Below are 54,641 nucleotides of genomic sequence, written 5' to 3' on the forward strand. Positions count from 1 at the left end.
TTGCCGCAGCGCCGGTGCGGGATGCTTCGCCGGGCACAGTATTCGTAGAGCAGGTGCTTGCCGCGCACGCACCACCCGGCCTTGAGCGAGCCCGGGGGGTAGTAGATGCCGGCATGGATGACCTCGCTGTTGCGTGAGCTGGTGCCGGTGCCTATCCCCAGCTCCTTCTCCAGGACGATGGTTTCCAGGCCCCGGGCGGCCAGCGCGCGGGCGATGGCAAGGCCCACCACGCCGGCCCCGATGACGATGCAATCGACTTGTTCCATCAGCGGGCGTCTCGTCTTCTTCCGGAAGCAGACATCGTAATTCACGGCCGTTATGTCGTCCGGATACCTTCTGTTACGATCGCCGTCGTTTCTTCAAGGACGCTCCATTGGCTTTGCTGATCATGAAACCGCGCCTGGCCCGGCTGGCGGCGCTGGCGACCGCGGTGCTGGCGCTTGCCAGCTGCGGCGGCGACGGCGCCGTCGCGCCCGAGACCGCCTGTGCGCGCCAGGTCAACGACACGGAAGACAAGCTGCTGGCCTGCATGACGCTCGACGGCGTCATGGCCCATCTGCGGGAGTTCGCGCGCATCGCAGAGGCGAACGCGGGACACCGCGCCTCGGGATCGCCCGGGTACGATGTCTCGGCGGCCTATGCCGAGCAAGTGCTGCGCGGCGCCGGCTATGCGGTCACGCGCGAGCCCTTCGATTTCGTCCGGTACGAGGACCTCGGCGGGAGTCTGCTGCGCCAGGTGGGGCCGCTACCGGCGATGGATATCGAGCACGGGGTAATGACCTATTCCGGATCGGGCGACGTCTCGGCCGGCGCGCACGCCGTGGGCAGCCGTGGCTGTGCCGCCCGGGACTATGCCGGATTCCCGGCGGGCGGTATCGCCCTGATCGAACGGGGCGATTGCAGCTTCGACCAGAAGATCGGCCTTGCCGTGGCGGCGGGGGCCGCGGGCGTCGTGGTCTACAACAATGCCGAAGGCATGGTCCACGGCGCGTTGGGACAGAGCCTGGGCATCGAGGTCCCGGTGCTTGAGACGACCCAGGCGCTGGGCCGGCAACTGATCGCCACGCCTGGCCTGGTGCTGCGGGTGGCCGCCTCGACCCGGCGCGAGCCCGCGACCACCTTCAACCTGATCGCCGAGGGCCGCGGCGGCGACGAGAACCACGTGGTCATGGTGGGCGCGCACCTGGATTCGGTATCGACAGGCCCGGGCATCAACGACAACGGCAGCGGATCGGCGGCCGTGCTCGAGACCGCGGTACAACTGGCGCGCACGCCGACCCGGTACCGGTTGCGCTTCGCCCTGTGGGGCGCCGAAGAGGACGGCGTGCTGGGTTCGGCCGACTACGTCGGCAAGCTGGCGCCCGAGGCGCTGGCGAAGATCGCCATGTACCTGAATTTCGACATGATCGGATCGCCCAATCCGGGGTATTTCATCTATGACGGCGACAACTCCGATGGCCGCAGCGACGGGCCGGGACCGGCCGGCTCCGAGGTGATCGAGCGGACCTTCGAGCGCTTCTACGCGATGCGGAACACGCCCTTCAAGGGAACGCCGTTCGACGGCCGTTCGGACTACGGCCCGTTCATCGCGCTGGGCATCCCCGCGGGCGGCATTTCCTCGGGCGTGGACGAGATCAAGACCGAGGCGGATGTGGCGCTGTGGGGCGGCACCGCCGGCATCACGTTCGATCCCTGCTACCACGCCGCCTGCGATGACCTGTCGAACCTGGACCCGGCCGCGCTGGCGTTGAACAGCCGGGCGGTGGCGGCGGCGACGCTGCACCATGCCAACGATCTGCAGGGCATCCTGCGGGCCGCGCCGGCGGACGGCGCCCGGCGTTCGACGCGCGCCGCCTACACGCCGCCGGCCGATATGCGGCCGCGGCACCTGCCCGCGCTGCGTTAGCCGCGCGTCAGCCTTCGGACGACGATCGGCCGGCGCCCCATAGAACGGCCACGCCGATCAGCGAGGACAGGATGGAGCCGATGAAGACCGCGACCTTGGCCGCGGCGAAGTCGGCTTCCACCGGGAAGGCCTGCCCGGAAATGAACAGGGACATGGTGAAGCCTATGCCGGCCAGCGCCCCGGCGCCCACCAACTGGCGCCAGGAATAATCGGCGGGCTTGCGCGCGATGCCCAGCCGGACGGCGATGACCGAGGCCGACACCAGCCCCAGCGGCTTGCCGAGGACCAGCCCGGCAATGATGGCCAGCGACAGCTGGCCATGGCTGGACAGCACGTCGGGTGCCAGCGCCACGCCGGCATTGGCCAGGGCGAACAGCGGCAGCACGACATAGCTGGAGCGCGCGCCGGTCGTGCGCAGCAGCCGGTCGGCGGGCGATTCCAGGCGGTCATGGATGGCATCGAACGCGGCCAGCGCGGGCAGCGACGGTCCCTGCCGCAGGACTTCCCCGCTGCGGCGTGCCTCGGCCGTCAGGATGGCATCGGCCTGCGCCACCAGCGTGGGCAGGTTGGGAGGCGGCCGCGTCGGGATGAACATGGCCAGCAGCACCCCGGCCATGGTGGCGTGCAGGCCGCTGGCATGGACGCAGGCCCACAGCAGGATGCCGGTCAGCGCATAGGGCGCGACGCGGTAGATGTGGGCCTTGTTGAGCAGGGCCAGCACGCCCACCAGGGCCGCGGCGGCGGCCAGGTAGCCCAGGTTCAGCGAACCGGAATAGAACAGCGCGACCACGACGATGGAGCCGATGTCGTCGACGATGGCCGCTGCGGTCAGGAACACCCGCAGCGCGGTAGGGACGCGGCTGCCCATCATCGCGATCAGGGCGATGGCGAAGGCCGTGTCGGTGGCCATGGGCACGCCCCAGCCGTGCGACCACGGCCCGGCGGGAACGATCAGGCTGTAGACCAGCGCCGGCACGAGCATGCCGCCCAGGGCCGCCGCCACCGGCAGCGCGGCCGAGCGCAGGTTGGCCAGGTGGCCGACGGTGAACTCGCGCTTGATCTCCAGCCCCACGACCAGGAAGAAGATCGTCAGCAGGCCGTCGTTGATCCAGTGCAGCAGCGACATGCCGAAGCCGGCCTGCCCGAACGAGATCGCCAGGGGAGTTTCCCACAGCGCGGCGAAGGACTCGCCCAGGCCGGAATTCGTCAGCAGGACTGCCAGCGCGGCCGCCAGCAGGAGCAGCACGCCGGCCGAGGGCGCCCAGCCGGCGAAGTCCTGCGCCACGCTGCGCAGGCGATGGCCCGGCGTGCGCAGCATGGCGTCGGTGAACGAGCTTTCGTCCCAGGGGCCGTCGTAGCGGCGGCCGTTGATGAAGAAGGTGGGCGTGACCATGACCCGGCTGGCCCGGGCGCCGGCGACGTCGGCATCGACCCGGGCCCGGGCCGCCTCGTCGTCGGCCGTTTGCCGCGCGCCGGCGGGCGGGATGCCGAGCTGGCCCGCGACCAGGGACAGGTTTTCCTCGGAGAGCGTGCGCGAATGCGTCATCAGCGTGACGTGGGCGTCCCAGAACTGGCGGGCGTCGCGCGCGTGTTCGGCCAGTTCCGCGGCGCGGCGCGCGATGTCGCTGCCCGGCAGCGGATAGTGGCGGAATACGTAGCGCAGCCGGTCGCCCAACTGGTGCCGGATTTCGGCGATGCGTTCGTTGGCGGCCCGGCAGTACGGGCAGGCGTAGCTGCCATATTCGACCAGGGTGATGGCGGCATCGGCAGGGCCGAGGACGTGGTCCCGGCTGTCGTCCACCGGTTGCTCCAGCCTGGCGGTCAAGCTCTCTTCGGACACGTGATTCCTTGGGTGGAGTGGCTCGGCCTGCTCAGTGGGCCTGCGGCGCGGGTTGCCGGGCGCGCCTCTGCTTGAGCCTGCGCGTCTCCCACAGGCCCACGGCCGTCAGGACCGCGGTGGTCAGCCAGCCCATGGCCAGCAACGTCGCGGCATAGCCCACGGGCACCAGCACGAGCAGCGCCACCGCGCCGGCCAGGTGCGACCCCGGGATGGAACCGTAGACGACTTTCTTGTAGATGGCGCTGCCCAGCAGGTAGATGGCCGGACCGGCCACCAGCACGACGACCTGTGCCGTCCCGAGGGCTTCATGCGGATGGGCCATGACGAGATCGTTGCCGACGGCGGTGACGATGATGCCGGCCACGAGGATGGCGTGGATGTAGTGGAAATAGGCGCCGATGCGGCCGGGGTCGTCCGAGCTCGTGATGGCCTCGGTGGCATCCTTGCTGGAGGTGCCGAAATACAGCCACCACATCGCCAGGGTGCCGAGGAAGGTGGCCAGGACGCCGGAGACGACGGCCGCGTTCCAGGCTTCGGTGTCCGCCAGCATGACGCCGGTGGCGAGCAGCGTCTCGCCCAGCGCCACGATCACGAACAACTGGCAGCGTTCGGCCAGGTGGCCGCCCTCGATGGTCCAGTCGCGGGTATGGGAGCGGCCCATGCCCGGCAGGGCGAAGCCGAACATGGGCGAGCCGTATTCGCACAGCACCGCGACCAGCCACAGCAGCGCGCGCAGCTCATGCCCTTCGGCCATCGCCCCGGCGATCCAGAAGACCGCGGCGATGACCAGCCACCCCAGCATGCGCCGGTAGTTGGCGGCCAGCGGATGGCCGGCGGGCAACTGGCAGACGATGAACGCGGTCCGGCCCACCTGCATCGCGGCATAGGACCCGGCGAACAGCAGCGCCCGGTCGCCGAAGGCCTCGGGCAGGCTGGCCGCCATGCACAGCGCCAGCAGCATCGTGGCGAAGAGCAGGCCGCGGATGCGCGGCGTTTCCGGGTCGAACCAGTTCGTCACCCAGCAGGTGTACTGCCAGCCCAGCCACACGGCCAGCCAGAGGATCAGCGACTCGATCACGCCGGTGAGCGTCAGGTGGTGCAGGAGTTGATGGCTGATCTGCGTGACGGCGAAGACGTAGATCAGGTCGAAGAACAATTCTTCGAAGGTGACGCGGGCATGGTGCCCGTCGCGGTGGCGCAGGAGAGGATGGCGATGGGGAGCGGATGACATGGCGGGGCGGGACGGCCGGTGCGGGAGGCCAGCCGGTCGGGGTCGGACACGCGGTTTAAGATAGCCGGAAACGCCCGCGCCGCGCCACGGGACCTGACTTCGCGCCCGAGGATCAGGCGGGGTTGTTGTCTTAGCACAACTTCCGTCGCGGCATGGGGGCCGCTTGCACCGGCCGCGCCAAGGAGCATCGCCCATGAGAATCCCCGTTCCGCTCAACGCCTTGCGAGCCTTCGAGGCCGCGGTCCGCCACCGCTCGATCAAGGAGGCCGCGGCGGAGCTGGGCGTGACGCCGTCGGCCGTCAGCCACCAGCTTCGGGCGCTGGAGGAACTGCTGGGGGTGCAACTGTTGAAGCGGATCGGTGCGCGGCTGGAGCCGACCGAGGCCGGCCGCAGGCTGGGGCCAGGGCTGAGCCAGGGGTTCGATCACATCGCGCAAGCGGTCGCCGCGGTACGCAGCGAGCGGCGGGAAGGACCGTTGCGAGTGGACATGCTGCCCTCGTTCGCCACGCAATGGCTGTCGCCCCGCCTGGCGCGCTATCCCTTCGAGCGCCATGGCTTTTCCTTGCAGATATCGACCACCCAGGAAGGCGTGGACCTTGCCGCCGGGGAGGCCGACGCCGGTATCTGGCTGGGGGCGGGGCAGTGGCCGGGGCTGGTGGCCGAGCGGTTGTTCCAGGCATCGGTGGATTTGTACGCCCGGCCCGGCCATGTCGGGGGAACGCCGCGCGAAAGGCTGCGGGCGCTGCGCGCGTCCAATCTGTTCGTGTCGCGGCATTGCCCTGGCTGGCGGGACTGGATGGACAGCTTGCCGGCCGGCCGCTTCGAACCCGCATGCGTCACGCTGGTGGACTCGGGCGGATTGACCCTGCAGGCGGCGGCCGATGGCGCGGGCGTGGCGATCGCGGTGGCGGAACTGGCCGATGCCGGCGTGCGCGCGGGGCGGCTGGAATCGGTGTTCGGGCACCGCATGCCCGTGGGCATGGGCTTCCATCTGGTCTATCCGCCGGCACTGCGGGAAGACCGCAGATTGGGGAACCTGAGTCGGTGGCTGCACGCCCAGGCGGCGGCCATGCGGGCAGAGCCGTCGGGGGAAGGCGAGACGGACGACAGCCTGGCCTGCGCGGGCGGATGAGTCAGGCGGAATCGGGAGCGCCGTACAGGGCCTCGCCGCGCACCTGGACGCCGTCCTGGAACTGCATGATTTCGCAGGCGCGCGTCCGCCTGCCGCCCTGGAGCGCCACGTAGTGCACCACCAGGACCTGGGCCGTCTCGTCGCAGATGGCGGTCACGAGTTCGAACCTCAACCCGGGGCGGTCGGCCAAGGCCGCTTCCCAGTAGCGGCGCAGCGCGGCCTTGCCTCGCACCCGGCTCGTGCCGGCGTAAGGCAGGGCGAGGGCGCTGGTGAACTCCGCGTCCTCGGCGAAGGTGGCCAGGACGCCATCCACGTCGGCCCGGTTCCAGGCCGAGATCCAGGCGTGCGCGTGGGCTTGCAATTGGCTGCGGGACAAGGTGGTCATGTCTGCTATATCCAGAACAGGATGATGGTGAGCCCGGTCAGGGCGGCCATGGCGCGGTTGATCCGCAGCGCCACGCCGGGGCGGCGCAGCCAGGGTTTGAGCGCGGCGCCGAAGCCGGCCCAGATCGCGATGCAGGGCAGGCCGACCGCGACGAACACGAGGCAGATCACCAGCAGGTGGGACAGGTAGCCGCCGCCCGGCGGCGTGAATGCCGCTATGGCGGTGGCCGCGGCCAGCCAGGCCTTGGGATTGACGAACTGGAAGACCACGGCCTGGAGCAGCGTGATGGGCCGGCTCGCGCGGGCCTCCTCCATTTCGGCGGCGCGCCACAATCTGGCGGCCAGCCACAGCAGGTAAAGGCTGCCTGCTGCCTTCAGCGCCAGCTGCAACCCGGGCTCCATCGCGAACAGCACGCCCAGCCCGGCTGCCACCAGCCACAGTTGCGCGATCATGCCCAGCGGGATACCCAGCATGTGCGGACAGGTGCGGCGAAAGCCGAACAGGAGGCCCGAGGACATCAGCATCACGTTGTTGGGCCCCGGCGTGATGGACATCACGCAGACGTAGCTGACCAGGCCGAGCAAAAGGCTGTTCTCCATCGTGCTTCTTCGTGCCGGGATCGCGGGACGGATCCCCGTTGCGCATTCTGGCCCGCGGTGCCCGGCGCCGGCCAGCGAGATTTTTTCAGGCGGCGTTGAGTTTTGCGGCGCGCCGGGGTTCGCTCTCGCAGGGGCCGCGCGCCGGGCTGGTTTCGCTGGGCGGCGTGGCCCTGGGCTTCGTGTTCTACATGCTGTGCGCGGCACTGGGCATCACCGCCCTGGTCATGGCGGTGCCCTATGCCTACGATACGTTGCGCGCGGGCGGCGCGATCTACCTGCTCTACCTGGCATGGCAGGCGGTCAGGCCGGGCGGGCGTTCGCCGTTCCAGGTGCGCGAGCTGCCACGCGACGGCCCCGGCAAGCTGTTCGCGATGGGTTTCCTGACCAATCTGCTGAACCCGAAGATCGCGGTGATGTATCTGTCGCTGCTGCCACAGTTCATCCGGCCCGAGCAGGGCAGCGTGCTGGCGCAGTCCTTCGCCTTCGGCGCCACGCAGATCGCGATCAGCATCAGCATCAACGCCACGGTGGCCATCATGGCTGGCTCGATCGCCACCTTCCTGGCGCGCCGCCCGCTGTGGCTGGTGGTGCAACGGTGGCTGATGGGCACGGTGCTGGCGGGGCTGGCCGTACGCATGGCCACCGAGGCACGCCGCTAGCGGGCAGCCCCGGCGGAAGGACTACCTGCCCGGAGGCATCGGCGCATCGGCCGGATCCTCGACCAGCGAGTCCGGATCGGCCAGCCAGTCCTCGTCGTCGGCGCGGCGCAACGCATTGCCGTCCAGCAACAGGCCCTTGGTCAGTTCCAGGGCCTGCTTCTCGAACAGCCGGCGATAGACGCCGTCCTCGATGCGGATCAGCGCCTCGTGCGTGCCTTCCTCGACGACGCGGCCCTTGTCCATCACCAGCAGGCGGTCGAGCGCGCGGACGGTGGACAGCCGGTGCGCCACGACCAGCGTGGTGCGGCCTTCCATCAGGCGTTCCATGGCCTGCTGGATCAGCACCTCGCTTTCGCTGTCCAGGCTGGAGGTGGCCTCGTCCAGGATCAGGATGGGCGCATCGGCCAGGAAGGCGCGAGCCAGCGCGACGCGCTGGCGCTCGCCGCCGGACAGCTTGACGCCGCGCTCGCCCACCAGGGTCTCGTAGCCGTGGGGCAGGGCCATGATGAAGTCATGGGCGCTGGCCAGTCGCGCGGCGCGCTCGATTTGAGCGCGCGTGGCGTCAGGCCGGGCATAGGCGATGTTCTCGGCCAGCGAGCGGTGGAACAGGATGGGTTCCTGCTGCACGATGGCGATCTGCTGGCGCAGCGAGGCCTGGCGCACGGCGGAGATATCCTGGCCGTCGATGGTGATGCGGCCGCCGCTGACGTCGTACAGGCGCTGGATCAGCTTGATGAACGTCGTCTTGCCCGAACCGGAGTGGCCGACCAGGCCAACCCGCTGGCCCGGCGCGATCCGTATCGAGAAGTCGCGGTAGAGCGGCGTGTCGTGGGTGCCGTAGCGGAAGTCCACGTGCTCGAAGCGGATCTCTCCGGGGCCGATGGCGATGTCCGGCGCCCCCGGGCGGTCCTCGATGCCCAGCGGCTGGCGTTCCAGCGCGACCAGCTCTTCCATGTCGTTGATGGAGCGTTGGAGGTTGCGGATGTCCATGCCCACGTCGCGCAGGTAGCCTTGCAACATGAAGAAGGTCGTCAGCGCGAAGGTGATGTCGCCCACGCTGGCCTGCCCGCGCGACCACAGCAGCAGCGCCGTGCCCAGGATGGCGGCCTGCATCAGCACGAGCATCGCGCCCTGGACGCCGCCGTTGATCGTGCCGCGCACCCAGGTGCGCCGGGTACGCATGCGCCACTTGCGGATCACCCGCGCCAGGCGGGTTTCCTCGCGGTCCTCGGCGCCGAAGGCCTTGACCACCGCGTTGCAGGTGATGGAGTCGGCCAGCGCGCCGCCCATGCGCGTGTCCCAGGCGTTGGCCAGGCGCGCGGCGGGCGCGACGAAGCCGAGCGACAACATGACCGTCAATGCCACGTACAGCAGCGATCCCAGGCCGATGACCGCGCCCATCAGCGGCCAGGTGGCGCCCAGCAGGACGGTCGCTCCCGCCAGCATGACCAGGGACGGCAGCAGGGCGACCAGCAGCGTGTCGTTCAGGAGGTCGAGCGCCCACATGCCGCGCGTGATCTTGCGCACGGTGGAGCCGGCGAAGCTGTTGGCATGCCAGTCGGTCGAGAAGCGCTGCACGCGATGGAAGGCGTTGCCCGCGATCTTGCTCATCATCTTGAGCGTGAGGAAGGTCAGGCTCAGGAATACCACCTGGCGCAGCAGCGTGGCGCCCACGCCCAGCGCGGCCAGTATCCAGAATGCGGTGATGGCGGCCTGCCAGGCCGCCGTGTCGCTGGCTGCGCCGGAGGCCACGGCATCGACCAGGCGGCCGGCGTACAGCGGCGTCACGACACTGGCCAGCGTGGACAGCAGGACCGCGACGATGATGGTCAGGATGCGCCAGGGCTGTTCGGCCCAGTGGCGAAAAGTGAAGCCAAGGACGTCCTTGTAGGACTGTCCGCGGAAGTCGAGTTTCTTCGATGCCATTTGCGACAGCCCCGGCTCGCGGTGGAGCGGGGTCTCCAAAGTCGGAACAGGAAACGGACGGGCCATCGCGCGCTTGTGGCGTGCGCAGGGCAGGAAACCGTCCGGGAGTGATTGCAGGCAGGAAAACCGCCCGCGGGGGCAACCTAGAGGTGCCGGGGAGCCGGTCCGGAGACGACGATGCGCGTATTGATCATTTTGCGTCTCCTGGATGGGTTGTGAAAGTGATGGCAAAAAGCCGAACATAAAGTCTAGCAGCCCGTGCCCGGGCGGGGCAATGGCGCAGGCGGGCGAATGTGGCCGCCGGCATACACTTGTGCTGCGGCATGGCCTGCCGGAACGAATGACTCCAGTTGCAGAGGTGGACATGAAGATAGCAGTGATGGGAGCCGGCGCGGTCGGCAGCTACTACGGCGCGATACTGGCCCGCGCCGGCCACGACGTGGTGCTGGTGGGCCGCGCCGCGCACGTGGAGGCGGTCCGGCGGCAAGGCCTCTTGCTGGAGACGAAGTCCTTTCAAGGGCACGTGCCGGCGCGGGCCAGCGAAGATCCCGCGGACGTCGCCGGCGCGAAACTCTTGCTGTTCTGCGTGAAGTCCACCGACACCGAGGACGCGGGCCGGCAGGTCGCCCCGCACCTGGATGCCGACGCCGTCGTGCTCAGCCTGCAGAACGGGGTCGACAACGCCGAGCGCCTGCAGGCCCTGCTGCCGCAGCCGGTGGTTCCGGCCGTGGTCTACGTGGCGGTGGAGATGGCGGGCGCGGGGCACGTGCGCCATCACGGGCGCGGCGAGCTCGTGCTGGGGCCGTCGCCCCGCAGCGACGAGGCGGCCGGTGTCCTGAGCGCCGCCGGCATCCCGGCCACGGTGTCAGGCAATGCCATGGGCGAGCTCTGGGCCAAGCTCATCCTGAACTGCGCCTACAACGCCTTGTCGGCCGCGACGCAATTGCCCTATGGCCGGCTGGTGGAGGGCGAAGGGGTGCTGGACGCCATGCGCGACGTGGTGGACGAGTGCCTGGCGGTGGCGGCCGCCGCCGGCGTGGCGGTGCCGGGGGATACCTGGGAGGCGGTGCTGCGCATCAGCCGCACGATGCCTACGCAACTGTCGTCCACCGCGCAGGACCTCGCGCGCGGCAAGCCGAGCGAGATCGATCACCTGAACGGCTACATCGTCCGCAAGGGCGGCCAGCTGCGGGTGCCCACGCCGGCCAACCGCATGCTCCACAGCCTGGTGAAGCTGCTGGAGTCGCGCAGGGGCTGAGATCGGCTCCGGGAACGGAACGTGCTGCCGGGCGGGGCTGCCCATGGACGTTATCCGGAGGTGAACGATGAATGCCGTACCCAAGGAAATGCAGGTGTGCGTGGACGCCTGCCTGCGTTGCTACCAGTCCTGCCTGGGTTCCGCCATGAACCATTGCCTGGAGCGGGGCGGGGCGCACGTCGCGCCGCCCCATTTCCGCCTGATGATGGCGTGCGCCGAGATATGCCGCATCGCCGCTCATTTCATGTTGATCGGCGTTCCGCAGCATCGCCACGTGTGCGCCGACTGCGCCTCGATCTGCCGGCAGTGCGCCGACAGTTGCGACGGCCTGGACGGCATGGACCAGTGCGCGGCCGACTGCCGTAGCTGCGCCGATGCCTGCGAGCGCATGGCGGCCTGAGCCGGCGGCCCCGGGCGCCTTGGCGGGTGCCCGGCGCTTATCCTATGATTCCCCATGCCAGAGCGTGCGGGCCGCCGGACCGCGCCTGGCGCGGGAGCGGGCGTGGTCCAGGACACTCCATCGACGAAGCGCGAGCACGACATCGCCGAAGCCTTCGGCAGGCCGGACAAGGGATGGAGGCGGTCGCTGTATGCGGTGATGTTCGAAACCGGCACGGCCGCCGGCAAGCGATTCGACCAGTTGCTGTTCGTGGCCATCCTGGCCAGCCTGGCCGTGATCATGGCCGACAGCGTGGCCTTCCTGTCGCAGCGCCTGGGCGGGCTGTTCGGCCCCCTCGAATGGGCCTTCACCGTCCTGTTCACGATCGAGTACGTGCTGCGGCTGCTGTGCGTGCGGCGCCCCTTGCGCTATGCGACCAGCTTCTACGGCGTGGTGGACCTGCTGGCCTTCCTGCCCACCTACGCGGCGCTGCTGGCCCCCAACCTGGCTTTCCTGATCGGCATACGCGTGCTGCGCCTATTGCGCATCTTCCGGGTGTTCAAGCTGCGCCTCTTCACCGAGGAGTACCTGATGATGGGCCGGGCGCTGCGCGCCTCGTCCCGCAAGATCATGGTCTTCCTGTCGGTGGTGCTGCTGATCGTGCTGGTCATGGGTACGATCATGTACGTGGTGGAAGGTCCGCGGTACGGCTTCACCAGCATTCCCGTGGGCGTCTACTGGGCGATCTCCACCATCGCCACGGTGGGGTTCGGCGACATCACGCCGCATACGGCGCTGGGGCGGTTCATCGCCTCGGTCATGATGCTGCTGGGCTGGGGCATCCTGGCCGTGCCGACCGGTATCGTGACCATGGAGATGACGCTGGCCGAAAGCGCGCGGCGCCGGGCGGCGGCCCGTACCTGCCAGGCATGCCTGACGCCGGGCCTCGACCATGATGCGAACTATTGCAAGCACTGCGGCGCCGCGCTGGAGCCGGCGGGGCGCGAGCGCTGAGGCTCGGGCACTCCGGCGCTCATTTCGCGTCGGGCGCGATGCCGTAGTAGCCGTAGGTGTCGGTGTAGCGGTTGCGCTCGCGCCGGTTCAGCCACAGGCGCATCAGCCAGCGCTTGCGTTCGTCCTCTTCCCAGTCCAGGAATTCGGTGCGCGAGTGCAGCGTCATGTGATTGTTCAGCCACTGTATGTCGCCGGGCAGGAACTCCATGGACAGGCACAGTTCGGGTGATTCCGCGTAGTGATCGATCAGCTCCAGCAGCTTGCGGTGGCGCTCGGTCAGCGGCGGCGCGCCCTCGTAGCGCTGCGCCGATTCGATGAAGTTGCGCAGGTACATCATGGACAGCTTGCCGTTGGTCCAGCCGCAGATGGACGTGACCCAGTAGGGCTGGCCGGTGACCGCGTTGCGCTCGCCCCGGTGGTCGAACCACAGTGGCTCGTACAGCAGCGGGATCATGTCGGGGTGGTCGCGCAGCAGCGCGTTGTAGATGCTGGTGGAACTGACCACCAGGCTGGCGCCGCCGGCCTTGGCGGTGCGCACGCACATCAGGCCGACGATGTCGGCGCCGTCCACGTGGAACGGGGCCGCGCGGTTGGTGTGGTAGAAGCGCGTGTTGGCATTGGTCTGCGGGTCGGCGCCGGCCGTGGTGTCGCGCACGTGGCCGAACAGCTCGCCGCGCGCGTTCTGCACCACCGCGTCGCCCAGGTATTGTCCCAACCCCCAGTAGGCGATGCTGCGCTCCTCCAGGCTCCAGTCTTCCACCGGCAGGCCGCGCCACATCTCGAAGCCGCGACCGTTCTCCAGTTCCTCGCCCAGCGCCGCCAGCCGGTCCGACAGGCCGGCCAGCGGGAAGTCCGCGCGCGAGATGGATTCCAGCGGCTTGCCCGTGGCCCGGGCGGCGGCGACCGCGCCGCGGATCTCGTCGACCTCGGCCGGCGACAGCGTGTAGATCCAGCTCTTGTCGGCCTCCATCTGGGGGCGGGTCCAGGCGCTGGGGCCGGTATAGGGCTGTTGCAGCATTTCCGTCATGGGTGGCTCCTGTGTGGGGTGGACGGAGGGCTCATCCGGCGATGGAGCCGGCGCGGGCGCGGCCCCTGAGGATGGGCCAGCCTATGGTGGCGAGGACGAAGAGGCCGGTGACCAGCTTGAGGTCGGACGGCATCAGTCCGAAGGACAGCACCAGCGAACTGAGCTGGTAGTACAGCAGCGAGCCGACCACCGGCGCGCACAGCTGGCGCAGCAGCGTGCGGCGGCCGATGATGGCCTCGCCGATGATGAGCGCGGCCAGGCCGTTGATCAGCATGCCGAAGCCCATGTTGACGTCGCCGTAGCCCTGGCTCTGGGCCAGCAGCGCGCCCGCCGCGGCGGTGATGGCGTTGGCCAGCCCCAGGCCGAACACGATGTAGCGCGTGGAGTCGACCGCGAGCGCCGGCGCGAGCTGGCTGTTGGCGCCGACGCCGCGCAGGGCCAGGCCGACGTCGGTGTGCAGGCCCCACCACAGCAGCAGCACCAGCACGACCAGCGCCGCCAGCAGCAGTCCGCCCTGCAGCGCCAGGCTTTGCATGATGGCCGGGTCTATCCAGTCGTACAGGTTCGGCAGCCCGAACAGGGGGGTGTTGGGCTTGCCCATGACACGCAGGTCGACGCTCCACAGCATGGTGATGGTCAGGATGCCGGCCAACAGCGAATGGACGCGGAATTTCAGGTGGATCAGCGCGGTGACGGCGCCGGCCAGGAAGCCCGCGCCGGCCGCCGCCAGGGTGCCGAGGAGCGGGTGCAGTCCCGCCGTGATCAACGCCGCGACCAGGCAGCCGCCCAGCGGAAAGGCGCCCTCGGCGGTCAGGTCGGGCACGTTCAGCAGCCGGAAGGGGATCATCACGCCCATGGCGACGAAGGCATACAGCAATCCCTGGACGGCCGTGATGGGGACGAGGTGATAGAAGGTGTTCAGGACTTCCACGTTCAGCTCCGTAGGGCGGCGGGCATGCGGGAGGACGCGTTCATGCGCTGGCCTGCAGCAGGATCTGGTCGTCGGCCTGGCCGAAACGCTGGACCAGGTCGTTGATGGTCAGGCGCGGCTTCTCGTCGCGGCCGATGTCCAGCTTGATGCGTCCGCACTCCATCATCAGCAGGCGGTCGCCATAGTCCAGCGCATGCGCCATGTTGTGCGTGATCATCAGGGTCGTCAGCCGCTGCTCGGCCACGATGCGGCGGGTCGCCTGCATGACGAGTTGCGCCGTGCGCGGATCGAGCGCGGCGGTGTGCTCGTCCAGCAACAGGATGCGCGGACGGTTCAGCGCCGCCATCAGCAGCGCGAGCACCTGCCGCTGGCCGCCCGAGAGCAGCCCGGCGGGCGCGCCCATGCGGTTTTCCAGGCCCAGGCCGAAGCGCGCGAGTTCGTCGCGGAAATGGGCCCGGTTGCGCGGATTGAGCGCCATGCGCAGTCCGCGCCGGCGGCCGCGCATGGCGGCGAAGGCCAGGTTCTCCTCGATGGACAGCGCGGGCGCCGTGCCGACCATGGGGTCCTGGAATACGCGCGAGACCCATTGCGCGCGCCGATGCACGGGCCAGGACGAGACATCGGTACCGTCGATGACGGTACGGCCGGCGCGCGGCCGCACCGCGCCGGCCAGCACGTTCAGCAAGGTGCTCTTGCCGGCGCCGTTGGTGCCCACCACGACACAGAAGCTGCCGTTCTCCAGGGCCAGGTCCAGTCGGTCGAGCGCGATGCGTTCATCCGGAGTGCCCGGATAGAACACGACGTCGACGGCTGCAAGCTCGATCATGAGGAACTCCGGCGCGTCAGTCGACGACGCAGTTGCAGTTCTTCAGCGACTCCGGTAGCGCGATGCCGAGGTCCTTGAGCCGGCGCCCGCTGATCTTGACCGCATGGTCTTCCACGGCAGGGACCGATACGGGAATGTCCGAAGGCTTCTTGCCGCGCAGGATGTCGGCGGCGATGCGGCCCACGCTGGTTCCCAGGCTGCTGTACTCGACCGTCATCGCGGCCAGGAAATGGTGCTGGGCCACGTTATCGACATTGGGGCTGTAGGTGGGCAGCTTGATGCGGTTGGTGACCGAGGCGATGGCGGCGGCGGCCGGAATCAGCATGCTCGAGGCCGGCACCATCAACGCGTCGGCGCGCCCTTGCAGCGACGAGACGCGGGTAGGTATGTCGTTGGCGTTGTCCACGCCCACCTTCACCAGGGTGAGGTCGTACTTGCCGACGACCTTCTCGAGCGCGTTCAGGAAGCCGAGATCGGCATCGTCGCCGGGGTTGTAGATGAAGCCCAGCCGCTTGACCCCGGGCGTGAGCTGCTTGATGAAACCGACCGACGCCTCCATGTTGGGCAGGTTGGAACCGCCGGTCATCAGCGTGTCGCCCCGGTCCCAGGATGGCACCAGCTTGGCGGCGACGGGGTTGGCGACGGCGCCGAACACGATGGGGAAGCTGCGGCTGGCGAGCACCTGCTTGGCGGTCTGGGTGAGCGGCGTGGTGATGGTCAGCATGAGGTCGGGCTTGCCCGCGGCTTCGCGGTTCAGCAACTGGGGGGCGAGCGAGCGGTCGAAGTTCACGTGGCCTTCGTCGTAGACCACCTTCAGTCCCTGCCTGGCCAGTTCCTTCTTGAAGCTCGACACCAGCGTGTCCAGCGTATGGTCGGGACCGAACTGCGCGATGGCGACCTTGTAGGTCTGCTGGGCGTGGGCGATCGATGCGGCACAGGCCAGCGACACGCAGGCGGCGAGTCGCGCGGCTTGGAGGATCAGGACAGGCTTCATGGCAGCTCCGGGGCAGGACGGGTGGAGGAGGGTGGGCGGGACAGGCCGAAGACGCGGTCCCGGCCGAGCATGGCGCCGGGATCGAAGGCGAGTTTGATGCGGCGCATGGCGTCGAGCTCCGCGGCCGGGTAGAGCGACTGGAAGACCCGGTTCTTTTCGAGCCCGATGCCGTGTTCGGCCGAGATCGAGCCGCCGCAGCGCATCACCTCGTGGTAGACCAGATGCTCGACGTGTTCGGCGGCAGGGCCTTCGCAGCCGACCAGCAGGTGCACGTTGCCGTCGCCCAGGTGGCCGTAGGTCAGGCGCCGCAGGGCGGGATCGATGGCGTCCAGGCCCGCGTAGATGCGCGGCAGGCAGGCCTGGAGCTCGCCGGTCGGAATGCTGACGTCGAAGGACAGGTAGGCGCCGAGGTGGCGTGCCGCTTCGCCGGATGCGTCGCGCATGCGCCAGAGCTCGGCCGCCTCGGACAAGGACTTGGCGACGACGACGTGGGGGGTGCCCAGGCTGTCGGACAAGGCTTCCAGCGCGTCCATGATGCGTGCCTCGTCGCGCGCCGGCTGGCGGTCGTAGCAGGAGAGTTCGAGCAGCACGACATAGCTACAGGCACCGCCGAAGGGATCGCGGCCCACGCCCAGTCCCCGCGCGACGAAGTCCACGAAATCCCGCCACATGACTTCGAACGAGGTCAGCATGGGGCCGAAATCGGCGCGGCAGCCCGCCAGCGCGCGCAATACCTGGTCCAGGTCCTGGAGGCCGAGCGCCACGGTTCCTATGTCCGCAACGGCTCGTCCCCCCGACCATGGCGAAAGATCCGAGCTCCTTCGTGCCCTTCTACCAGCCGCCGCAGGCCGAGCCGGCCCGTTCCGGCAGCGTGTCGGATTTCGTGCTGAACGAGATCGCCCGCCGTATCGTCGATGGGGTCTACAAGCCGGGACAGCGCATCGTCGAGACCGACGTCACCCGGGACCTGGGCGTAAGCCGCAGTTCGGTCAGGGAGGCCTTCCGGCGCCTGGAGACCAATCGCTTCGTGCGCATCGAGCCCAATCGGGGCGCGACGGTGGCCACGCCCGGACGCGAGGACATCGTCGCCCAGTTCCGCATCCGCGAGGTCATCTCCGGCCTGGGCGCGCGTGCCGCGGCCGAGCACGCGGACGAACCGGGCAATCGCGAGATCGTCCTGGCGCTGCTGGACGACATCGAGACCCAGAGGCGCGCCGACGACCCGCGCAACCATCGCGCCGAGAACGGCCGCTTCCATCGGGCCATCAACAACATGTCGGGTATCCCGGACGTGGGCGAACTGCTGGACCAGTACAACTACCCGATCCTGCACACGATCTACTTCAGGGACCTGAGCCGCGAGAACTGGCTGCTGAACCTGTCGGACCACGTCGACATCGCCCGCGCGGTGCTGCACGGCGACCCGGTCGCGGCCGAGCATTTCGCCCGCCAGCACATGCGCCGGATGGTGGACATCGCGATCGAGATCGCGGAGCGGCTGTTGGAAGAAGCGCGCCAGCGCTGAACGGCGGCCTCAGGCGGCGACCGCGGGGGGCTCCAGGTCCGCCAGGAAGTGATCGCGCCACTGCTTGATGCTGTTGTCCTTGAGCAGTTGCATCATGTGTTCGTGGCGCTCGCGCCGCTCCTCCAGCGGCATGTCCAGGGCGCGGTCCAGGGCGCGGGCCATGGCGTCGATATCGTAGGGATTGACGATGATCGCGCCGTCGGCAAGTTCGTCGGCGGCACCCGCGAATTCGGACAGGACCAGCACGCCGGGATCCTCGGGCTCCTGGGCCGCCACGTATTCCTTGGCCACGAGGTTCATGCCGTCGCGCAGCGGCGTGACGAAGCCGACCTGCGAGGCACGGAAGAAGGACAGCAGCGCGGCGCGTTCGTAGGCGCGGTTCATGTAGCGGATGGGCGTCCACGACAGTTCCGTCCAGCGGCCGTTGATGTGGCCGGCCGTGCTTTCGAGCTGCCTGCGGATGTGGCGATAGCCCTCGACGTCCGAGCGCGAGGGCGGCGCGATCTGCAGGAAGCTGACCTGGCCGCGATAGGCGGGCCGGGACTCCAGCAGCCTTTCGAAGGCGTTGAAGCGTTCGACCATGCCCTTGCTATAGTCCAGCCGGTCCACGCTGATGATGAGCTTGCGCTCCTGCAGCCCCTGCTTGAGCGTGGCGACCAGCTTGGAGCGGCTGCGCGCCTTGGATTTGCTCTGGATGTCGTCGGGCAGGATGCCGATGGGATAGTGGCCGACGCGCACCGGTCCTGACGGCGCGCGTAGCGTGTCGCCTTGCATGGGCAGCCCGAGACGCCTGTGTGCGTAATCCAGGAAGGCCTGCGCATCGCCGCGTGTCTGGAAGCCCACCAGGTCGTACTCGCACATGGCCTCGATCAGGTCGCGGTGGGGCGGGACGGTGCGCAGGATGCCCTCGGACGGAAAGGGCGTATGAAGGAAGAAGCCGATACGGTTGCGCATGCCCAGGCGCCGGCATGCGCGGGCGAAGGGTATCAGGTGATAGTCGTGTATCCAGAGCCGGTCGTCCTCGCCGACCAGTTCTCTGAGCATGCCGGCCAGCCGCTCGTTGACGGCCAGGTAGCCCTCGTATTCGCGGGCATCGTAGCGGCTGAGGTCGATGCGGTAATGGAAAGTCGGCCAGAGCGTGCCGTTGGCGAACCCGCGATAGTAGAGGTCGTACTCGCTACGCGACAGGGCGGTGGTCGCGCAGTCGATACGGCCGATGCGATGGAAGGAGACCTCCGCGTCGGCGCTGTCCTCGATCTTGCCGTTCCATCCGAACCAGAGCCCGTCCTGCCGCTTGAGGGCATCGAGCACGCCGACGGCCAGTCCGCCGGCGCTGCTCTTTCCTTCGGCCGCGGACGCTACACGATTGGAAACGATCACGAGTCTGCTCATGTCCTGGTCCTTTATTCGTGGCGCGAAGCATCGTCCGGCCCGCGCGTGGACAGGCCGTCCAGCCAGCGGGCCAGGGAAGGGGGATCGGGCAGCCGCCACGATGCCGACGTGTCGCCATCGCCGATCTTGATCGAGACGCCGCCCAGGCGCGCCACGACGGCGAACGCCGCCTCGTCGGTCAGGTCGTCTCCCGCCATGACGGGCAGCCGGGACGCGAAGGGAGCGACGGCCATGAATCGCTCGACGGCGCTTCCCTTGTCCGCGCCGCGCGGCTTGACCTCGGCGACCATCTTGCCGAACTGCAGCACGTAGTCCGGCGCGAAGGCCGAGGCGGCCTGCGCGACGTCCCGGCGGATCCGGGCTTCCTGGTGCGGCGCATGCCGGTAGTGGACGGCGAACGAAATGCCCTTGTCCTCCATGTGTACGCCCGCCAGCCCGGCGGCGATGTCAAGCAGGCGCGCCTGCAAGCGGGCCGCCCGCTCCCGGTCCACGGGCAGCTCCCATACCTGGCCGTCGGGGCCGCGCCACTGGATGCCGTGCAGGCCTGCGACCGGCAGGCGCAACGGATGCAGCAGGCGGTCGACCACCTCTATCGAGCGGCCCGACACCACGGCCAGCGCGCCGCCGGTGGCCGGCGCCAGGCGCCGCAGCAGGGCCAGGGTGGCGCCGGGAATCCGCGCCGCATCCGGGCTGGGGGCGATGGGGGCCAGCGTGCCGTCCAGGTCGAGGAACAAGGCGCATCGCGCCAGGTCCAGCGGGGGAGGTCTGCCTGCTTCCGATCCGGTCATCGTTCGTTGACGCGTCATCCGCGTATCGTTTTGACAACAGTCACAGATGGAATGGTAGGGAAGGGTGTCGCAGGGAGGGTGTTCATTTTGCGCGTTTTTGTTTCCATTTATCTCCCCGTGCCATGCGGCGCGGGGCCTGGCGGGGGCGGGCGGCGAACGCGCGGTTTTACGGTACGCTATCGGGCAAACGACAAGAGCGGAGCGAGACGAGGACATCATGCAGCTGGTGCATCTCCATGAACCCGTGCGGAAGACGGCTCGTGGCGCCATGCCCGGGAACGCGCGTCCTTCGCGATGGCGGGAGTCATCGGCTGCCTGGGCCACGAGGATTTCGACACCGCCGCGCTGCGGCAGCTCAATGCGGCGATCGCGCTGTGCTGGTGGTCGACCTACAGCCTGCACAAGCACCGCCCGCCGGAGCTGCATGCCACCGGCAGCTTCCAGGCTCCCGACCACACCCGGGACGCGTTCCGGTTCTACCGGCAAGGCGTGTACCGTTACGACCAGACGTTCGAGGCGGCCAGGGAGCGGGTGCTGCACGGCGGCGCGGTGGTCACGCACTGGCACGCGGCCGAGCTGCCGAGCGAGCATCGCGACGGCATCTACACACGCCATGCGCTGCGGGAGCGGGTGTCGCTGGTCACGGCCTGGGAAGAGGACGACCTGATCGCCATCAGTCTCTACCGCCGCGACGAACAGCCCGCGTTCAGCGACGCGGAGCTGGACCTGATATGCGGCCTCGCGCCGCCGCTCATCGCCTGCATAGAAAGCTACCTGCGCAGCCGCCGGGCCGCGGCCCGCCCGCCGGCGTGCCAGCCGGCCCCGCTCGCGGCCCTGCCGCGCCGCGAGCGCGAGGTATGCGAGCGGCTGCTGCGCGGCTGGACGCACGAAGGCATCGGCGCCGATCTGGGCATTTCGGCGGGCACGGTCAAGACCTATCGCGACCGGGCATTCGAGCGGCTGGGCATCCAACATCGCAACGAACTGTTCACGCTCGCGCTGGACGGCCTGGCGCCTCCGTCCCAGGCCTAGGGTTGTCCCGGTCCCCAACGCAGGGGACAGCCGCGTCCGCGTCTTCTCTTTAGGCTTCTTCCTGCCGTTCCTGCGCGAGCGGCCCATGACAGGAAGGAGACCGCTTGAAGACGCCTGCCATCAGGTGCCTGGAGGACATCCGGGCGATCGAGTCGCAGCCCTATGCTGCATTCATGCCGCACCACAGCGTCCACGAGGCGCTGGAACACGCCGCCGCGACGCATGCGCAACGGCGGGCGCTGACCTTCATCGAGTCGGCCGATCCCGCGGTGCCCGCCGGCAGCTGGACCTATGCCGAGCTGCTGGCGAGGGTAAGGCGGGCGGCCCGGGCCTTCCGGCGGCTGGCGGGCGACACCCAGCCGCGCGTGGCGTTCCTGCTGCCGGCCATCCCCGCCGCATACGTGACGCTCTGGGGCGCCGAAGCCGCGGGCATCGCCTGTCCGGTCAACTACCTGCTCGGCGAAGAACACATCGCCGATCTGCTGCAGCATGCCCGGGTGAACGTGCTGGTCGCGCTCGGGCCGCACCCTGAACTGGACATCTGGTCCAAGGTGGCGGGCGTCAGGCGCCGCTGTCCCGGCCTTGCGCACGTCGTGTCCGTGGGCAGGGCGCAAGGCGCGTCCGACCTCGACGAACTGCTGGCCGGCGAAGAGGGAGGCCCGCTGGACGAGAGCTATCGGCGCGGGCCCGACGACATCGCCGCGCTGTTCCATACCGGCGGGACCACCGGGCGGCCCAAGCTCGCGCGCCACACTCACCGCAACCAGCTTCATGCGGCGTGGGGGGCGGCCTGCATGTATGGCGCCAGCGAAGCCGACGTGACGCTGAACGGTTTCCCTCTGTTCCATGTGGCCGGTTCCCTGGTCTACGGGCTCTCGAGCTTGCTGGCGGGCGGCGAGGTGGTCTTGCCCACGCTGCTGGGCATGCGCAACACGGCCTTCGTGCGGCGCTATTGGCAGTTCGTCCAGCGCGAGCGGGCGACGCTGCTGGCCGCCGTGCCCACGGTCATGGCCAGCCTGCTGGACGTACCCATTGGCGAGGCGGACCTGTCGCGCGTGCGCTGCCTGTTGACGGGCGGCTCGCCGCTGCCCACCGAGCTGGCCGATGCCTTCGAGCAGCGCACGGGGGTGGGCGTCCGCAACATCCTGGGCATGACCGAGTGCGCGGGCGTCATCGCCATCGAGCCGGTCGGCATGCCGCGCACCGCCGGAGCCGTGGGGCTGCCGCTGCCCTTCACGGAGGTCGGCATCGATCCCGACGGCGCGTCGCCGGACGGACGCGAAGGCATCCTGCGGGTCAGGGGGCCCAACGTCGGGCCGGGCTACACCGACGCCCGCAACGACGCCGGAGTCTTCGGCGAGGACGGCTGGCTGGTGACCGGCGACGTGGGACACATCGACGAGGCGGGCAGGGTCTTCGTGACCGGCCGGGCCAAGGACCTGATCATCCGCAGCAGCCACAATATCGATCCGGTGGTGATCGAGGATGCGCTGCTCGGGCATCCCGAGGTGCAGATGGCCGCCGCCGTGGGCGCGCCCGACGAATATGCGGGAGAGATACCCGTGGCCTACGTGGCGCTGCGCCAGGGCTCCCGGCTGACCGCCGCCGATCTCGCGGATTTCGTGCGCGACCGCATTCCCGAGCGGCCCGCGGTGCCCAAGGCCATCTTCGTCGTGGATGCGCTGCCGATGACCGCGATCGGCAAGCTCTACAAGCCCGAGTTGCGGGCGCGGGCCGTGCGCTGGACGTTGCAGGAGCGCCTGGCGCGCGGCGGATTGGCGGCGCGCGTGACGGTGGATGTCAGCGCCCAGGCCAAGGGATGCGTGGCGCATTTCCGCGCGGACGGCGACGATGCGGCGCGCGTGCGTGCGCTGATGGCGCCGTTCGCCCTGGCCTATCGGATCGACGGCCCCGGGGCCGGGGAAGAGGGCGCATGAGCGTGCATGTCGAATACGAGAAGCGGGGGGCCGTTGCTCTGGTCCGCCTGGACCGGCCGGCCGCCCGCAACGCGTTGACGCCACGGATGCTGTGCGAGCTGGCCGATGCGTTCGTCGACGTGGCGCGGGACGATGCGATACGGGTGGCGGTACTGGCTGCAACCGGCGACGCGGCGTTCTGCGCGGGGGGAGACCTGGGTACGACCCTGCCTTTGCTGACCGGCGCGCGGCAGCCGGAGAATCCCTACGACCGCCGCCTGCTGGAAGATCCGACAGTGATGGCGGCCTCGTCGCTGCGCGGATTTCCGTTGCACAAACCGGTCGTGGCCGCCATCAACGGCGCATGCCTGGCAGCGGGCATGGAGTTGATGCTGGGGACCGACATACGCCTGGCCGCCGAACATGCGACCTTCGGCTTGCCGGAGGTGCGGCGCGGCCTCATCCCCTTTGCCGGGTCCATGGCCCGACTGCCCAGGCAGATCCCGCAGGCGGTCGCGATGCATATGCTGCTGACAGGCGAACCGCTGACGGCGACGCAGGCACTGCAATGGGGTTTGATCAACCGGATCGTGCCGCTGGCCGACTTGCCGGATGCCGCGATGGAGGTGGCCGAAGGAGTCGCCCGCAACGGGCCGCTGGCGGTCCAGGCCGTCAAGCGGACGGTGATCGAGGCCAGCGGCGTGCCGCTGGAGCTGGCCTATCGCCTGGAGGATCACGCGCGCGAGTGGGTCCTGGCCAGCGAGGACGCGCGCGAAGGCCCGCGGGCGTTCATGGAGAAACGCAGTCCGGTCTATACGGGAAGATGAAATGAATCAGGATGCAGCCATCAGGCTGGACGGCAAGGTCGCCATCGTGACCGGCAGCGGCCGCGGACTGGGCCTGGCGTTCGCGCGGGCGCTCGCGGATGCGGGCGCGGCGGTCGTGGTCAACGATGTGGATGCCGACGCGGCGGCCGAGGCCGTCGCCTCTATTCGCGGCCAGGGGGGCCAGGCCGTGGCCGAGGTGGTGCCCGTGGGCCAGGCCGAGGCGGCCGAGCGGCTCGTGGCCCGGGCGGTGGAAAGCTTCGGCCGCCTGGACGTGATGTGCGCCAACGCCGGCAACCTGCGCGATCGCATGATGTGGAATTTGAGCGACGAGGATTTCGATTCCGTCATCGCGACCCATCTGCGGGGCACCTTCACCTGTGCCCGCGCGGCCGTGAGACGCATGCGCGTGCAGGAAAGCCCGGGGCGGCTCATCCTGGTGGCTTCGCCGGCGGGGCAGCGCGGCAATCCTGGCCAGACCGCGTACGCCGCGGCCAAGGCCGGCATCGCGTCGTTCGCACGGACGTGGTCGATGGAGTGCGCGAAGTCGGACATCACGGTCAACGCCATCGTGCCGGTCGCGCTGACCCGCATGGTCGCCACGATGCCCGCGTTCGCACCGATTGCCGAATCGATCTCGCGCGGCGAGCCGTTGCCCGACACGCTGCGCCAGGGCGCCGGGTTGGGGATGCCCGAGGACGTGGCACCGCTGGTGGTGTTCCTCGCCTCGGACCAGGCCGCCGGAATCAGCGGCCAGTGCATAGGATTGGGGGGAGACAAGCTCAGCCTGTGGTCCCACCCGCAGGAAATACACAGCGCCTTCCGCAGCGGCGGCTGGAGTGCCGAGGCGATCGCGCGGGCGTGGCCGGCCACGCTGGGAAACCGGCTGGAAAGCGTGGGGCTGCCCCCCTTTCCTTGAGGGCGGCCGGACCAGGAACGACAACCATGGAGACATCATGAAAACCGTCAAGCCATTCCGTCTGTTGCCGATCGCCTGGGCGGCGGCCTGCGTCGCGGCCGCCGCGCCGGCCACCGCCACCGATGCCTATCCTTCGCGTCCGATACGGCTGGCCGTGGGATTCGCGCCGGGCACCGGGCCCGATATCCTGGCGCGCACGCTGGGCCAGAAGCTGGGCGAGTTGATGGGGCAACCGGTGGTGGTCGAGAACCGCGCCGGCGCGGGCGGGCAGATCGCGGCCCAGTTCGTCGCCAAGGCTCCGCCGGACGGCTATACCGTGCTGATCGCCGACGTCAGCGCCATCAGTATCGCGCCGGCGGCGTTCTCCAAGCTCGGCTACGATCCCGTCCGCGAACTGGCTCCGGTGTCGGAAGTGGTCAAGACCGATTTCATCCTGGTCGTGCCCAACACGTCCGCCGCGCGTTCGGTGGAAGACTTCGTCAAGCTCGGCCAGAGCCGTGACAAGGTCAACTTCGGTACTTTCGGCGCCGGAACCCCCGGCCATTTCGGCGCCGAGATGTTCGCGGAGCTGGGCCGGTTCCGCATCGAACCCATCCACTACCGCGCCACGGGCGACGCCGTATCGGCGGTCGTGAGCGGCGACGTCAACGGCGTGTTCATGTCCACGGCGCTGGCCACGGCCCAGGTCAAGGGAGGCAAGATGCGGGCCCTGGCGACCACCGCGCCCCGGCGTTCGCCCTTGCTGCCGGAAGTGCCGACATTCATCGAGGCCGGATATCCCAAGGCCGATTTCTCGGCCTGGTTCGCCCTGTTCGTGCCGGCGGGCACGCCCGAGCCGGTCATCGCCACGCTCAATGCCAAGGCAGTGGCCGCGGTGCAATCGCCCGAGGCGCGCCAGCGGCTGGAAGAGGCCGGCTTCAGCATTTCCGGCACGAGCGCGCAGGAGACGCGCCGGATGATCGAGGCCGAGACCGAACGATGGAAGAAGATCGTCGCGGCCACGGGGTTCAAGGGCGACTGAGACGGCGAACTTCACCCTTCCTGCATCAGCGAGCGCCGGTTGCGATTGCGCATCTCGCTGGCCACCTCTCGCATGACGTCGATGAAGAGCCGCGCCCCCTCGGGCAGTTCGCCCGTGCCGAGAGTGGTCAGGCCAACCGCCGCCGACGTGGGGCTGGTGTCCACGGGCAGGGTGCGGGCCAGGCCGTCGTCCAGGTCGAGTTCGATCACGCCGTAGGGTACGAACCAGATCGCATCGCCGGTCCGCATCAGGCTGCGCGCCATGGTCGAGGACAATGTCTCCACCAGTTGCTGAGGCATGCCTATGCCGCTCGATTGGAGGAAGGTCTCGGCCGCGGGCCGGATGTAGGTCCCCTTCATGGGCAGCACCATGGGATAGGCCCGGACGTCGGCCGGCTGCAGCGCGGGGGCGTCCAGCAGCGGGTGGCCGGGACGCACCGCCATGACCAGCGGCTCCATGTACAGATGCTCGAAGGAAATGCCCACCATCTCCGATGGATGGCTGATGCGGCCGATCACCAGGTCCAGCTCCCGCAGCTTCAGGCGCACCAGGAGGTCCGCGTTGGTACCGCCGTGCGCGGTGACCACGAGATGGGAATAGCGCGCCTGCATCTGGCGGATCGCGTTCGGCACCAGGGTGGCGGCGGCGGTGGGCAGGATGCCTATGCGCACGTGCTCGGGCGCCTTTTCGCCCGTCCCTAGCAACTCGAAGCCATCGCGCAGCGCGCCGATGGCCTGCGCGGCATGGCGCAGCAGGATGTGGCCGGCCGGCGTCAGCTCCAGCCCTTTGCGATGTCGTAGCGCCAGCGTCTCGCCGGTGATCGCCTCCAGCTCGGCCAGGCTCTTGGAGACCGCCGAGGGCGTCTGGGCCAGGGCGTCGGCGGCCTTCAGGACACTGCGGTGGCTGGCCAGGGCGACCAGGCATTGCAAGTGGCGCAGGCGCAGGCGTGGGTCGAGGGTGCGCAGCATGATTTCCTTTTGCTCAATCAATTTCCAAAAAGATCAACCAATATTAGCTCCTGCGCTTCTATGATGGCGCCGACAGGCCGGTGCCCCGGAGGGGGCATCCGCATAATCAGGAGGAGTGGGAAATGTCGAAATCCATGGTTCGCGCGCTGGGACTGGCGCTTGCATTGTCGGCCTCGGCGGGCGCGGCGGCGCAGGGCAGCTATCCGGACCAGCCCGTCAGGTTCGTCGTGAACTTCACCGCCGGAGGGCCCCTGGACATCATGGCGCGCATGATGGGCGAGCGGCTCAACGCGATCTTCAAGCAGCCCTTCGTGGTGGAGAACAAGACCGGCAGCGGCGGCAACATAGGCGCCGCCGCGGTGGCCAATGCCGCGCCCGACGGCTACACGGTGCTGATCGGCCTGGATTCGACCTTCACCGTCAATCCCAGCCTGTATTCCTCGCTGGGCTTCAGGCTGGATCAGCTCAAGCCGGTGATGCGCCTGGCATCCTCGGGGATGCTGATCGCCGCCCACCCGTCCGCCAAGGCCGACACGCTGAAGGGCCTGGTCGAGCGTGGCCACAAGGATCCGGTCACGTTCAGCTCGGCGGGCAACGGTTCGCCCGGCCACCTGAGCCTGAGCATGCTGCAGCAGGCCACCGGCATGAAGATCAACCATATCCCGTATCGCGGCAACGCGCCGGCCGTGCTGGCGCTGGTGTCGGGCGAGGTTCAGGCCGCCGCGCTGGCCACGCCTGGCCTCTTGCAGCACGTCAACGCCGGTACCCTGAAGGCATTGGCCGTGACCGGCAGCCAGCGTTCGCCGCTCCTGCCGTCGGTGCCGACCACGGCCGAACTGGGCTACCCCGAGGTTCGCCAGGATGTGTTGTATCTTGCGATGGTGCCGGCGCAGACGCCGGACGCCGTCGTCCAGACCCTGCGCAAGGCGATGGAGCAGGTGCTGGCGCAACCCGACGTGCAGCAGCGCCTGCGCGCGATGGACTTCACGCTGGGGACCCTGGACGGCGAGGCCGCCGCCAAGGAACTGGAGGGCGTGCGGGAACGCTATGCGAAGATCATCAAGTCGGCCGGCATGAAGGTCGATTGACAACGGAACCGGTACAGTTCGCATGACCAATTTCATCTTCATCCTGGCCGACGATCTCGGCTACGCCGACCTGGGCTGCTATGGCGGCCGCAAGCCCGTGTCGCCCAACCTGGACCGCATGGCCGCGCGCGGGATCCGCTTCACGCAGGGCTATTCCAATTCGCCCGTGTGCTCGCCCACGCGTTTCGGCCTGATCACCGGCCGCTACCAGTACCGCCTGCGCGGCGCGGCCGAGGAGCCCATGACCGGCAGGTTCCGGGGCAGCACGGAGATCGGCCTGCCGCCGGCGCATCCCACCCTGCCGTCGCTGCTGCGCGAGCGGGGATACCGCACCGCCCTGATCGGCAAGTGGCACCTGGGCTATCCGCCGCATTTCGGTCCGCAGAAGAGCGGATACGAATACCACATCGGCCCCCTGTCGGGCGGCGTGAGCTATTTCAGCCACGTGGATCGCATGGGCAAGCACGACCTCGTGCGCGACGGCGAACCCGTCAACTACGACGGCCACTACCTGACGGATCTCTTGACCGACGAAGCCGAGAGCTATCTGCGCGCGCGCGCGGGCGATCGCCAGCCGTTCCTGCTGAGCCTGCACTACACCGCGCCGCACTGGCCGTGGGAGGCGCGCGAGCAGGGGCGTTCCAATCCGGAGACCGATCAGGACATCCGCCACCTGGACGGCGGTTCCATCCACGTCTACGGCGAGATGATCAAGGCGCTGGACGAGGGCTGCGGACGCGTGCTGAAGGCGCTGGACGACCTGGGCCTGGCCGACGACACGGTGGTCATCTTCACCAGCGACAACGGCGGCGAGCGTTTCTCGGACACCTGGCCGCTGGTGGGAGGCAAGATGGACCTGACCGAAGGGGGCATCCGCGTTCCCTACATCGTGCAGTGGGGCGACCGGATCGCGTCCGGCTCGGTATCGGCGCAGCACTGCATGACGATGGACTGGACCGCGACCATGCTGGACATCGCCGGCGTGCCCGCCCATCCCGATTATCCGTTCGACGGCGTGTCCATGTTGCCGGTGCTGCGGGACCCGACGCACGAGTTTCCGCGCGAGCTGTTCTGGCGCATGAATTATCGCAGCCAGCGCGCCTTGCGCGATGGGCCGTGGAAGTACCTGGCCATCGAGGGCAACGAGTATCTGTTCGACCTGTCGGTGGACGAGCGCGAGCGGGCCAACCTGGCGCGCCGCCAGCCCGAGCGCCTGGCGCGGATGCGTGGCCGCTGCGACGAGTGGGATGCCGTGTTCGGCGCGATTCCCGCCGATGCCCGCAGCGAGCTGGTCTATACGGACAAGGACATGCCCAGCCGGTGACGCCGGCACGCCGGCCGGGAACCGGAGACGGCGGCTCCCGGTCGAAGCAGCATGCGGCCCGGGAGCGGCGCCCGCATGCAGGCAGGCGTACATGGCCAAATGGTCATGGACGTGTCACCGTCCCGCGGATAGAATCGCGCCGTTCATCAACTGTGGAGACCCTGACGTGGGTACTTGTTCGAGTGGCAGTAGTCGGCCGGTCCTGGTGATCGGCGAACTCTCGGCGAGATAGCGCGCGGGTTTCCTTCGCCGCCGTCTCGCCGCAAGGCGGGAGGCGGCTCCGGCCGCGGCGTTCGCGCGCGGCCATCCCCTTCCTGATACTGTCTGCCGCCAGGCGCGGCGGCTCCGTCACGCCCGTGTCGTGTCTCCACCTCGATTCCCGAGGAGGAACCGTGCGCATCGACCATTTTCCATTCCATGGCCACCGCGCCGCCGGCCCGCCCCCCTGGAGGCTGGCGTTGGCTCTTGCCGCCTGCTGCGCGAGCGGCCCCGCCCAGGCGGCGCGCCCCATGATCACCGACGACGCCCGCATCGTCGACGCCAAGGTGTGCCAGGTGGAAAGCTGGATCCGTCGCGGTGGCGACGGCAACGAATACTGGGCGATGCCCGCCTGCAATCCTACCGGCAACCTGGAACTGACGCTGGGCGGCGCCCGCGGACCGGTGGACGGGCACGTGCGCACGACGGACGTGCAGTTCCAGGTCAAGACGCTGCTCAAGCCCCTGGAGACGGACAGCTGGGGCCTGGGCGTGGCGGCCGGGACGGTCCGCCATCCCCATGCGGCGGGGACGTCGCGCGATTGGTATGCCTACGTGCCGGCCAGCGTTTCCTTTGCCGCCGACCGGCTGGTCGTGCACGGCAACCTGGGATGGATGGACGCCGCCGATACGGGCAGCCGCCACGCGACCTGGGGCCTGGGGTTCGAGGCCCGCCTGGCCCAACGTACCTGGCTGATTGCCGAAACCTTCGGGCACGACCGGCGCCGGCCGTCCTACCAGTTCGGCCTGCGCCACTGGCTGGTGCCGGACCGCGTGCAGATCGACGTGACATACGGCAACCGCATGGGCATGGGCAGGGAAGAACGATGGATCTCCCTGGGCCTGCGCCTGTTGTCGCCGGCCTTCCTGCCCTGACGGACTTTTCATCGACACACGAGAACCATGCCCGACCCAGAACATCCTCCGCCTGCCTGACCGCGCGACGCAGCGTGAAGCAGGCAGGCCGAACCGGAGAAGAAAAATGAACTTCATGCTGCTCAAGGCCTTTTTCGCGGGTTTTCTTCGCACCCGCCACATTTCCCGCCACTTCCGCCGGCTGGCGCTGCTGGACACGCTGGCCCGCACCGGCGTCAGCCGCGAGCTGCCGCCGGGCCTGACGAAAATCCTGGTTGCCGCGGCCAAGGCCGACGCCGGCGAACTGCTGAAGCACCTGGACAGTCACGAGGACGGCTTGTCGGAGAGCCAGGCCGCGGCCATACGCGAGCGCGTGGGCCCGAACGAGGTCGAACACGAGAAGCCGCTGCCCTGGTGGAGGCATCTGTGGCATTGCTACAGAAATCCGTTCAACCTCCTGTTGACCCTGCTGGCGGCGATCTCCTATCTGACCGAGGACACCAAGGCCGCGCTCGTCATCGGCACGATGATCGTGCTGTCGACGCTGCTGCGCTTCTGGCAGGAAGGCAAGTCCAACCGCGCCGCCGATGCGCTCAAGGCCATGGTCGGCAATACCGCCACGGTGGTGCGGCGCGACGCTACCGAGGACGCCGCACGGCTTTTCGAGCAGTACTACGGCGTCCACCTGCGTGCCCGCGCGGCCCGGCGGGTGGAACTGCCGATCCGGCTGCTGGTGCCGGGCGACGTGATCGCGTTGGCGGCGGGCGACATGATTCCGGCCGATTGCCGCATCCTGTCGGCCAAGGACCTGTTCGTATCGCAGGCGGCGATGACGGGCGAGGCCATGCCGGTCGAGAAGTTCGCGCTGCATCGCGACGCCGGAACGGTGAACCCGCTGGAGCTGGAGAACATCCTGTTCATGGGGACCAACGTGGTCTCGGGCGCGGCCACGGCGGTAGTGGTGGGCACCGGCAACCAGACCTATTTCGGCATGCTGGCCGGCCGCGTCACCGCCGTCGACCGGGGCCAGACTTCGTTCCAGGCCGGCGTCAACAAGGTGAGCTGGCTGCTGATCCGCTTCATGTTCGTGATGGCGCCGCTGGTGCTGCTGATCAACGGCTTCACCAAGGGCGACTGGATGGAGGCGCTGCTGTTCGCGCTGTCCATCGCGGTCGGCCTGACGCCCGAGATGCTGCCGATGATCGTGACTTCCACGCTGGCCAAGGGCGCGGTGTTCCTGTCGCGCAAGAAGGTCATCGTCAAGCGGCTCGATGCCATCCAGAACTTCGGCGCGATGGACGTGCTGTGCACCGACAAGACCGGGACGCTGACGCAGGACAGCATTTTCCTGGCCCGGCACGTCGATGCCTGGGGCGAGGATTCCGATGCCGTACTGGAGCTGGCCTACTTGAACAGCTACTACCAGACGGGGCTGAAGAACCTGCTGGACGTGGCCGTGCTGGAACACGCCGAGATGCAGCGCGAACTGGAACCCGCCGCGAATTTCCGCAAGGTGGACGAGATTCCGTTCGACTTCGAGCGGCGCCGGATGTCGGTGGTGGTGGCCGAGTATGACGACCATCACCTGATCATCACCAAGGGCGCGGTCGAGGAAATCCTGTCGGTCTGCACCCGGGTGCGCCACGGCGAGGACACCGAGGCTCTGACGCCCGCCGTGCTGGCGGACATCCGCAGGGTGACGGCCGAGTTCAACGGGGAAGGGCTGCGGGTGGTCGCGGTGGCGGCCCGGGAACAGCCGCCGGCGCAGGAAACCTTCGGCGTAGCCGACGAGCGGGACCTGACCCTGATCGGCTACGTGGCGTTCCTGGATCCGCCCAAGGAGTCCACCGCGCCGGCGTTGGAGGCGCTGGCGCGGCGCGGCGTGGCGGTCAAGGTGCTGACCGGCGACAACGAACTGGTCACGGCCAAGATCTGCCGCGAGGTGGGGCTGGCGCAGCAGGGCATGCTGTTGGGCGGCGACATCGAAGGCATGGGCGATCGCGAGCTGGCGCAGGCCGTCGAGCGCTACAACGTTTTCGCCCGCCTGACCCCCGCGCACAAGGAGCGCATCGTGCGTCTGCTCAAGGCCAACGGCCACGTGGTGGGATTCCTGGGCGACGGCATCAACGACGCACCGGCGCTGCGCGCCGCGGACATTGGCATCTCGGTGGACACGGCGGTGGACATCGCCAAGGAAGCCGCCGACATCATTCTGCTCGAAAAGAGCCTGATGGTGCTGGAGGAGGGCGTGCAGGAAGGGCGCCGCACCTTCGCCAACATGCTGAAGTACATCAAGATGACGGCCAGCTCGAATTTCGGCAACGTGTTCTCGGTGCTGGTGGCCTCGGCCTTCATCCCGTTCCTGCCCATGCTGCCCATGCACCTGCTGGTGCAGAACCTGCTGTACGACATCTCGCAGATCGCCATCCCGTTCGACAACGTGGACGACGAACTGCTGCAGAAGCCGCAGCGCTGGCAGCCCGGGGATATCGGTCGTTTCATGGTGTTCTTCGGGCCGATCAGCTCGGTGTTCGACATCACGACCTACGCGATGATGTGGTTCGTGTTCGGCGCCAACTCGCCCGCGCACCAGACGCTGTTCCAGTCGGGCTGGTTCGTGGTGGGGCTGCTGACCCAGACCCTGATCGTGCACATGATCCGCACGCCCAGAATCCCCTTCATCCAGAGCCGCGCCGCCGTGCCGCTGATGGCGATGACGGCCGCCATCATGGCGATCGGCATCTTCCTGCCCATGGGGCCGCTGGCGCACTACTTCAAGCTGCAGGCGCTGCCGCCGCTGTACTTCGCCTTCCTGCCGGCGATCTTGCTGGCCTACATGGGACTGACCCAGGCCATGAAGGGCATCTACGTGCGTCGCTACGGCTGGCAGTAACCCCCGCCAGCCTGTTTTGGGGGGCTGCCGCGTAGCGGCTGGGGGCCCACCATTCTGGGCGCGCGTCAGCGCGTAGGGGGGGACCTACATCGGCATCATGTTCGCGTTCATGTTGTGCAGCACCCATGCGGAGCCGCCGACGATGATCGCGATGATCAGCACGGTGAAGACGAAGGACGACAGATTCTCGCGCTGTTCGGGCGAGGTGCCCATGTGCAGGAAGAACACCAGCTGGACCAGCAGTTGCAGCACGCACAGCACGACGATGGCCGAGACGGCGGCAAAGCCGGTCAGTGCGCCGGTCATTACCACGCCGAAGGACAGCGCGGTCAGCACGATGCAGAGGACGAAGCCGACCAGATAGGACTTGACCGAGCCGTGGCTGGCGTGGGAATCGTGGCCTTCGGCGGTGGAGGAGTGTTGCGCCATTACAGGGCTCCCATCAGGTAGACGAAGGTGAACACGCAGATCCAGACCAGGTCCAGGAAGTGCCAGAACAGGCTCAGGCAGGCCATGCGCCGGCGCACGATGGCGTCCAGGCCATGGCGGCTGATCATGTGCATCATCACGGCCATCCAGATCAGGCCCGAAGTCACGTGCAGGCCGTGGGTGCCGACCAGGGTGAAGAAGGCCGACAGGTAGGCGCTGCGCTGCGGACCCGCGCCCTCGGCGATCAGGTGATGGAACTCATAGATTTCCATGCCGATGAAGCCGGCGCCGAACAGGAAGGTCACCGCCATCCAGGCCAGCACCTTGCCGCGCTGCCCGGCATGCATGGCCAGCATCGCCATGCCGAAGGTCACGCTGCTGACCAGCAGCAGCATGGTTTCGGTCAGCACGAACGACAGGTCGAACAGCTCGCTGCCATGCGGCCCGCCCGCGGTCGCGCCCGACAGCACGGCGAACGTCGCGAACAGCACCGAGAAGATGAGCAAGTCGCTCATCAGATAGATCCAGAACCCCAGTACGGTCTTGGACCCATCGTCGTGATGCTCATGCCCCCCATGGGCATGATGATCGCCACCATCCTGGCGATGCGTATGAAGAATTGCTGCGCTACTCATATTGATCTTTATAAAACCGGCGCTTCGCACCGACACACTGCTACACGACCCAGGATGCGGTGGATCCGGCTTTGCCGGTCCACCCGCATCGCCCCCTGGGGGGCGCGCGTAAGCGCGTAGGGGGGGGCTCTACGCCGCCTGCTTCAGCGACTCGTAGTGGGCGTTCTCGATACGCGCCACTTCGTCGGCCTTGACGTAGTAGTCCACGTCGCGGTCGTAGGCGCGGGCGATGAAGGCGCCGATCATGCCGGCCAGGCCCAGGCCCGCCAGCCACCAGATGTGCCAGACCAGGGCGAAGCCGAGCAGGGTGCCCGCCACGCCGATGTAGACGCCGGCGCCGGTGTTGCGCGGCATGTGGATGTCTTCGTAGTGGGCGGGACGCTGGTAGGCGACGCCGGTTTCCTTGTCATGCCAGAACTGATCGAGGTGGGACACTTGGGGCACCTTTGCGAAGTTGTAGAACGGCGGAGGAGAGGGAATGGACCATTCCAACGTACGGCCACCCCACGGGTCGCCGTCGAAGTCGACGTTCTTCTTGCGGTCGCGGATGCTGACGAAGATCTGCAGCAGCAGGAAGAAGATGCCCAGCGCGATGATGACCGCGCCCACCCAGGCGACGATCAGGTACGGCTGCCAGGCCGGATTGTCGTAGTGGTTCAGGCGGCGCGTCATGCCCATGAAGCCGAGGATGTACAGCGGCATGAAGGCCATGAAGAAGCCGATGAACCAGCACCAAAACGAGTACTTGCCCAGGCGTTCGTTCAGCTTGAAGCCGAAGGCCTTGGGGAACCAGTACACCATGGCGGCGATACACCCGAACACGACACCGCCGATGATGGTGTTGTGGAAGTGGGCGATCAGGAACAGGCTGTTGTGCAGCACGAACGACACCGCGGGGATCGCCATCAGCACGCCGGTCATGCCGCCGATCACGAAGGTGATCATGAAGCCCAGCGTCCACAGCACGGGCGTGGTGATCTCGACCCGGCCGCGATACATCGTAAACAGCCAGTTGAAGATCTTCACGCCCGTGGGCACCGAGATGATCATCGTCGCGATGCCGAAGAAGGCATTGACGTTGGCCCCCGAGCCCATGGTGAAGAAATGGTGCAGCCAGACCAGGAACGACAGCACGCCGATCGCGGCCGTGGCGTAGACCATGGACTTGTAGCCGAACAGCGACTTGCGCGAGAAGGTGGCGATGATTTCCGAGAACGCGCCGAAGCAGGGCAGGATCAGGATGTAGACCTCGGGGTGGCCCCAGATCCAGATCAGGTTCACGTACATCATCACGTTGCCGCCCAGGTCATTCGTGAAGAAGTGCATGCCCAGGTAGCGGTCGACGGTCAGCAACGCCAGCGTGGCCGTCAGCACCGGGAAGGCGGCGACGATCAGGATGTTGGTGACCAGCGCGGTCCAGGTGAACACCGGCATCTTCATCATCGTCATGCCGGGTGCGCGCATGCGCAGGATGGTGACGATGAAGTTGATGCCGCTGAGCGTGGTCCCCAGCCCTGACAGCTGCAAGGCCCAGATGTAGTAGTCGACCCCCACGCCCGGGCTGTAGTCCAGGCCGGACAGCGGCGGATAGGCCAGCCAGCCGGTGGCGGCGAACTCGCCCACGAACAGCGACATCATGATCAGCACGACACCGCCGCCGAACAGCCAGAAGCTGAGCGAGTTCAGGAACGGGTAGGCCACGTCGCGGGCGCCGATCTGCAGCGGCACGACGATGTTCATCAGGCCCGTGATGAACGGCATGGCCATGAAGAAGATCATGATCACGCCGTGGGCGGTGAAGATCTGGTCGTAGTGGTGGGGAGGCAGGTAGCCGGCCGCGTCGCTCGAGGCGATGGCCAGCTGCGTGCGCATCATGATGGCATCGGCGAATCCGCGCAGCAGCATGATCAGCGCCACGATGATGTACATGATGCCGATGCGCTTGTGGTCCACCGTGGTCAGCCATTCCTTCCACAGGTAGGTCCACTTGCCGTAATAGGTGACGGCGCCAAGCATGGCGGCGCCCAGAATGACGACCGCGGCCAGCGTGACCATGACGATGGGTTCATGGTACGGAATGGCATCCAGGGTCAGTTTCCCGAACATCGATTTACTCCGACAAGGCAATCTTGGGGGTGTTGGCAGGCGTGCACATTCCGGTATCCATGCCTGCGGAGGCCATGTACTGGTAAATGATGCCGTCGAACATGTTGGGCTCGGCGCCCGAGTAGTAGGCCACGGGCTCGTGCTCGCTGGGCGAGACCAGCGCCTGGTAGGCCTCGGGCGTCATCTTGCTGGGCGACGCCTGCGCGTTGCGGACCCACTGCTCGAAGTCCGCCTGGCTGCTGGCGATGGCCTTGAAGCGCATGCCCGAGAAGCCCGAGCCGCTGTAGTTGGCCGAGATGCCCGCGTAGGTGCCGGCTTCGCGCGCGATCAGGTGAAGCTTCGTTTCCATGCCCGCCATGGAATAGATCTGGCTGCCCAGCTGCGGGATGAAGAAGGAGTTCATGACCGAGGCGGACGTGATGCGGAAGTTGACCGGCGTGTCCACCGGGAACTGGATCTCGTTGACGGTGGCGATCTTGTACTCGGGGTAGATGAACAGCCACTTCCAGTCCAGCGATACGACGTCGATCTCGATCGGCTTGACCTCGGACTGCAGGGGACGGTAGGGATCCAGCTCGTGCGAGCTCTTCCAGGTCAGCACCGCCAGGATGCCGACGATGATGCAGGGAATGGTCCAGACCACCACTTCGATGGCGGTGGAGTGCGACCACTTGGGGTCGTACTTGGCCTGGGTGTTCGAGGCGCGGTACTTCCAGGCGAACCACAGGGTCAGGATGATGACCGGCACGACCACCAGCAGCATCAACCCGGTCGCGGTCAGGAGCAGGGTTTTTTCCTGGGCGCCGATGTCGCCCTTGGGATTCAGGATGTCCATGTTGCAGCCAGCCAGCAGCAACATCATGGCGCCGACACACAATGTGCGTCCCGCGTTCGCGAAGAAGGATTTACTCACGTCCAGCCTTGGTGTGTAGAAACGTTGGCGAAATCCGCCAGTTCCGCATCCTACTGAACGTGCCTAGAGGGGGCCTGCGACAAATAGTCGCGCGCGGCGGGGGTTGGCAGCGGTCCCCCGGAACGGCGCGGCCGGGCGCGCCTTGCATCGCACCATTTGTGGCGAATTGTGACCGTGGGGCCTAGGGAATAGCCCTGCGACAATATGTCGCACCGGTGTTCGCCTGGCGGGCGCTTATTCGGGTTCCGGACCCCGCTCCGGCCCGGGCCGCTTGGCCAGTTTGCGCTGCAGCGAGCGCCGGTGCATGTTGAGCAGGCGGGCGGCCGCCGAGACGTTGCCGCCGGTTTCGTGCAGCGCCTGCTGGATGTGCTCCCACTCCAGGCGGTGCAGGGGGATCATGGTCGATTCCACCGTGACGGCCTCGGCCTTCTCCAGGCCCAGCGCGCGCAGGATCATGTCGGCCGTGGCCGGCTTGGGCAGGTAGTCGTCGGCGCCGCGCTTGATGGCGTCGACGGCGGTCGCCACGCTGGCGTAGCCGGTCACGAGCAGGATGCGCATGTCAGCGCGCAGGGCGCGCAGCGGCTTGATCAGCGTGAGCCCGGAGTCGTCGCTGCTGAGCTTGAGGTCGACCAGGGCGAAGCCGGGGCGGATCTCGTCGGCGATGCGCAGGGCCTCGGCGATGGTGGTGGCGGTGCGGGTTTCGAGCCCGCGCCGTGCCAGGCTGCGCTGCAGCGTGCGCAGGTAGAGTTCGTCGTCGTCGACCAGCAGGCCGATATCCAGGTCAGTCATCATGAGGTCACAGTGGTTTCCACGGGCAATTGGAACTGGATGCGCACGCCGCCGCCCTCGGCGGCGGTCATGGTCATCTCGCCGCCCAGGCGTTCGACCGTGGCGTGCGACAGCGCCAGGCCCACGCCCAGGCCGCCGGGCTTGCCGCTGCGGAACAGCGTGGCGGGCAGGAGCGGCTGGTCGGGATTGAGGCCGCGTCCATAGTCGCGCACCACGCCGCGCACCATGCCCCCCTTGCATTCCAGGTGCAGGTCCACGTAGGGGGCGCCGGCCTGGACGCCGGCATCGGCGGCATTGTTCAGCAGGGCCTGGAGCAGGTGGGCGACCGAGGGCTCGACGCGCAGGCCGCGCGGCAGGACGCCGGTGCGGTGCAGTTCGACCGTGGGGCGGACCAGTTTCCACTGCTCCACCACGCGTTCCAGTTCCACCTCGGTTGGGACAGCGAGATTGCGCACGCGTTCCCGGCACAGGGCCAGCAGCTCGGTCAGCATCTCGGTGTCGGCGCGCAGGTCGTCGGTGTCGGCCTGGGCGGCGATCTCGTCGGCCAGCAGCGTCATGGTGGCCAGCGGCGTGTTCAGCTCGTGCGCCATCGAGGCGGCGTGGGTGGCCAGTGCCACGATGCCTTCGTTGCGGGCGAAGCGTTCGCGCAGGTCGGCCAGTTCCCGTTCACGGTTGCGCAGGTCGGCGGCCAGCCGGGTCGAGAAGATCAGGATGACGCTGACCGAGATCAGGAAGCTGGCTGCGATGCCCCACAGCAGCAGTTCGTAGGCGTCGCCGGGGGCGTGCAGCGGATGGCCGAAGATGGCCGCCGCGGCGTAGCCGACCACGCCCGCGCCCGCGGTGGCGTAGGCCCAGCGGTTCGGCAGCGCCATCGCCGCCAGGGCGATCAGCACCAGGAACAGCAGGCCGAAGGGATTGCTGATGCCGCCGCTCCAGGCCACCATCCACGCCAGCACGACGATGTCGACCAGCATGTGCAGGAAGGCCGTCGCGTGCGAGGGTTCGTCGCCGGTGCGCAGGCGCCAGCCGGCGTAGAGATTGAACAGCACGAGGGTGGCGACGCCGCTCCACAGCATGCCCAGGGGCAGGTCCACGCCCAGGGGGCCACTGGCGATGAAGATGGTGGCGGCCTGGCCGCCTATGGCAAGCCAGCGCAGGCTGGACAGCGTGCGGAGGAAGGAGATTTCTGTGCGGCTCATACGATGGGAGATGGCCGGCGGCGGACGCGCCGGCAAGCTCCATTATGACGCACGAGCAGTGGACGCCGCCGGGAGGCGGCGCGCGTTCAGGCCTGGGAGGCGGGCGGCTGGCCCCGGCGCAGCGCCAGGCCCAGCATGATGAGCGTGATGCCCTGGAAGAGCAGGTCCAGCGACAGCAGCAGGCCCAGTATCCACAGGCTGTTCTCGGGCCAGCCCATGGCCACCAGGAGTCCGGCCAGCAGCGTGACGGCGCCCGACAGCGCCAGCCAGCCCCAGCCCCGCTGGCCGCGATGCTGGAACCAGATCCACAGGCGCAGCGCGCCCGAGGCGATCAGGAAGGCTCCCAGCAGCAGCGTCAGCACCGCCGCGCCTGCCAGCGGGTTGTACAGGGCCACGCCGCCGGCGATGGCGTAGAGCAGGCCGCCCAGCGTCCAGAACAGGAAGCCGCGCCAGTCCTTCACGCGCCAGGCCTGCACCAGTTGCCCGATGCCCGCGACCAGCATCATGGCGCCGACGAACAGGACGCTGGCGACGGTGGCGGCCAGGACGTAGGCCCCGGCCACGAAGCCGAGGACCAGCATCAGCACGCCCAGCGCGACGAACCAGCCCCAGCGGGCGCCCAGCGCTTTCAAGGTTCCGGTCAAGTCGACGCCACCCGGCACAGGCGCGGGATTTGGAGCATCTGCCATGTCTGTTCCCTCCGTGGTTCGGCACGCCGCGCGTCCCCATACGCGGTGTATCCACCTCGTACGGTACCAGCGTCTAGCCGGGGGCGCCCAGCAAATCTTGTAACCGCTCGATCAGGGGGCGCTGCCCCTCGATCAGCTTTTCGCGCGCGGCATCCAGGCCGAACCACTCGGCGCGGTCCACCTCGGGGAAGGCCTGGAGGCGGCCGCTGCGCGGGGGCCATTCCAGTTCGAAGGTATTGCTGCGCAGCGTGGCGGGGTCGAAATCGCCTTGCAGGGCGAAGGCCACGACTTCCTTGCCGGCTTTCTGCCGGACCCGGCCCAGCGGCACGGGCGTGCCGGCCGGCAGGGTGCCCGTTTCTTCGTGGAATTCGCGCAGCGCGGCGGCCGCGTCGTCCTCGCCGGGTTCGGGCGCGCCCTTGGGGATGGACCAGGCGCCGGCGTCGCGCCTGCGCCAGAACGGGCCGCCGGGGTGGACGAGCAGGACTTCCCAGTCATGCGCGCCGCGGCGATACAACAGCAGGCCGGCGCTCGACGCGCGGGCCGGGGTGGATCGCGCGGCGCCGCTCATGAATGGCCGGTCCGGCCGGCGGGCAAGGGAGCGCGGCGCATGTCGGCGCAGGCCAGGCCGAAGATGGCCAGGCCGCCCGCGGCCAGCAGCAGGCCGACCCAGCCGGTGGAGGCCCAGCCCAGGCCGGCCGAGATCGTCAGGCCGCCCAGCCACGCGCCGAGCGCGTTGGCCAGGTTGAAGGCCGAATGGTTCAGGGCCGCGGCCAGCGTCTGCGCGTCGCCTGCGACGTCCATCAGGCGGATCTGCAAGGCCGGGCCGATGGCCACGACGGTGCCGATCAGGAAGACGTTGAACGCACCCAGCCAGATGCTGGAGGCGGTCAGGCAGAACAGCCCCAGCACCAGCCCCGACCAGACCAGCAGCCCGCCTATGGTGGGCATCAGCGCCTTGTCCGCCAGCCGGGAGCCGGCCAGGTTGCCGGTGACCATGCCCACGCCGAACAGCGCCAGAACGAAGGGGATCCCGTGCACCGGCAGGCCGGCCAGTTCCATCATCGTGGGCTTGATGTAGCTGAACACGGCGAACATGCCGCCGAAGCCGATCGCGCCTATGCCCAGCGTCAGCCAGACCTGCTTGCGGCGCAGCGCGCCGAGTTCGCGCCAGGGGCTGGCGCCTTCGCTGGCGGGGATGTCCGGAATCCAGCGCCAGACCAGCAGCGAGGCCAGGACGCCGATGACGCCCACCAGCGCGAAAGCGGCGCGCCATCCCAGCCATTGACCCAGGCCCGTGGCCAGCGGCACGCCGATCAGCGTGGCCACGGTCAGGCCCAGCATGACGTAGCCCACGGCACGCGCGCGCTGGCCCGCCGGCGCCAGGTGCGCGGCCACCAGGGCGGCTACGCCAAAGTAGGTGCCGTGTGGCAGGCCGGTCATCAGGCGCATCAGGATCATCGACAGGTAGCCGGGCGCCGCCGCGCTGGCGAAGTTGCCCAGCGCGAAGAAGACCATCAGCGCCACGAGCAGCGCGCGGCGCGGCATGCGGGCGCCCAGGACCGCCAGCACAGGCGCCCCCACGACGACGCCCAGCGCGTAGGCGCTGATCAGGTGCCCGGCGGTCGGGATGGAGATGCCGAGATCCTGGGCCGCGTCGGGAAGCAGCCCCATGATGACGAATTCGCCGGTGCCTATGCCGAACCCGCCCAATCCGAGCGCGAGCAGGGCGCGGCCGAAGGAGGGCGGCCGGGAGGAAGCGGCGGCGGAATCGGGAAGTGCTGCGGTCGGGGAGGCGGGGGCGTGCATGGAGGGGAGATATGGCCGCGGGGGCGCGAATGCGGGTCCGATAGCTTAGCAGGTGCAGGTTGCAGTGCACAAAAACATGGCCGCCGGACGCGGGCTATGATGCGGGGCTCGAACGCGGTTCCTTCCGGGGACCGCGGTGCAGGAATCACGACGGAGGCCCCATGAGCGACATCACCATCTATCACAATCCCGCCTGCGGCACCTCGCGCAAGGTCCTGGCCCTGCTGGAAGAGCGCGGCCTGGAGCCCACCGTGATCGAGTACCTGAAGACGCCGCCCAGCCGCGACACGCTCAAATCCCTGATCGCCGCGATGGGCCTGCCGATACGCGAGGCGATGCGGGTCAAGGGCAGTCCCTACGAGGAGCTCGGGCTGGGCGATCCGAAATGGAGCGACGACGAACTGCTCGACTTCATGATGCAGCATCCCATCCTGATCAACCGCCCCATCGTCGTGACGCCGCTCGGCACGCGGCTGTGCCGGCCGATGGAGACGGTGCTGGAGCTGCTGCCTGGGGCCAGTTCCCGCTAAAAAGAGGCTCGCTTGATCCACGCAAGGTACTGGCCTTAGAGCAGGATCCGGCCTTCGATGCAGTCGGCCACGTCGCCGCCCACCCAGATGTCATCTTCTTCCCGGCTGACGTGCACCCGGCCGGCGCGGCCCAGGGCGGTGCCCTGGCTGGCCACATAGCGGCCCGGGGCGAGCCCGGCGCCGATCAGCCATTGCGCGATGCCGGCGTTCAGGCTGCCGGTCACGGGATCCTCGGGCACGCCCAGGCCGGGGGCGAAGGCGCGTACCTCGAACTGCGCCTCGGTGCCATCCAGAGCGGGATCCCAGGGCGCGACGACGCCGATCTTGAGCGTGCCCATGGCTGCGTGGTCCGGCTTCAGCGCCAGGACCTGCGCGCGCGTGGCCAGCATGACCGCCATCCAGGCCGGTCCGTTGTCCACCCAGTTGGCGGCGCGTATGACATCGGGCGCGATGCCCAGGCCTCGCGCGGCCTGCGCGAGCGTGGCCGGATCGACGTCGCCCGCGCGGCGCAGCGGTGGCGCCGCGAATGCCAGGCGCCCCTGCGTGCGCCGTATCCGGACCAGTCCCACGCCGCATTCCTGCACGATGTCCGCTCCCCGCGGCTGGCCACCGGCCCGCAGCCAGGCATAGCAACTGCCCAGCGTGGGATGGCCGGCGAAAGGCAGTTCGCCGGCCGGCGTGAAGATGCGTACCCGGTAGTCCGCTCCGTCCTGGGTGGGGCGCAGCAGGAAGGTGGTCTCGCTCAACCCGGTCCAGCGGGCAAGCGCGGCCATGCGCGCTTCATCGAGATCGTCGGCGCCGTGCACCACGGCCAGGGGGTTGCCTTGCAGCGGGACGGCGGTGAACACGTCGACCTGGCTGAAATCGTGGAGAGAGGGGAGCGGTGTCGTCATGGATCGGGGTCAAACGTAGCTGGAAAGCAGGATATTGGTTTCGGTGTTGGCGATGCCGGGGATCAACCGGATGCGTTCCAGCGCGCGGTCGAAGTCCTCGAGGTTTCCGGCGCGCAACTCGGCCACGATGTCCCACCGGCCGTTGGTCGTGTGCAAGGCCTGGATGGCCGGTTCGCCCCGCAGCGACTGCAGGACCCGGCGGGCCGTGTTGCCCTCGATTTCTATGCTCATCCACGCGCGTATGCCGCGGGGTTCGGCGTCAGGCCGCAGGCGCACGGTGTAGCCGATGATGATGCCCTGTTCCTCGAGGCGGGCAAGCCGATTCTGGACCGTGCCGCGCGAGACGCGGAGCTTCTGGGCCAGCGTGGAGACCGGCGTGCGCGCGTTGTCGCGCAGCAGGGCGATCAGGCGATGGTCGACGTCGTCCATGATGGTGTCCCCCGGCGCGGGTGAGGATGGCAAAACGATAGCAGAGTCTGGCGTTATGGCAATCCGTCGGTAGAAATGCGCAGTTTCTTGCACTCCTTCTTGGCGGCACGGACGAGCAGAATAAGGCAAAGGCCAGTCCGGCCGCCCCAGGTTGAAAGGAGTGCGCGGTGAAGACCGAAGCCAGGATCCTGATGGTCGAACCCCGGTATTTCGACGTCAGCTATCGCATCAATCCATGGATGCAACCCGATGCGTGGGCGCGCGATCCCAAGGGATGCGCGGCCGCCGCGAACGAAGCGTCGCAAGCCCTGCGCCGCGCGCTGGCACGTGCCGGCTGCGAGGTGGTCGTGCGCGCGGGCAGCCCCGGCCTGCCCGACATGGTCTTTCCCGCCAATGCGGCCATCGTGCTCGATGGTCGTGCCCTGTTGGCCCGTTTCCGCTATCCGCAGCGCCAGGGCGAGGAAGCCGCTTTCCTGGCGATGTTCCGCGCGCTGCGCGACGAGGGCCTGCTGGCGGAGGTCGCGCAGTTTCCCGAAGGCTGTTTCCAGGAAGGGGCGGGCGACGCCATCTGGGATGCCCGCCGGCACTGGTTCTGGGCCGCGTACGGACCGCGGTCGTCGCGCGAGTCGCTGGCGCGCATCCGCGAATTCTTCGGCAAGGAAACGGTGGCGATGGAGCTGGTCTCCGATCGTTGCTACCACCTGGATGTGTGCTTCTGTCCGCTGGCCGGCGGCGAGATCCTGTACTTCCCGCCCGCGCTGACCGCGCAGGCCTTGCGCAACCTGCGCGAACGCGTGCCGGCGGAACTGCTGATCGAGGCCACGGAAGACGACCTGGCACGCTTCAGCGTGAATGCGGTCAGCGTGGGCCGGGAGATCGTCATGGCCACGCCCTCCGATCGCCTGCGGGCGGTGCTGGCCGAGCGTGGCTACCATGTGGCGCCGGTCGACCTCGCGCCCTTCATGATGTCCGGCGGGGGCGCCTATTGCATGACCTTGCGCCTGGATCGCGCGAGCCTGGCCGAGGGCGCCGAGCCCGCGCGCGCCAGGGAGGCCGCGGCGGCCTGAGGAGGGCGTATGAAGACTCTCTATCTGGATGCGGCCGCGGTGGCCCGCATGATCGCCGGATACGGGACGGTGCGCATGATCGAATTGCTGGCGCGGGACATCCGCGACGATTACGTGCGCTGGCCGGAGTTCGAGAAGTGCGCCCGGGTGGCGCACCATTCCAGCATGGGGGTGATCGAGCTGATGCCGGTGTCCGACGGCAGGCGCTATGCGTTCAAGTACGTCAACGGCCATCCCGGCAATGCGTTGAGCGGCCTGCCCACCGTGCTGGCCTTCGGCGTCCTGGCCGACGTCGCGACCGGGTACCCCTTGCTGCTGGCGGACCTGACCCTGGCGACGGCGCTGCGCACCGCGGCCACCTCGGCGCTGGCGGCGGGGGCCATGGCGCGCGCGGGCTCACGCACCATGGCGCTGATCGGCAACGGCGCGCAGAGCGAGTTCCAGGCGCTGGCCTTCCACGCGCTGGTCGGGATTACCGAGATCCGCGCCTACGACATCGACCGCCACGCCACCGACAAGCTCATGGCCAATCTGGCCGGGATCGAGGGGCTGCGCGTGACGGCCGCCGGATCGGCCGAGGAAGCGGCGAGGGGCGCGGACATCGTGACCACGGCGACCGCCGACAAACGTCGCGCCTCGGTGCTGCGGCCGCAATGGCTGGCGCCGGGCACGCATGTGAACGCGGTGGGCGGCGACAGCCCGGGCAAGACCGAACTGCATCCGGCCATCCTGCGCCAGGCCCGCATCGTGGTGGAGTACGAGGCGCAGACCCGTATCGAGGGCGAGATCCAGCAACTGCCGGCCGGCGCGCCGGTGGTGCCGCTGTGGCAGGTACTGTCCGGCGCCCAGCCGGGACGGGAAACGCCGGAGCAGACAACCGTGTTCGATTCGGTGGGTTTCGCGTTGGAGGACTTCTCGGCCCTGCGCTGCCTGCTGGACCTGGCCCGCGCCACCGGAGCCGGACAGGACCTGCAACTGGTGCCCGACCTTGCGGATCCGCGCAACCTGTATGCGCTGCTGGCGGCCCACGCCCGGGCCGCCGAGCCGGCGGCCGCTACATCCTGACCCAGCCGCGCGTCACCATCACGTGCAGCGCCAGGCCCAGCAGGAAGCCGGCGGCGACGTTCCACATGCACAGGGCGGCGGTGGCCAGCGCCACCAGGCGCTGGTTCCTGTCCGCCGGCAGGACGCTGCTGCCCAGGGCCAGCTGGGCACCGGTCAGGAACAAGATCACGCCCAGGATGGACAGCGGGAACAGCTTGAACAGCAGCGAGATCCCCGCGCTGAAGAACAGCGCGAGCACCAGCAGGATGACCCCCAGGATGACCAGTGCGCCCCCCGTGCGGGCGCCGAAGGCCACGTGGCCGGCCATGCCGCCGGCGCCGTGGCACATGGGCACCCCGCCGGCCACCGAGCTGAAGATGTTCATGATGCCGGTCGAGGTCGCCAGGCCGTTCTCGGACACGGGGCGCTGGGGGAACAGCCGGTTGTTCTCTTCCTTGACCGCGATGACGGCATTGCCCAGCGTGAGCGGGAGCTGGGGCAGGGCCAGCAGCACCGCGCCGATCGCCAGTTCGTGCAAGCTGATGTCCGACAGGGCGAACGAGGGCGTGGGCAGCCCCAGCGGAACCTGCGCCAGTTCATGCAGCAGCGTGGGCTGGCGCCAGGCGCCCACCGCCGCGCCGAAGATCAGCAGCACGAACATCGCGGGCAGCGTGCGATTGCCCATCAGCAGCAATGTGCCCACGCCCGCCAGCGCCGCGATGGGCCAGTCGGTCTGCATCATTTTCACGCCTTCCAGCATGAAGCCGAAGCCCAGGCCCAGCATGATGCCCAGGACCACGGCTGGCGGAACCAGGCGCGTCACCCGGGCGGCCATGCCGCTCAGCCCCAGGAACAGCCAGGCAACGCCGGTCGCGAGCGCGGCGCCGTAGACCGCTCCCGGGGTGACCACCGCGGTCTGGGCGGCCTGGGTGACCGCCACCGCGCCTATGGCTTTCATGGGCTGCACGGGGATGGGCGTCTTGTAATGGAGGCCACAGGCCAGCATGCACAGGCCGAAGGCGAACAACACGCCGAAGGGATCGAGCTTGAGCACGCCGATGTAGGCGGCGACGAAGGGAATCAGGGTGCCGAGATCGCCGAAGGCGCCCGCCCATTCCATGCGGTCGTAGCGATTGCCCGTGGCGGACGGTTGCGGCACGGAGCGACTGGCGGGCTCTTGCACCCGGACCCCCTGGCTATGCGGACGAAGGAAAGGACGATTGTCGGCCACGCTGCGAGGCGTGTAAACACGCGGGCCGTATGGCGGCCCGGCTGGGCCTCAGGCGCAGGCCCGCGCGCGCAGCGCCCGGGACATGCCGTCCAGCATGCGTGCCCAGTCCTTGCGGACGCGTTCGGCATCCGAGGCGTGTTCGACGTCCAGTTGCTGGGTGACCTTGATCTTGCAGCCGGGATCGGCGTCGATCAGCGCGACGGTGACGACGTCCGCGCGCGCGGCGTTGGCCGCATGCCATTCGAAGGCCACGCAATACGGCCGGTCCACGATCAGGTACGCGCCCTGGTCCCGCTCCTGGCCGACGGCGCGCCGCTGGGCGATGGCGGCCAGGCAGGCGTCGAAGGCGTGCTCGGCGGGAACGGGAAGATGCCGGATAGTGGAGACGTCTATCGTTCGGCTCATGCTGGAGTTTCCTGGCTGCGGGACACCCGGCGGGCGGAATCGCCGGGCAGGGAGACGCGCAGCGTAGCGAATTTTGTGTACAGTGTCCACAATATCCCGGAAGCCATGTCGGGATAGGTGGCGTGGCGGGCGCGATCGCCTACAAAGTGTTTCGGCGCCGGCAGGGACGCGCGGTTCCGGCGCGGGCGCGGGCGGATGAGCGCGCGCGAAGGTTGCATCTTTAACCGCGCGAGATGCGCCATGCCGCCGGAGGCGCCAAGCTGGGGCCATGCCCACCACGGCAGGGGACCGGCATGGAAGAGACCGAATCGGCGCGCAGGCGCGCATGCATGGTCGAGCGGCAGCTCGCGGGACGCGGCGTGGAGGACGCGCGCGTGCTGGCCGCGATGGGAGCGGTGCCCCGCGAGGCATTCGTGCCCGCCGACATGCGCGAGTTCGCGTATGACGACACGCCCTTGCCCATAGGGGAAGGGCAGACGATCTCCCAACCCTACATCGTCGCGCTGATGGCGGCCGCCGCGCGCCTGGATCCGCGCGACCGGGTGCTGGAGATCGGTACCGGCTCGGGGTACGCGGCGGCGGTCCTGGCCGGTCTCGCGGCCCGCGTGGAAACGGTGGAACTGAGGCCTGAACTGGCAGCAAGGGCCCGCGAGAACCTGCGCGCCTACCCGAACGTGGACGTGCATGTCGGGGACGGCACGCTGGGGTGGCCGCAGGGCGCCCCGTACGACGCGATCCTGGCCGCGGCCGGCGGTCCGGAGGTGCCCCCGGCGCTGGTCGGGCAACTGGCGCCGGGCGGGCGGCTGATCATGCCGGTGGGCGCCAGCCGCGAGCGCCAGCGGCTGTTGCGCATGGTGCGCGGGGACCATGGCCGCCTGGCCAGGGAGGACCTGGGGCCGGTGCGCTTCGTGCCGCTGGTGGGGGAACAGGGGTGGGACGATACGCGCGCGGCAAGCAAGCACGCGGCTACGCCCCGCGCCGAAAGCCTTTCCGCGCGCATGGGGCGCAGGGCCGAGGCGTTTGCCGGGTTGGACGAGGCTGCCGCGGGGGGCCTGTTCGACCGTTGGGGCGACCGGCGTGTCGTGCTGCTGGGCGAGGCCAGCCACGGCACGTCCGAGTTCTACCAGGCTCGGGCGGCCATCACGCGGCGCCTGATCGAGCACCATGGCTTCAACATCGTCGCGGTGGAAGCGGATTGGCCAGACGCCGCGGCCGTGGACCGCCACGTCAGGCATTTGCCGCACCTGGCCGTGGCGATGCCGGCCTTCCAGCGCTTTCCGCGCTGGATGTGGCGCAACACCGACGTCGCCGCCTTCGTCGAATGGCTGCGGGCGCACAACGAAGGGCGGGCGATGTCGCGGCGGACCGGTTTCTTCGGCCTAGACCTGTACAGCCTGTCGGACTCCATCGGCGCGGTCCTGGCCTACCTGGACCGGGTCGATCCCGAGGCGGCCGGTGTGGCGCGCGAGCGCTATGGCTGCCTGACGCCGTGGCAGAAGGATCCGGCCGTATACGGCCGCGCCGTGCTGACCGATGGCTACCGGGGCTGCGAGCAACAAGTGGTGGCGCAACTGAAGGACCTGCTGGCCCGGCGCATGGAGTATGCGCAAGGCCAGGATGGCGCCTTCCTGGACGCGGCGCAGAACGCCAGGCTGGTGGCCGCGGCCGAGCGCTACTACCGGGCCATGTACTACGGGACGGCGGAGTCGTGGAACCTGCGCGACACCCATATGTACGAGACGCTGGCCCATCTGCTGGAGGCCCATGGGCCGACGGCCAGGGCGGTGGTCTGGGCGCACAACTCGCACATCGGCGATGCCGCCGCCACCGAGATGGGACAGTCGCGCGGGGAGCTGAACATCGGGCAGTTGTGCCGCGAACACCTGGGCGAGGCGGCCGCGCTGGTGGGCATGGACACGCACACGGGTACGGTGGCCGCCGCGCACGACTGGGGCGGGCGGATGGAGATCATGGAGGTCCGCCCGTCGCGCGAGGACAGCGTCGAGCGCCTGGCGCACGAGTGCGGCATTCCCCGCTTCCTGCTGGACTTCCAGGCGCCGGGCGGCGAGGCGCTGGCGCAGGAGCTGCGGCAGCCGCGCCTGGAGCGCTACATAGGCGTGATCTACCGGCCGGGAACGGAATTGATGAGCCACTACGCCGACGCCTCGCTGTCCCGGCAGTTCGACGCGTGGCTGTGGCTGGACACGACGCGCGCCGTGCAGCCGCTGGCCGGCGGGCCGGGCGCGGGCGCGCCCGAGACCTATCCCTTCGGCGTCTAGCTGCGCGGGTCAGCCCCAGGCGGCGCCCAGTTCGCGCGTGACCTGGGCGGCCGGCAGTTCGCGGCAGGCGCCGGGGTTCTGCCCGCACCAGAGCGGAGAGAAATCGCCCGAGCCCTGGGCTTCGGCCTTGGCACGCAGGGGGGCGATGGCCGAGGTCGCGAGCGGGAAGGCCGGCGCCGCCGGCGACATCGGGCCGAGTTCGCGCATCACGCGATTCACGATGCCGCGCGCCGGACGGCCGGAAAACAGGTTGGTGAGCGCGGTGTGCGCGGCGGGGTGTTTCAGCGCTGCGCGGTGTATGGCGCTGACGGTGGATTCGGGACACAGCAGATAGGCCGTCCCGGCCTGTATCCCGGCCGCGCCCAGCGCCCGCGCCGCCGCGACCGTACGCGCGTCGACGATGCCGCCGGCCGCGACCACGGGCACGCGCACCGCCGCCACGATCTGCGGCAGCAGCGCGAAGGTTCCCGATTGGGTATCCAGGTCGTCGGACAGGAACATGCCCCGGTGGCCGCCGGCCTCGTTGCCCTGGGCGATGATGATGTCGGCGCCGTGGTCTTCCAGCCAGCGCGCTTCGCCGACGGTGGTGGCGGACGACAGCACCTTGGATCCCCATGACTTCACGCGGGCCAGCAGGTCGGCCGAGGGCAGTCCGAAATGGAAGCTGACCACGGGCGGCCGGTAGGGTTCGACCAGGTCGGCGATCTCGGCCGTGAACGGCGCGCGTCCGGGGCCGGGCTGTATGCCGGCCGGATCGATGCCGAATTCGGCGTAGTACGGGCCGAGGGCCTGGCGCCATTGCGATTCGCGCGCGGCGTCGGGAACGGGCGGCGCATGGCAGAAGAAATTGACGTTGTAGGGCCGGTCGGTGCCGGCGCGCAGCTTGTCGAGTTCGGCGCGCAGCGCGTCGGGCCCCAGCATCGCGCAGGGCAGCGACCCGAGGCCGCCCGCGTTCGATACGGCGATCGCGAGCGCGCTGGCCTGCGAACCGGCCATGGGCGCCTGGATGACGGGAAGGGCGATGCCCAGCAGTTCTTGCAGATTCATGACGCGGCCTTGATGGGAAACGAGGAAAAGAGGGGAGGTCCGTCCGCCGGCAGCAGATCGGCCAGCGTGTAGTGATCCAGGTGCTGCAGGAAGCGCTGCAGCGCGGCATCCAGTATGCCCGTCAACCGGCAATGTCCGGTCAGCACACAGGCACTGCCGGTGGCGTGGCACTCGACCAGGTGGAAGTCCGGTTCCAGGTCGCGCAGCACCTGGGCGAGGCCGATGCGCTCGGGCGGCCGGGCCAGCCGCATGCCGCCGCCCTTGCCGCGTACCGTCTCCAGATAGCCCAGCTGGCCCAGCCGGTGGGTGACCTTCATCAGGTGGGCAGCGGATATGCCGTGCACCTGCGCGATCTCGGCGATCGTGCACAACCTGTCGGCATGTGCGCCGACATGCATCAGCAGCCGCAGCGCGTAGTCGCTCTGGACCGTCAGGCGCATGGCAGTTCGCGCGCGAGGCGATCGGGATGACGATGCATCTGATAGCCCAGCCACAGGCTTTGCGCGATGCGCCGGGCCATGACCTGGGCCCGCCTGGCCATGGCCTGGTTCTCCTGCTCTCCGGCCGTCAGGTCGAACAGCGCCAGCCAGCGCGAGAACAACGTCTCGTCCAGGTCGGGCAGGGCGGCGTGCCGCGTCATCGGCGTGCCGCCGTAGCGCCGCGTGCCGCGCAGGATGGAGGACCAGAAGTCGGTGAGCTTGGACAGGTGGCCGTCCCAGTCGTCCACATGGGCTTCGAAGATGGGGCCCAGCTTGTCGTCCCGCCGGACCCGGGCGTAGAAGGCGGCGACGAGGCGGGCGATTTCCTCGTCGGTGCACAGGTTGAGGTCGAGCATGGACATCACCCAATAAGATATATATTAGATGTATCTTATCATTGCCCCAGCCGGCCAGGCCAGTCCCGGCCGGCTGGGTGCTACAGTATGCGCAGCGTCGAATCCGATACCGATTTCCATGTCTTACCTGGCATCGCTCTGGACCCAGCTGATCGCCTGGGTCAGCACCCATCTCGTCGAACCGGCCGTGCTTTTCCTGCACATCGCCGATACCGCGGGCAATCCGCTGGAGATCTCCGAGGCGCTGCTGATCGCGCTGCTGCAGCTCTTCATCATAGGGTTCATCTTCCGTCCCCTGGAAACCCTGGCGCCGGCCGAGCGCTGGGAGGACAGGAAACTCACGCGCATCGACCGGCTGTACACGCTGCTGATGCTGCTGGGCCTGTTCCCGCTGTTCAGCTACCTGGTCCTGACGCCATTCGCCAACATGCTGGGCGGGCTCGGCGGCGAGGCCGAGGCCGGTCCCGCCGTCTCCTCCGGGCTCAAGCACTGGGTGCCCTGGTTCGAGGACCATCCCTACCTGCTGTTCCTGGTCTATTACCTGGTCTACGACTGCGTCTATTACTGGATGCACCGGGCCCAGCATGCCATTCCGTGGTGGTGGGCGCTGCACAGCATGCACCACAGCCAGCGCCAGATGAGCTGCTGGACCAACGATCGCGGCAGCTACATCGACGGGGTGCTGCAATCCTTCATCCTGGCCACCGTCGGCCTGGCCATGGGCGTGGAGCCTTCCGAGTTCGCGCTGCTGGGCCTATTGAGCGAGCTGGTGCAGAACCTGTCGCACACCAACGTGCGCTTCGGCTTCGGCCGCATCGGCGAACGCCTGCTGGTCGATCCCAAGTTCCATCGCCTGCACCACATGGTGCGGGATCCCGAACGCCCCTCGCTGCACAACTGCAACTTCGGACAGGTCCTGCCCGTCTGGGACATCCTGTTCGGCACGGCGCTGTACGGCGAGAAGATCCGCCCGACCGGCGTCAGCGATCCCATGGTCGATGCCGACAACGACCGTGGCCTGGTCGGCCAGCAGTGGCAGGCCGCCCGGCGTTTCTGGGGAGCGGTACGGCGGCCGGCGGGATGGAGACTGGGCGAGGTCTCGTTCGGCCCCGACTATGCCCCCATCCCCAGCGACGAGGCCGAGCACCTGCCCGTGCCTGCGGACGCGGGGCCGGCGGGCGGAGCGCCTGCGGCCTGAATCCGGCCGCGTCAGGGCCGGGCCAGGTGCCAGAGTCCGTTGACGCCGTCGCCCGTGCGGTCCCCCGGGGCCCGGTCCTTGGTCCAGAAATACAGCGGCTTGCCTCGATAGGCCCATTGCCGGACGCCGTCCTGGCGGGTGATGACCATCCAATCCCCGCTGCGGGTGGCGCCCGACGGGGCGGTCAGGGGAGGCCAGTTCTGCGCGCAGACGCCGTTGCAGGCGCTCTGGCCGACGGGGTCGCGATCGAAGGTGTACAGGCTCATGCCGTTGGGGGCCACCATCGCGCCGTCGCTGATCCTGGCGGGCTCGCTCACCATCAGCGATGAGCAGCCGGCCGCGAGCAGGGCGGCGGCGCAAGTGGCGTGGACGAAAGCTCGAACCATGATGCCTCCTTGAGTCGGTGCGTGGTCCATGGGAAGGATCAGCGGCCAGTATGGTGGCTTTCGGCGTGTCGCACATGTCCGCGCCCACATGGGTTGTAAGGTTTTGCAACCGCCGCCTGCGCGATGTTTCCAAGGATGTCGGCGGGCTTGGCGGCGCGGCGCATGGGCCATAATGGCCGCGTGCCAACCACGTCGCCGCACATGAAAAGCGAATCCACTTTCGAATGGCTGGGGGCCATGCTGGGCGAGGCCATCCGCACCATCGTCGCCGCGCTGAAAACGGTATTCGGCGGTTTCGGCGAAGCCGTCGGCGCGTTTTCCTCCGGCCTGGCCGAGGCCCTGGGCATGAGCCCGACCCTGTTCAATTTCGCGCTGCTGGTCCTGGGCCTGCTGCTGCTCTACGCCGGCATACGCTCGCTGCTGAACCGCTCGGTGCTGGGCGCCATCTTCTGGTTCCTGCTGGCGGTGCTGCTCCTGGGCGGATTGATCGGCGAAGCGGGCACGTCCGCCTGAGGTTGCCGCGACGCGGGAAATAAGGTGTCATGGAAGGATGTCCATGGCAGAGGTGCCCCAGATGCTTCCCATCCTCATCCTTCAGACCGGCGGCCCGCCGCAGGCGGTCGGCGCGGCCTATGGCGGCTTCGATCGCATGGTGGGCGAGGTGGCCGGCCTGAATCCCGGGCGGCTGGCCCGCGTGGCCGCCTACAAGGGCGAGACGCCCGAGGCGCCGTCGCGCTACGCGGCCGCGCTGATCACCGGCTCGCGCGCCAACGTGACCGACCACGCGCCCTGGAGCGAAGCCTGTGCGAGCTGGGTGCGCGATGCCATGGACGCGTCGCTGCCCCTGTTCGGCATCTGCTATGGCCACCAACTGATGAGCTATGCGCTGGGGGGGCGTGTCGGCTACCTCGAGGGCGGGCGGGAGATCGGCACCCAGCAGGTCGAACTGACTCCGGCGGCGGCCGGCGATGCCCTGGTGGCGGGTATGCCGTCGATCTTCGCCGCCCATTTCATCCACGAGCAGACCGTGGCCGAGCCGCCAGCCGGCGCCGCCGTGCTGGCCCGCAACGGCAAGGACAGCCACCAGATGCTGCGCTATGGCCCCAATGCGGTCTCGGTGCAGTTCCATCCCGAGTTCACGGTGCCCGTCATGAGGGCGTATTTCGACGTGATGCGGGCCGGGCTGGCCGATGAAGGCCTGGACGTGCAGGCGCTGCGCTCGGGCGTGGCCGAGACGCCGGTGTCCCATGCCATCATGCGGCGCTTCTTCGAACGCATCGCCGCGCCGGCGGCATCGGCGGACGCTCGATGAGTGCTGCGACCTTCATCCACGATTCGACCAAGGAGACCGTCATTTCCACGCAGGTTCTCGCCCGCGCCAGGCTGCTGGCCGCAAGCCTGGCCATGCTCGCCGCCTCCCAGGCCCAGGCCCAACTCGATACCGGCGCCTGCCTGGCCCGGCTGCGGCCGGCAGCCCCGGCCAACGGCATCCAGGTGGCCGATTTCGATACCTACACCCAGGGCGCGACGCTGCTGGCTTCCACGGTGGCCTCGGCGCGGGCTCAGCCCGAAGGCAGGGAGACCTGGTGGGACTACCTGGCCAAGACCGTGGACGAGGAACGGGTGGTCGACGGGCGCAAGCTGATGGAGGCCGAGGCGGCGCCGCTATCGGAGATCGCCGCCCGCTACGAAGTGGATGGCGAAGTGATGGTGGCCATCTTCGGCATCGAGACCAACTTCGGCCGGGTCCTGGGCAAAACGCGGGTGCTGGATGCATGGCTGACCCGCGCGTGCACCGAGAACAAGCCGCTGTGGATCAAGA

General features: G+C 68.6%; 55 protein-coding genes (1 of these 55 running past the window's edge). 24 read left to right on the plus strand and 31 right to left on the minus strand.

Annotated elements, in window-relative coordinates; translation table 11 throughout:
* Nucleotides 1-266, minus strand: a 266-nt coding sequence (locus N5K27_RS03800; RefSeq protein WP_279814787.1) for an FAD-dependent oxidoreductase, incomplete at its 3' end; no start/stop codon positions are given.
* Between the two features lie 122 nt (nt 267-388).
* On the opposite strand from N5K27_RS03800, the gene N5K27_RS03805 reads away from it, so the two are divergent.
* Nucleotides 389-1,906, plus strand: a complete 1,518-nt coding sequence (locus N5K27_RS03805; protein WP_132978822.1) for a M28 family peptidase — start codon at nt 389-391, stop codon at nt 1,904-1,906.
* A gap of 7 nt (nt 1,907-1,913) precedes the next feature.
* Here N5K27_RS03805 and nhaA read toward each other — a convergent pair whose 3' ends face one another.
* Nucleotides 1,914-3,746 carry a Na+/H+ antiporter NhaA gene (nhaA, locus tag N5K27_RS03810; RefSeq protein ID WP_165962983.1) on the minus strand — a complete coding sequence of 611 codons (1,833 nt, stop codon included), beginning with the start codon at nt 3,744-3,746 and terminating at the stop codon, nt 1,914-1,916.
* A 31-nt stretch (nt 3,747-3,777) separates the two neighbouring features.
* Nucleotides 3,778-4,977, minus strand: a complete 1,200-nt coding sequence (locus N5K27_RS03815; protein ID WP_132978823.1) for a low temperature requirement protein A — start codon at nt 4,975-4,977, stop codon at nt 3,778-3,780.
* 193 nt (nt 4,978-5,170) lie between these two features.
* Between N5K27_RS03815 and N5K27_RS03820 the strand changes: the two genes are divergently transcribed.
* Complete coding sequence (locus N5K27_RS03820) at nt 5,171-6,109, plus strand: LysR substrate-binding domain-containing protein (protein WP_132978824.1); 939 nt, start codon at nt 5,171-5,173, stop codon at nt 6,107-6,109.
* Nucleotide 6,110: 1 nt separating this feature from the next.
* Here the strand turns inward: N5K27_RS03820 and N5K27_RS03825 are convergent, their stop codons facing one another.
* Nucleotides 6,111-6,494 carry a nuclear transport factor 2 family protein gene (locus N5K27_RS03825; protein WP_132978825.1) on the minus strand — a complete coding sequence of 128 codons (384 nt, stop codon included), beginning with the start codon at nt 6,492-6,494 and terminating at the stop codon, nt 6,111-6,113.
* 5 nt (nt 6,495-6,499) lie between these two features.
* The gene (locus tag N5K27_RS03830; protein ID WP_132978826.1) at nt 6,500-7,093 is read right to left on the minus strand and encodes a LysE family translocator; all 594 of its coding nucleotides are present in this window, start codon (nt 7,091-7,093) and stop codon (nt 6,500-6,502) included.
* Between the two features lie 95 nt (nt 7,094-7,188).
* Here N5K27_RS03830 and N5K27_RS03835 point away from each other — a divergent pair, with 95 nt between their 5' ends.
* Nucleotides 7,189-7,752 carry a LysE family translocator gene (locus N5K27_RS03835; protein ID WP_243724339.1) on the plus strand — a complete coding sequence of 188 codons (564 nt, stop codon included), beginning with the start codon at nt 7,189-7,191 and terminating at the stop codon, nt 7,750-7,752.
* A gap of 21 nt (nt 7,753-7,773) precedes the next feature.
* Here N5K27_RS03835 and N5K27_RS03840 read toward each other — a convergent pair whose 3' ends face one another.
* A complete protein-coding gene (locus N5K27_RS03840; protein ID WP_087840061.1) occupies nt 7,774-9,678 on the minus strand; it encodes an ABC transporter ATP-binding protein in 1,905 nt (634 codons plus the stop codon).
* A gap of 364 nt (nt 9,679-10,042) precedes the next feature.
* Between N5K27_RS03840 and N5K27_RS03845 the strand changes: the two genes are divergently transcribed.
* From N5K27_RS03845 to N5K27_RS03855, 3 genes are all read left to right on the plus strand, one after another.
* Complete coding sequence (locus N5K27_RS03845) at nt 10,043-10,936, plus strand: ketopantoate reductase family protein (protein ID WP_087840062.1); 894 nt, start codon at nt 10,043-10,045, stop codon at nt 10,934-10,936.
* A gap of 67 nt (nt 10,937-11,003) precedes the next feature.
* Nucleotides 11,004-11,336 (plus strand): four-helix bundle copper-binding protein, encoded by a 333-nt coding sequence (locus N5K27_RS03850; RefSeq protein WP_087840063.1) that lies wholly within the window; start codon nt 11,004-11,006, stop codon nt 11,334-11,336.
* A 54-nt stretch (nt 11,337-11,390) separates the two neighbouring features.
* Nucleotides 11,391-12,329, plus strand: a complete 939-nt coding sequence (locus N5K27_RS03855) for an ion transporter (protein WP_087840064.1) — start codon at nt 11,391-11,393, stop codon at nt 12,327-12,329.
* Nucleotides 12,330-12,348: 19 nt separating this feature from the next.
* On the opposite strand, the gene N5K27_RS03860 is transcribed toward N5K27_RS03855, so the two are convergent.
* From N5K27_RS03860 to N5K27_RS03880, 5 genes are read right to left on the minus strand one after another with little or no spacing between them, the layout of a single operon-like run.
* Nucleotides 12,349-13,356 carry a TauD/TfdA family dioxygenase gene (locus N5K27_RS03860; protein ID WP_279814797.1) on the minus strand — a complete coding sequence of 336 codons (1,008 nt, stop codon included), beginning with the start codon at nt 13,354-13,356 and terminating at the stop codon, nt 12,349-12,351.
* 31 nt (nt 13,357-13,387) lie between these two features.
* Nucleotides 13,388-14,287: an ABC transporter permease gene (locus N5K27_RS03865; protein ID WP_087840066.1), complete on the minus strand. Its 900-nt coding sequence runs from the start codon at nt 14,285-14,287 to the stop codon at nt 13,388-13,390.
* Nucleotides 14,288-14,327: 40 nt separating this feature from the next.
* Nucleotides 14,328-15,113, minus strand: coding sequence for an ATP-binding cassette domain-containing protein (locus tag N5K27_RS03870; RefSeq protein WP_087840067.1), 786 nt, complete (start codon nt 15,111-15,113; stop codon nt 14,328-14,330).
* A gap of 16 nt (nt 15,114-15,129) precedes the next feature.
* Nucleotides 15,130-16,107, minus strand: coding sequence for an ABC transporter substrate-binding protein (locus N5K27_RS03875; protein WP_132978828.1), 978 nt, complete (start codon nt 16,105-16,107; stop codon nt 15,130-15,132).
* A complete protein-coding gene (locus tag N5K27_RS03880) occupies nt 16,104-16,871 on the minus strand; it encodes an FAD-linked oxidase C-terminal domain-containing protein (protein ID WP_279814801.1) in 768 nt (255 codons plus the stop codon). Before N5K27_RS03880 ends, N5K27_RS03875 begins: the two co-directional genes overlap by 4 nt.
* A gap of 35 nt (nt 16,872-16,906) precedes the next feature.
* On the opposite strand from N5K27_RS03880, the gene N5K27_RS03885 reads away from it, so the two are divergent.
* On the plus strand, nt 16,907-17,632 hold the full coding sequence (locus N5K27_RS03885; RefSeq protein WP_087840070.1) for a GntR family transcriptional regulator: 726 nt from the start codon (nt 16,907-16,909) through the stop codon (nt 17,630-17,632).
* A 9-nt stretch (nt 17,633-17,641) separates the two neighbouring features.
* Here N5K27_RS03885 and otsA read toward each other — a convergent pair whose 3' ends face one another.
* Nucleotides 17,642-19,024, minus strand: coding sequence for an alpha,alpha-trehalose-phosphate synthase (UDP-forming) (gene otsA / locus N5K27_RS03890; protein ID WP_087840071.1), 1,383 nt, complete (start codon nt 19,022-19,024; stop codon nt 17,642-17,644).
* A gap of 11 nt (nt 19,025-19,035) precedes the next feature.
* Entirely contained in the window at nt 19,036-19,830 is a 795-nt protein-coding gene (otsB, locus tag N5K27_RS03895) for a trehalose-phosphatase (RefSeq protein WP_176400791.1), read from the minus strand.
* A gap of 276 nt (nt 19,831-20,106) precedes the next feature.
* Here otsB and N5K27_RS03900 point away from each other — a divergent pair, with 276 nt between their 5' ends.
* From N5K27_RS03900 to N5K27_RS03920, 5 genes are all read left to right on the plus strand, one after another.
* Nucleotides 20,107-20,844, plus strand: coding sequence for a helix-turn-helix transcriptional regulator (locus N5K27_RS03900; RefSeq protein WP_279814805.1), 738 nt, complete (start codon nt 20,107-20,109; stop codon nt 20,842-20,844).
* A 104-nt stretch (nt 20,845-20,948) separates the two neighbouring features.
* Nucleotides 20,949-22,781, plus strand: a complete 1,833-nt coding sequence (locus N5K27_RS03905; protein WP_279814807.1) for an AMP-binding protein — start codon at nt 20,949-20,951, stop codon at nt 22,779-22,781.
* Entirely contained in the window at nt 22,778-23,587 is an 810-nt protein-coding gene (locus tag N5K27_RS03910) for an enoyl-CoA hydratase-related protein (RefSeq protein WP_279814809.1), read from the plus strand. Before N5K27_RS03905 ends, N5K27_RS03910 begins: the two co-directional genes overlap by 4 nt.
* 1 nt (nt 23,588) lies before the next feature.
* Nucleotides 23,589-24,503 carry an SDR family oxidoreductase gene (locus N5K27_RS03915; protein ID WP_279814810.1) on the plus strand — a complete coding sequence of 305 codons (915 nt, stop codon included), beginning with the start codon at nt 23,589-23,591 and terminating at the stop codon, nt 24,501-24,503.
* Between the two features lie 37 nt (nt 24,504-24,540).
* A complete protein-coding gene (locus tag N5K27_RS03920) occupies nt 24,541-25,524 on the plus strand; it encodes a tripartite tricarboxylate transporter substrate binding protein (protein ID WP_087840077.1) in 984 nt (327 codons plus the stop codon).
* Nucleotides 25,525-25,535: 11 nt separating this feature from the next.
* Here N5K27_RS03920 and N5K27_RS03925 read toward each other — a convergent pair whose 3' ends face one another.
* On the minus strand, nt 25,536-26,492 hold the full coding sequence (locus N5K27_RS03925; RefSeq protein WP_087840078.1) for a LysR substrate-binding domain-containing protein: 957 nt from the start codon (nt 26,490-26,492) through the stop codon (nt 25,536-25,538).
* 122 nt (nt 26,493-26,614) lie between these two features.
* On the opposite strand from N5K27_RS03925, the gene N5K27_RS03930 reads away from it, so the two are divergent.
* The 4 genes from N5K27_RS03930 (at nt 26,615) to mgtA (ending at nt 32,909) form a co-directional block, all read left to right on the plus strand.
* Complete coding sequence (locus N5K27_RS03930) at nt 26,615-27,580, plus strand: tripartite tricarboxylate transporter substrate binding protein (RefSeq protein ID WP_279814812.1); 966 nt, start codon at nt 26,615-26,617, stop codon at nt 27,578-27,580.
* Between the two features lie 22 nt (nt 27,581-27,602).
* Nucleotides 27,603-28,904: a sulfatase-like hydrolase/transferase gene (locus N5K27_RS03935; protein WP_087840080.1), complete on the plus strand. Its 1,302-nt coding sequence runs from the start codon at nt 27,603-27,605 to the stop codon at nt 28,902-28,904.
* A 392-nt stretch (nt 28,905-29,296) separates the two neighbouring features.
* Nucleotides 29,297-30,037 (plus strand): hypothetical protein, encoded by a 741-nt coding sequence (locus tag N5K27_RS03940; RefSeq protein WP_279814815.1) that lies wholly within the window; start codon nt 29,297-29,299, stop codon nt 30,035-30,037.
* A 106-nt stretch (nt 30,038-30,143) separates the two neighbouring features.
* Nucleotides 30,144-32,909: a magnesium-translocating P-type ATPase gene (gene mgtA, locus N5K27_RS03945; protein WP_279814817.1), complete on the plus strand. Its 2,766-nt coding sequence runs from the start codon at nt 30,144-30,146 to the stop codon at nt 32,907-32,909.
* 84 nt (nt 32,910-32,993) lie between these two features.
* Here mgtA and cyoD read toward each other — a convergent pair whose 3' ends face one another.
* The 9 genes from cyoD to N5K27_RS03990 form a co-directional block, all read right to left on the minus strand.
* The gene (gene cyoD / locus N5K27_RS03950) at nt 32,994-33,338 is read right to left on the minus strand and encodes a cytochrome o ubiquinol oxidase subunit IV (protein ID WP_087840082.1); all 345 of its coding nucleotides are present in this window, start codon (nt 33,336-33,338) and stop codon (nt 32,994-32,996) included.
* Nucleotides 33,338-33,973 (minus strand): cytochrome o ubiquinol oxidase subunit III, encoded by a 636-nt coding sequence (gene cyoC, locus N5K27_RS03955; RefSeq protein ID WP_087840083.1) that lies wholly within the window; start codon nt 33,971-33,973, stop codon nt 33,338-33,340. Before cyoC ends, cyoD begins: the two co-directional genes overlap by 1 nt.
* 129 nt (nt 33,974-34,102) lie before the next feature.
* Nucleotides 34,103-36,079, minus strand: a complete 1,977-nt coding sequence (gene cyoB, locus N5K27_RS03960) for a cytochrome o ubiquinol oxidase subunit I (RefSeq protein ID WP_087840084.1) — start codon at nt 36,077-36,079, stop codon at nt 34,103-34,105.
* 4 nt (nt 36,080-36,083) lie between these two features.
* Complete coding sequence (gene cyoA, locus N5K27_RS03965; RefSeq protein ID WP_087840085.1) at nt 36,084-36,941, minus strand: ubiquinol oxidase subunit II; 858 nt, start codon at nt 36,939-36,941, stop codon at nt 36,084-36,086.
* Between the two features lie 285 nt (nt 36,942-37,226).
* Nucleotides 37,227-37,781: a response regulator transcription factor gene (locus tag N5K27_RS03970; RefSeq protein WP_087840272.1), complete on the minus strand. Its 555-nt coding sequence runs from the start codon at nt 37,779-37,781 to the stop codon at nt 37,227-37,229.
* Nucleotides 37,781-38,980, minus strand: coding sequence for an ATP-binding protein (locus N5K27_RS03975; RefSeq protein ID WP_087840086.1), 1,200 nt, complete (start codon nt 38,978-38,980; stop codon nt 37,781-37,783). Before N5K27_RS03975 ends, N5K27_RS03970 begins: the two co-directional genes overlap by 1 nt.
* An 86-nt stretch (nt 38,981-39,066) precedes the next feature.
* Entirely contained in the window at nt 39,067-39,669 is a 603-nt protein-coding gene (locus tag N5K27_RS03980; protein WP_087840087.1) for an HdeD family acid-resistance protein, read from the minus strand.
* Between the two features lie 73 nt (nt 39,670-39,742).
* A complete protein-coding gene (locus N5K27_RS03985; protein WP_087840088.1) occupies nt 39,743-40,237 on the minus strand; it encodes an NUDIX domain-containing protein in 495 nt (164 codons plus the stop codon).
* Complete coding sequence (locus N5K27_RS03990) at nt 40,234-41,475, minus strand: MFS transporter (protein ID WP_132978836.1); 1,242 nt, start codon at nt 41,473-41,475, stop codon at nt 40,234-40,236. Before N5K27_RS03990 ends, N5K27_RS03985 begins: the two co-directional genes overlap by 4 nt.
* A 161-nt stretch (nt 41,476-41,636) precedes the next feature.
* Between N5K27_RS03990 and arsC the strand changes: the two genes are divergently transcribed.
* Nucleotides 41,637-42,005 carry an arsenate reductase (glutaredoxin) gene (gene arsC, locus N5K27_RS03995; RefSeq protein ID WP_132978837.1) on the plus strand — a complete coding sequence of 123 codons (369 nt, stop codon included), beginning with the start codon at nt 41,637-41,639 and terminating at the stop codon, nt 42,003-42,005.
* Between the two features lie 35 nt (nt 42,006-42,040).
* On the opposite strand, the gene N5K27_RS04000 is transcribed toward arsC, so the two are convergent.
* Together N5K27_RS04000 and N5K27_RS04005 are read right to left on the minus strand one after the other, a co-directional pair.
* On the minus strand, nt 42,041-42,898 hold the full coding sequence (locus N5K27_RS04000) for a PhzF family phenazine biosynthesis protein (RefSeq protein WP_279814820.1): 858 nt from the start codon (nt 42,896-42,898) through the stop codon (nt 42,041-42,043).
* 9 nt (nt 42,899-42,907) lie between these two features.
* Nucleotides 42,908-43,327 carry an Lrp/AsnC family transcriptional regulator gene (locus tag N5K27_RS04005; protein WP_279814822.1) on the minus strand — a complete coding sequence of 140 codons (420 nt, stop codon included), beginning with the start codon at nt 43,325-43,327 and terminating at the stop codon, nt 42,908-42,910.
* 191 nt (nt 43,328-43,518) lie between these two features.
* On the opposite strand from N5K27_RS04005, the gene N5K27_RS04010 reads away from it, so the two are divergent.
* On the plus strand, nt 43,519-44,394 hold the full coding sequence (locus tag N5K27_RS04010) for an arginine deiminase-related protein (RefSeq protein ID WP_132978913.1): 876 nt from the start codon (nt 43,519-43,521) through the stop codon (nt 44,392-44,394).
* Between the two features lie 9 nt (nt 44,395-44,403).
* A complete protein-coding gene (locus N5K27_RS04015; RefSeq protein WP_087840093.1) occupies nt 44,404-45,459 on the plus strand; it encodes an ornithine cyclodeaminase in 1,056 nt (351 codons plus the stop codon).
* On the opposite strand, the gene N5K27_RS04020 is transcribed toward N5K27_RS04015, so the two are convergent.
* Nucleotides 45,449-46,597, minus strand: coding sequence for a putative sulfate/molybdate transporter (locus tag N5K27_RS04020; protein ID WP_243724341.1), 1,149 nt, complete (start codon nt 46,595-46,597; stop codon nt 45,449-45,451). The genes N5K27_RS04015 and N5K27_RS04020 overlap by 11 nt on opposite strands.
* Before the next feature lie 120 nt (nt 46,598-46,717).
* Nucleotides 46,718-47,074, minus strand: a complete 357-nt coding sequence (locus N5K27_RS04025) for an SRPBCC domain-containing protein (protein WP_087840095.1) — start codon at nt 47,072-47,074, stop codon at nt 46,718-46,720.
* Nucleotides 47,075-47,367: 293 nt separating this feature from the next.
* Between N5K27_RS04025 and N5K27_RS04030 the strand changes: the two genes are divergently transcribed.
* Nucleotides 47,368-49,353 (plus strand): protein-L-isoaspartate(D-aspartate) O-methyltransferase, encoded by a 1,986-nt coding sequence (locus N5K27_RS04030; protein ID WP_087840096.1) that lies wholly within the window; start codon nt 47,368-47,370, stop codon nt 49,351-49,353.
* A 9-nt stretch (nt 49,354-49,362) separates the two neighbouring features.
* Here N5K27_RS04030 and N5K27_RS04035 read toward each other — a convergent pair whose 3' ends face one another.
* The 3 genes from N5K27_RS04035 to N5K27_RS04045 are packed head-to-tail and all read right to left on the minus strand — an operon-like array spanning nt 49,363 to nt 51,235.
* A complete protein-coding gene (locus N5K27_RS04035) occupies nt 49,363-50,400 on the minus strand; it encodes a nitronate monooxygenase (protein WP_087840097.1) in 1,038 nt (345 codons plus the stop codon).
* Nucleotides 50,397-50,840 (minus strand): Rrf2 family transcriptional regulator, encoded by a 444-nt coding sequence (locus tag N5K27_RS04040; protein ID WP_279814827.1) that lies wholly within the window; start codon nt 50,838-50,840, stop codon nt 50,397-50,399. The genes N5K27_RS04035 and N5K27_RS04040 overlap by 4 nt, the downstream gene beginning before the upstream one ends.
* Nucleotides 50,831-51,235 carry a group III truncated hemoglobin gene (locus tag N5K27_RS04045; RefSeq protein WP_087840274.1) on the minus strand — a complete coding sequence of 135 codons (405 nt, stop codon included), beginning with the start codon at nt 51,233-51,235 and terminating at the stop codon, nt 50,831-50,833. The genes N5K27_RS04040 and N5K27_RS04045 overlap by 10 nt, the downstream gene beginning before the upstream one ends.
* Nucleotides 51,236-51,353: 118 nt before the next feature.
* Between N5K27_RS04045 and N5K27_RS04050 the strand changes: the two genes are divergently transcribed.
* The gene (locus N5K27_RS04050; RefSeq protein WP_087840099.1) at nt 51,354-52,433 is read left to right on the plus strand and encodes a sterol desaturase family protein; all 1,080 of its coding nucleotides are present in this window, start codon (nt 51,354-51,356) and stop codon (nt 52,431-52,433) included.
* A gap of 11 nt (nt 52,434-52,444) precedes the next feature.
* Here the strand turns inward: N5K27_RS04050 and N5K27_RS04055 are convergent, their stop codons facing one another.
* Nucleotides 52,445-52,819: a hypothetical protein gene (locus N5K27_RS04055; RefSeq protein WP_087840100.1), complete on the minus strand. Its 375-nt coding sequence runs from the start codon at nt 52,817-52,819 to the stop codon at nt 52,445-52,447.
* Nucleotides 52,820-53,020: 201 nt separating this feature from the next.
* Between N5K27_RS04055 and N5K27_RS04060 the strand changes: the two genes are divergently transcribed.
* The 3 genes in view from N5K27_RS04060 to N5K27_RS04070 are tightly spaced (at most 43 nt apart) and all read left to right on the plus strand, a layout consistent with a single transcriptional unit that may run on beyond the window.
* Nucleotides 53,021-53,332, plus strand: coding sequence for a hypothetical protein (locus N5K27_RS04060; RefSeq protein WP_087840275.1), 312 nt, complete (start codon nt 53,021-53,023; stop codon nt 53,330-53,332).
* 43 nt (nt 53,333-53,375) lie between these two features.
* Complete coding sequence (locus N5K27_RS04065; RefSeq protein WP_347944230.1) at nt 53,376-54,131, plus strand: glutamine amidotransferase; 756 nt, start codon at nt 53,376-53,378, stop codon at nt 54,129-54,131.
* Nucleotides 54,128-54,641 carry the 5' portion of a lytic murein transglycosylase gene (locus tag N5K27_RS04070; RefSeq protein ID WP_087840101.1) on the plus strand. The gene runs 824 nt beyond the window's last position, so 514 of the gene's 1,338 nt are visible here — the first part of the coding sequence; the start codon lies at nt 54,128-54,130; the stop codon falls past the right edge of the window. The genes N5K27_RS04065 and N5K27_RS04070 overlap by 4 nt, the downstream gene beginning before the upstream one ends.

The organism is Pigmentiphaga sp. GD03639 (genome assembly GCF_029845405.1).
GTDB lineage: Bacteria > Pseudomonadota > Gammaproteobacteria > Burkholderiales > Burkholderiaceae_B > Pigmentiphaga > Pigmentiphaga daeguensis.

Excerpts from the sequence above, each read along its gene's own strand:
- arsC (WP_132978837.1), top strand. The coding sequence starts at position 41,637 with ATGAGCGACATCACCATCTATCACAATCCCGCCTGCGGCACCTCGCGC.
- N5K27_RS04010 (WP_132978913.1), top strand. The coding sequence starts at position 43,519 with ATGGTCGAACCCCGGTATTTCGACGTCAGCTATCGCATCAATCCATGG.
- N5K27_RS03985 (WP_087840088.1), bottom strand. The coding sequence starts at position 40,237 with ATGAGCGGCGCCGCGCGATCCACCCCGGCCCGCGCGTCGAGCGCCGGC.
- N5K27_RS03825 (WP_132978825.1), bottom strand. The coding sequence starts at position 6,494 with ATGACCACCTTGTCCCGCAGCCAATTGCAAGCCCACGCGCACGCCTGG.
- N5K27_RS03900 (WP_279814805.1), top strand. The coding sequence starts at position 20,107 with ATGGCGGGAGTCATCGGCTGCCTGGGCCACGAGGATTTCGACACCGCC.
- N5K27_RS04050 (WP_087840099.1), top strand. The coding sequence starts at position 51,354 with ATGTCTTACCTGGCATCGCTCTGGACCCAGCTGATCGCCTGGGTCAGC.
- N5K27_RS03840 (WP_087840061.1), bottom strand. The coding sequence starts at position 9,678 with ATGGCATCGAAGAAACTCGACTTCCGCGGACAGTCCTACAAGGACGTC.
- N5K27_RS04060 (WP_087840275.1), top strand. The coding sequence starts at position 53,021 with ATGAAAAGCGAATCCACTTTCGAATGGCTGGGGGCCATGCTGGGCGAG.
- N5K27_RS04035 (WP_087840097.1), bottom strand. The coding sequence starts at position 50,400 with ATGAATCTGCAAGAACTGCTGGGCATCGCCCTTCCCGTCATCCAGGCG.
- N5K27_RS04015 (WP_087840093.1), top strand. The coding sequence starts at position 44,404 with ATGAAGACTCTCTATCTGGATGCGGCCGCGGTGGCCCGCATGATCGCC.
- N5K27_RS03820 (WP_132978824.1), top strand. The coding sequence starts at position 5,171 with ATGAGAATCCCCGTTCCGCTCAACGCCTTGCGAGCCTTCGAGGCCGCG.
- cyoA (WP_087840085.1), bottom strand. The coding sequence starts at position 36,941 with ATGATGTTGCTGCTGGCTGGCTGCAACATGGACATCCTGAATCCCAAG.
- N5K27_RS03910 (WP_279814809.1), top strand. The coding sequence starts at position 22,778 with ATGAGCGTGCATGTCGAATACGAGAAGCGGGGGGCCGTTGCTCTGGTC.
- N5K27_RS04025 (WP_087840095.1), bottom strand. The coding sequence starts at position 47,074 with ATGAGCCGAACGATAGACGTCTCCACTATCCGGCATCTTCCCGTTCCC.
- N5K27_RS03920 (WP_087840077.1), top strand. The coding sequence starts at position 24,541 with ATGAAAACCGTCAAGCCATTCCGTCTGTTGCCGATCGCCTGGGCGGCG.
- N5K27_RS03805 (WP_132978822.1), top strand. The coding sequence starts at position 389 with ATGAAACCGCGCCTGGCCCGGCTGGCGGCGCTGGCGACCGCGGTGCTG.
- mgtA (WP_279814817.1), top strand. The coding sequence starts at position 30,144 with ATGAACTTCATGCTGCTCAAGGCCTTTTTCGCGGGTTTTCTTCGCACC.
- N5K27_RS03850 (WP_087840063.1), top strand. The coding sequence starts at position 11,004 with ATGAATGCCGTACCCAAGGAAATGCAGGTGTGCGTGGACGCCTGCCTG.
- cyoD (WP_087840082.1), bottom strand. The coding sequence starts at position 33,338 with ATGGCGCAACACTCCTCCACCGCCGAAGGCCACGATTCCCACGCCAGC.
- N5K27_RS03875 (WP_132978828.1), bottom strand. The coding sequence starts at position 16,107 with ATGAAGCCTGTCCTGATCCTCCAAGCCGCGCGACTCGCCGCCTGCGTG.
- N5K27_RS03855 (WP_087840064.1), top strand. The coding sequence starts at position 11,391 with ATGCCAGAGCGTGCGGGCCGCCGGACCGCGCCTGGCGCGGGAGCGGGC.
- N5K27_RS04000 (WP_279814820.1), bottom strand. The coding sequence starts at position 42,898 with ATGACGACACCGCTCCCCTCTCTCCACGATTTCAGCCAGGTCGACGTG.
- N5K27_RS04040 (WP_279814827.1), bottom strand. The coding sequence starts at position 50,840 with ATGCGCCTGACGGTCCAGAGCGACTACGCGCTGCGGCTGCTGATGCAT.
- N5K27_RS03860 (WP_279814797.1), bottom strand. The coding sequence starts at position 13,356 with ATGACGGAAATGCTGCAACAGCCCTATACCGGCCCCAGCGCCTGGACC.
- cyoB (WP_087840084.1), bottom strand. The coding sequence starts at position 36,079 with ATGTTCGGGAAACTGACCCTGGATGCCATTCCGTACCATGAACCCATC.
- N5K27_RS03975 (WP_087840086.1), bottom strand. The coding sequence starts at position 38,980 with ATGAGCCGCACAGAAATCTCCTTCCTCCGCACGCTGTCCAGCCTGCGC.
- N5K27_RS03885 (WP_087840070.1), top strand. The coding sequence starts at position 16,907 with ATGGCGAAAGATCCGAGCTCCTTCGTGCCCTTCTACCAGCCGCCGCAG.
- N5K27_RS03870 (WP_087840067.1), bottom strand. The coding sequence starts at position 15,113 with ATGATCGAGCTTGCAGCCGTCGACGTCGTGTTCTATCCGGGCACTCCG.
- N5K27_RS03845 (WP_087840062.1), top strand. The coding sequence starts at position 10,043 with ATGAAGATAGCAGTGATGGGAGCCGGCGCGGTCGGCAGCTACTACGGC.
- N5K27_RS04055 (WP_087840100.1), bottom strand. The coding sequence starts at position 52,819 with ATGGTTCGAGCTTTCGTCCACGCCACTTGCGCCGCCGCCCTGCTCGCG.
- N5K27_RS03980 (WP_087840087.1), bottom strand. The coding sequence starts at position 39,669 with ATGGCAGATGCTCCAAATCCCGCGCCTGTGCCGGGTGGCGTCGACTTG.
- otsA (WP_087840071.1), bottom strand. The coding sequence starts at position 19,024 with ATGAGCAGACTCGTGATCGTTTCCAATCGTGTAGCGTCCGCGGCCGAA.
- N5K27_RS03970 (WP_087840272.1), bottom strand. The coding sequence starts at position 37,781 with ATGACTGACCTGGATATCGGCCTGCTGGTCGACGACGACGAACTCTAC.
- N5K27_RS03990 (WP_132978836.1), bottom strand. The coding sequence starts at position 41,475 with ATGCACGCCCCCGCCTCCCCGACCGCAGCACTTCCCGATTCCGCCGCC.
- N5K27_RS03915 (WP_279814810.1), top strand. The coding sequence starts at position 23,589 with ATGAATCAGGATGCAGCCATCAGGCTGGACGGCAAGGTCGCCATCGTG.
- otsB (WP_176400791.1), bottom strand. The coding sequence starts at position 19,830 with ATGACGCGTCAACGAACGATGACCGGATCGGAAGCAGGCAGACCTCCC.
- N5K27_RS03925 (WP_087840078.1), bottom strand. The coding sequence starts at position 26,492 with ATGCTGCGCACCCTCGACCCACGCCTGCGCCTGCGCCACTTGCAATGC.
- N5K27_RS04030 (WP_087840096.1), top strand. The coding sequence starts at position 47,368 with ATGGAAGAGACCGAATCGGCGCGCAGGCGCGCATGCATGGTCGAGCGG.
- N5K27_RS04065 (WP_347944230.1), top strand. The coding sequence starts at position 53,376 with ATGGCAGAGGTGCCCCAGATGCTTCCCATCCTCATCCTTCAGACCGGC.
- N5K27_RS04045 (WP_087840274.1), bottom strand. The coding sequence starts at position 51,235 with ATGCTCGACCTCAACCTGTGCACCGACGAGGAAATCGCCCGCCTCGTC.
- N5K27_RS03815 (WP_132978823.1), bottom strand. The coding sequence starts at position 4,977 with ATGTCATCCGCTCCCCATCGCCATCCTCTCCTGCGCCACCGCGACGGG.
- N5K27_RS03935 (WP_087840080.1), top strand. The coding sequence starts at position 27,603 with ATGACCAATTTCATCTTCATCCTGGCCGACGATCTCGGCTACGCCGAC.
- cyoC (WP_087840083.1), bottom strand. The coding sequence starts at position 33,973 with ATGAGTAGCGCAGCAATTCTTCATACGCATCGCCAGGATGGTGGCGAT.
- N5K27_RS04005 (WP_279814822.1), bottom strand. The coding sequence starts at position 43,327 with ATGGACGACGTCGACCATCGCCTGATCGCCCTGCTGCGCGACAACGCG.
- N5K27_RS03930 (WP_279814812.1), top strand. The coding sequence starts at position 26,615 with ATGTCGAAATCCATGGTTCGCGCGCTGGGACTGGCGCTTGCATTGTCG.
- N5K27_RS03830 (WP_132978826.1), bottom strand. The coding sequence starts at position 7,093 with ATGGAGAACAGCCTTTTGCTCGGCCTGGTCAGCTACGTCTGCGTGATG.